Origin of the sequence: Actinoplanes subtropicus, assembly GCF_000721705.1 — a bacterium.
GTDB classification, from domain to species: Bacteria; Actinomycetota; Actinomycetes; order Mycobacteriales; family Micromonosporaceae; genus Actinoplanes; species Actinoplanes subtropicus.
Window position 1 is genome coordinate 113896 of sequence record NZ_JOJL01000028.1, and the last position, 56376, is coordinate 170271.

55 protein-coding genes, 1 tRNA gene and 1 pseudogene (1 of these 57 only partly in view) are annotated in these 56376 nt (G+C 70.7%); 29 read left to right on the top strand and 28 right to left on the bottom strand.

Features of this window, described 5'->3' with window-relative positions:
• On the bottom strand, positions 1–541 hold the 5' portion of the coding sequence (locus IH26_RS0135675; protein WP_030440683.1) for an NCS2 family permease. 905 nt of this gene lie to the left of the window's left edge; 541 of the gene's 1446 nt are visible here — the first part of the coding sequence; its start codon is at positions 539–541; its stop codon lies beyond the left edge, outside the window.
• 211 nt (positions 542–752) lie between these two features.
• Between IH26_RS0135675 and IH26_RS0135680 the strand changes: the two genes are divergently transcribed.
• Positions 753–956 carry a DUF2530 domain-containing protein gene (locus IH26_RS0135680; RefSeq protein WP_211268818.1) on the top strand — a complete coding sequence of 68 codons (204 nt, stop codon included), beginning with the start codon at positions 753–755 and terminating at the stop codon, positions 954–956.
• A gap of 14 nt (positions 957–970) precedes the next feature.
• Here IH26_RS0135680 and IH26_RS0135685 read toward each other — a convergent pair whose 3' ends face one another.
• A complete protein-coding gene (locus IH26_RS0135685) occupies positions 971–1843 on the bottom strand; it encodes a DUF3027 domain-containing protein (RefSeq protein WP_051809143.1) in 873 nt (290 codons plus the stop codon).
• A 143-nt stretch (positions 1844–1986) separates the two neighbouring features.
• On the opposite strand from IH26_RS0135685, the gene IH26_RS54400 reads away from it, so the two are divergent.
• Genes IH26_RS54400 through IH26_RS0135700 form a run of 3 tightly spaced genes read left to right on the top strand, consistent with a single transcriptional unit; the run spans position 1987 to position 5407 of the window.
• On the top strand, positions 1987–3900 hold the full coding sequence (locus IH26_RS54400; RefSeq protein ID WP_034216682.1) for an MFS transporter: 1914 nt from the start codon (positions 1987–1989) through the stop codon (positions 3898–3900).
• The gene (locus tag IH26_RS0135695) at positions 3900–4526 is read left to right on the top strand and encodes a futalosine hydrolase (protein WP_030440687.1); all 627 of its coding nucleotides are present in this window, start codon (positions 3900–3902) and stop codon (positions 4524–4526) included. The genes IH26_RS54400 and IH26_RS0135695 overlap by 1 nt, the downstream gene beginning before the upstream one ends.
• A gap of 14 nt (positions 4527–4540) precedes the next feature.
• Positions 4541–5407, top strand: coding sequence for a 1,4-dihydroxy-6-naphtoate synthase (locus tag IH26_RS0135700; RefSeq protein WP_425394424.1), 867 nt, complete (start codon positions 4541–4543; stop codon positions 5405–5407).
• On the opposite strand, the gene IH26_RS0135705 is transcribed toward IH26_RS0135700, so the two are convergent.
• Complete coding sequence (locus tag IH26_RS0135705; protein WP_030440689.1) at positions 5404–5790, bottom strand: cold-shock protein; 387 nt, start codon at positions 5788–5790, stop codon at positions 5404–5406. The genes IH26_RS0135700 and IH26_RS0135705 overlap by 4 nt on opposite strands.
• Before the next feature lie 111 nt (positions 5791–5901).
• Positions 5902–6090: a hypothetical protein gene (locus IH26_RS0135710; protein WP_030440690.1), complete on the bottom strand. Its 189-nt coding sequence runs from the start codon at positions 6088–6090 to the stop codon at positions 5902–5904.
• Between the two features lie 95 nt (positions 6091–6185).
• On the opposite strand from IH26_RS0135710, the gene IH26_RS0135720 reads away from it, so the two are divergent.
• Together IH26_RS0135720 and IH26_RS0135725 are read left to right on the top strand one after the other, a co-directional pair.
• The gene (locus IH26_RS0135720) at positions 6186–8603 is read left to right on the top strand and encodes a helicase-associated domain-containing protein (protein ID WP_030440756.1); all 2418 of its coding nucleotides are present in this window, start codon (positions 6186–6188) and stop codon (positions 8601–8603) included.
• A 46-nt stretch (positions 8604–8649) separates the two neighbouring features.
• Positions 8650–10311, top strand: a complete 1662-nt coding sequence (locus IH26_RS0135725; protein ID WP_030440691.1) for a DNA repair helicase XPB — start codon at positions 8650–8652, stop codon at positions 10309–10311.
• A gap of 1 nt (position 10312) precedes the next feature.
• Here the strand turns inward: IH26_RS0135725 and IH26_RS56430 are convergent, their stop codons facing one another.
• The 4 genes from IH26_RS56430 to ligD (IH26_RS0135745) are packed head-to-tail and all read right to left on the bottom strand — an operon-like array spanning position 10313 to position 13005.
• Positions 10313–10780 carry an HAAS signaling domain-containing protein gene (locus tag IH26_RS56430; protein WP_030440692.1) on the bottom strand — a complete coding sequence of 156 codons (468 nt, stop codon included), beginning with the start codon at positions 10778–10780 and terminating at the stop codon, positions 10313–10315.
• Positions 10777–11121, bottom strand: coding sequence for a PadR family transcriptional regulator (locus tag IH26_RS0135735; protein WP_030440693.1), 345 nt, complete (start codon positions 11119–11121; stop codon positions 10777–10779). Before IH26_RS0135735 ends, IH26_RS56430 begins: the two co-directional genes overlap by 4 nt.
• A 32-nt stretch (positions 11122–11153) precedes the next feature.
• The gene (gene ligD / locus IH26_RS0135740; protein WP_030440694.1) at positions 11154–12065 is read right to left on the bottom strand and encodes a non-homologous end-joining DNA ligase; all 912 of its coding nucleotides are present in this window, start codon (positions 12063–12065) and stop codon (positions 11154–11156) included.
• Positions 12055–13005 carry a non-homologous end-joining DNA ligase gene (ligD, locus tag IH26_RS0135745; RefSeq protein WP_030440695.1) on the bottom strand — a complete coding sequence of 317 codons (951 nt, stop codon included), beginning with the start codon at positions 13003–13005 and terminating at the stop codon, positions 12055–12057. The genes ligD (IH26_RS0135740) and ligD (IH26_RS0135745) overlap by 11 nt, the downstream gene beginning before the upstream one ends.
• A gap of 63 nt (positions 13006–13068) precedes the next feature.
• On the opposite strand from ligD (IH26_RS0135745), the gene ku reads away from it, so the two are divergent.
• The 5 genes from ku to IH26_RS0135770 all read left to right on the top strand — a co-directional run bounded on the left by ku (position 13069) and on the right by IH26_RS0135770 (position 17903).
• Positions 13069–13938: a non-homologous end joining protein Ku gene (ku, locus tag IH26_RS0135750; RefSeq protein WP_030440696.1), complete on the top strand. Its 870-nt coding sequence runs from the start codon at positions 13069–13071 to the stop codon at positions 13936–13938.
• Positions 13939–13951: 13 nt separating this feature from the next.
• Entirely contained in the window at positions 13952–14440 is a 489-nt protein-coding gene (locus tag IH26_RS0135755; RefSeq protein ID WP_030440697.1) for an NUDIX domain-containing protein, read from the top strand.
• A 40-nt stretch (positions 14441–14480) separates the two neighbouring features.
• A complete protein-coding gene (locus IH26_RS0135760) occupies positions 14481–15773 on the top strand; it encodes an MFS transporter (protein WP_030440698.1) in 1293 nt (430 codons plus the stop codon).
• Positions 15774–16024: 251 nt separating this feature from the next.
• Entirely contained in the window at positions 16025–17560 is a 1536-nt protein-coding gene (locus tag IH26_RS0135765; RefSeq protein ID WP_030440699.1) for a M4 family metallopeptidase, read from the top strand.
• A 55-nt stretch (positions 17561–17615) separates the two neighbouring features.
• Positions 17616–17903 carry an ATP-binding protein gene (locus tag IH26_RS0135770; RefSeq protein ID WP_030440700.1) on the top strand — a complete coding sequence of 96 codons (288 nt, stop codon included), beginning with the start codon at positions 17616–17618 and terminating at the stop codon, positions 17901–17903.
• On the opposite strand, the gene IH26_RS0135775 is transcribed toward IH26_RS0135770, so the two are convergent.
• Positions 17900–19117 carry an NB-ARC domain-containing protein gene (locus IH26_RS0135775; protein ID WP_051809145.1) on the bottom strand — a complete coding sequence of 406 codons (1218 nt, stop codon included), beginning with the start codon at positions 19115–19117 and terminating at the stop codon, positions 17900–17902. The two genes, IH26_RS0135770 and IH26_RS0135775, sit on opposite strands and share 4 nt — an antisense overlap.
• Positions 19118–19626: 509 nt before the next feature.
• Between IH26_RS0135775 and IH26_RS0135780 the strand changes: the two genes are divergently transcribed.
• From IH26_RS0135780 to IH26_RS0135810, 6 genes are all read left to right on the top strand, one after another.
• A complete protein-coding gene (locus IH26_RS0135780) occupies positions 19627–20580 on the top strand; it encodes a D-isomer specific 2-hydroxyacid dehydrogenase family protein (protein ID WP_245665814.1) in 954 nt (317 codons plus the stop codon).
• Positions 20573–21613 carry a D-alanine--(R)-lactate ligase gene (gene vanA, locus IH26_RS0135785; RefSeq protein WP_030440703.1) on the top strand — a complete coding sequence of 347 codons (1041 nt, stop codon included), beginning with the start codon at positions 20573–20575 and terminating at the stop codon, positions 21611–21613. The genes IH26_RS0135780 and vanA overlap by 8 nt, the downstream gene beginning before the upstream one ends.
• Positions 21610–22218 (top strand): D-Ala-D-Ala dipeptidase VanX, encoded by a 609-nt coding sequence (vanX, locus tag IH26_RS0135790; protein ID WP_030440704.1) that lies wholly within the window; start codon positions 21610–21612, stop codon positions 22216–22218. Before vanA ends, vanX begins: the two co-directional genes overlap by 4 nt.
• Before the next feature lie 31 nt (positions 22219–22249).
• Positions 22250–23431, top strand: a complete 1182-nt coding sequence (locus IH26_RS0135795; protein ID WP_211268816.1) for a sensor histidine kinase — start codon at positions 22250–22252, stop codon at positions 23429–23431.
• Positions 23428–24090 (top strand): response regulator, encoded by a 663-nt coding sequence (locus IH26_RS0135800; protein ID WP_030440706.1) that lies wholly within the window; start codon positions 23428–23430, stop codon positions 24088–24090. The genes IH26_RS0135795 and IH26_RS0135800 overlap by 4 nt, the downstream gene beginning before the upstream one ends.
• 143 nt (positions 24091–24233) lie before the next feature.
• Positions 24234–24749: a hypothetical protein gene (locus IH26_RS0135810; RefSeq protein ID WP_157437557.1), complete on the top strand. Its 516-nt coding sequence runs from the start codon at positions 24234–24236 to the stop codon at positions 24747–24749.
• A 112-nt stretch (positions 24750–24861) separates the two neighbouring features.
• Here the strand turns inward: IH26_RS0135810 and IH26_RS0135815 are convergent.
• Positions 24862–24935, bottom strand: a tRNA-Thr gene (locus IH26_RS0135815).
• Positions 24936–25010: 75 nt separating this feature from the next.
• Here IH26_RS0135815 and IH26_RS0135820 point away from each other — a divergent pair.
• Entirely contained in the window at positions 25011–26735 is a 1725-nt protein-coding gene (locus tag IH26_RS0135820; protein ID WP_030440709.1) for a metallophosphoesterase, read from the top strand.
• A 4-nt stretch (positions 26736–26739) separates the two neighbouring features.
• Here the strand turns inward: IH26_RS0135820 and IH26_RS0135825 are convergent, their stop codons facing one another.
• Complete coding sequence (locus IH26_RS0135825; protein WP_030440710.1) at positions 26740–27576, bottom strand: PSP1 domain-containing protein; 837 nt, start codon at positions 27574–27576, stop codon at positions 26740–26742.
• A gap of 158 nt (positions 27577–27734) precedes the next feature.
• Between IH26_RS0135825 and IH26_RS0135830 the strand changes: the two genes are divergently transcribed.
• Positions 27735–29297 (top strand): hypothetical protein, encoded by a 1563-nt coding sequence (locus tag IH26_RS0135830; protein WP_030440711.1) that lies wholly within the window; start codon positions 27735–27737, stop codon positions 29295–29297.
• Between the two features lie 219 nt (positions 29298–29516).
• Here the strand turns inward: IH26_RS0135830 and IH26_RS0135835 are convergent, their stop codons facing one another.
• The 3 genes from IH26_RS0135835 to IH26_RS0135845 are packed head-to-tail and all read right to left on the bottom strand — an operon-like array spanning position 29517 to position 30722.
• Positions 29517–30110, bottom strand: coding sequence for a hypothetical protein (locus IH26_RS0135835; RefSeq protein WP_051809149.1), 594 nt, complete (start codon positions 30108–30110; stop codon positions 29517–29519).
• Positions 30107–30403 carry a hypothetical protein gene (locus IH26_RS0135840; RefSeq protein WP_030440713.1) on the bottom strand — a complete coding sequence of 99 codons (297 nt, stop codon included), beginning with the start codon at positions 30401–30403 and terminating at the stop codon, positions 30107–30109. Before IH26_RS0135840 ends, IH26_RS0135835 begins: the two co-directional genes overlap by 4 nt.
• A gap of 1 nt (position 30404) precedes the next feature.
• A complete protein-coding gene (locus IH26_RS0135845; protein WP_030440714.1) occupies positions 30405–30722 on the bottom strand; it encodes a YbaB/EbfC family nucleoid-associated protein in 318 nt (105 codons plus the stop codon).
• 142 nt (positions 30723–30864) lie between these two features.
• Between IH26_RS0135845 and IH26_RS0135850 the strand changes: the two genes are divergently transcribed.
• The 5 genes from IH26_RS0135850 to IH26_RS58700 all read left to right on the top strand — a co-directional run bounded on the left by IH26_RS0135850 (position 30865) and on the right by IH26_RS58700 (position 35728).
• On the top strand, positions 30865–32058 hold the full coding sequence (locus IH26_RS0135850; RefSeq protein ID WP_030440715.1) for a DNA polymerase III subunit delta': 1194 nt from the start codon (positions 30865–30867) through the stop codon (positions 32056–32058).
• Between the two features lie 85 nt (positions 32059–32143).
• A complete protein-coding gene (locus IH26_RS0135855) occupies positions 32144–32971 on the top strand; it encodes an NBR1-Ig-like domain-containing protein (RefSeq protein WP_030440716.1) in 828 nt (275 codons plus the stop codon).
• A 149-nt stretch (positions 32972–33120) separates the two neighbouring features.
• The gene (locus IH26_RS0135860; RefSeq protein ID WP_030440717.1) at positions 33121–33975 is read left to right on the top strand and encodes a peptidoglycan-binding domain-containing protein; all 855 of its coding nucleotides are present in this window, start codon (positions 33121–33123) and stop codon (positions 33973–33975) included.
• A gap of 38 nt (positions 33976–34013) precedes the next feature.
• Positions 34014–34799 carry a peptidase inhibitor family I36 protein gene (locus IH26_RS58695; protein ID WP_084599361.1) on the top strand — a complete coding sequence of 262 codons (786 nt, stop codon included), beginning with the start codon at positions 34014–34016 and terminating at the stop codon, positions 34797–34799.
• Between the two features lie 8 nt (positions 34800–34807).
• Positions 34808–35728 (top strand): SpoIID/LytB domain-containing protein, encoded by a 921-nt coding sequence (locus tag IH26_RS58700; RefSeq protein WP_084599363.1) that lies wholly within the window; start codon positions 34808–34810, stop codon positions 35726–35728.
• A 1-nt stretch (position 35729) separates the two neighbouring features.
• Here IH26_RS58700 and IH26_RS0135875 read toward each other — a convergent pair whose 3' ends face one another.
• A complete protein-coding gene (locus IH26_RS0135875; protein WP_030440720.1) occupies positions 35730–36341 on the bottom strand; it encodes a TetR/AcrR family transcriptional regulator in 612 nt (203 codons plus the stop codon).
• Here IH26_RS0135875 and IH26_RS0135880 point away from each other — a divergent pair.
• Positions 36340–37560 (top strand): FAD-dependent monooxygenase, encoded by a 1221-nt coding sequence (locus IH26_RS0135880; RefSeq protein ID WP_051809151.1) that lies wholly within the window; start codon positions 36340–36342, stop codon positions 37558–37560. The two genes, IH26_RS0135875 and IH26_RS0135880, sit on opposite strands and share 2 nt — an antisense overlap.
• Here IH26_RS0135880 and IH26_RS0135885 read toward each other — a convergent pair.
• The 7 genes from IH26_RS0135885 to IH26_RS0135915 all read right to left on the bottom strand — a co-directional run bounded on the left by IH26_RS0135885 (position 37541) and on the right by IH26_RS0135915 (position 42215).
• Complete coding sequence (locus IH26_RS0135885) at positions 37541–38071, bottom strand: DUF6226 family protein (RefSeq protein ID WP_030440722.1); 531 nt, start codon at positions 38069–38071, stop codon at positions 37541–37543. The two genes, IH26_RS0135880 and IH26_RS0135885, sit on opposite strands and share 20 nt — an antisense overlap.
• 70 nt (positions 38072–38141) lie before the next feature.
• Complete coding sequence (locus tag IH26_RS0135890; RefSeq protein ID WP_030440723.1) at positions 38142–38342, bottom strand: DUF397 domain-containing protein; 201 nt, start codon at positions 38340–38342, stop codon at positions 38142–38144.
• Positions 38343–38520: 178 nt separating this feature from the next.
• Positions 38521–39396, bottom strand: a complete 876-nt coding sequence (locus IH26_RS0135895) for a helix-turn-helix domain-containing protein (protein WP_245665808.1) — start codon at positions 39394–39396, stop codon at positions 38521–38523.
• Positions 39397–39668: 272 nt separating this feature from the next.
• Entirely contained in the window at positions 39669–39860 is a 192-nt protein-coding gene (locus tag IH26_RS0135900; protein WP_030440725.1) for a DUF397 domain-containing protein, read from the bottom strand.
• A gap of 86 nt (positions 39861–39946) precedes the next feature.
• A complete protein-coding gene (locus tag IH26_RS0135905) occupies positions 39947–40882 on the bottom strand; it encodes a helix-turn-helix domain-containing protein (RefSeq protein WP_245665810.1) in 936 nt (311 codons plus the stop codon).
• Positions 40883–41057: 175 nt separating this feature from the next.
• Complete coding sequence (locus IH26_RS0135910; RefSeq protein WP_051809153.1) at positions 41058–41507, bottom strand: DUF6232 family protein; 450 nt, start codon at positions 41505–41507, stop codon at positions 41058–41060.
• A 264-nt stretch (positions 41508–41771) separates the two neighbouring features.
• Positions 41772–42215: a DUF6232 family protein gene (locus IH26_RS0135915; RefSeq protein ID WP_030440728.1), complete on the bottom strand. Its 444-nt coding sequence runs from the start codon at positions 42213–42215 to the stop codon at positions 41772–41774.
• A 390-nt stretch (positions 42216–42605) separates the two neighbouring features.
• Here IH26_RS0135915 and IH26_RS0135920 point away from each other — a divergent pair, with 390 nt between their 5' ends.
• Both IH26_RS0135920 and IH26_RS0135925 read left to right on the top strand, forming a co-directional pair.
• Entirely contained in the window at positions 42606–43064 is a 459-nt protein-coding gene (locus IH26_RS0135920; protein ID WP_034216687.1) for a DUF2231 domain-containing protein, read from the top strand.
• Between the two features lie 98 nt (positions 43065–43162).
• Complete coding sequence (locus IH26_RS0135925) at positions 43163–43696, top strand: type 1 glutamine amidotransferase domain-containing protein (RefSeq protein ID WP_030440730.1); 534 nt, start codon at positions 43163–43165, stop codon at positions 43694–43696.
• Between the two features lie 12 nt (positions 43697–43708).
• Here IH26_RS0135925 and tmk read toward each other — a convergent pair whose 3' ends face one another.
• On the bottom strand, positions 43709–45859 hold the full coding sequence (gene tmk / locus IH26_RS0135930; RefSeq protein WP_245665812.1) for a dTMP kinase: 2151 nt from the start codon (positions 45857–45859) through the stop codon (positions 43709–43711).
• Between the two features lie 166 nt (positions 45860–46025).
• On the opposite strand from tmk, the gene IH26_RS0135935 reads away from it, so the two are divergent.
• A complete protein-coding gene (locus IH26_RS0135935; RefSeq protein WP_030440732.1) occupies positions 46026–47246 on the top strand; it encodes an amino acid deaminase/aldolase in 1221 nt (406 codons plus the stop codon).
• A 4-nt stretch (positions 47247–47250) separates the two neighbouring features.
• Here IH26_RS0135935 and IH26_RS0135940 read toward each other — a convergent pair whose 3' ends face one another.
• Positions 47251–47880 (bottom strand): TetR/AcrR family transcriptional regulator, encoded by a 630-nt coding sequence (locus IH26_RS0135940; protein WP_030440733.1) that lies wholly within the window; start codon positions 47878–47880, stop codon positions 47251–47253.
• A 137-nt stretch (positions 47881–48017) separates the two neighbouring features.
• On the opposite strand from IH26_RS0135940, the gene IH26_RS0135945 reads away from it, so the two are divergent.
• On the top strand, positions 48018–49319 hold the full coding sequence (locus IH26_RS0135945; protein ID WP_030440734.1) for a D-arabinono-1,4-lactone oxidase: 1302 nt from the start codon (positions 48018–48020) through the stop codon (positions 49317–49319).
• On the opposite strand, the gene topA is transcribed toward IH26_RS0135945, so the two are convergent.
• From topA to IH26_RS0135965, 4 genes and pseudogenes are all read right to left on the bottom strand, one after another.
• Positions 49320–52091, bottom strand: a complete 2772-nt coding sequence (topA, locus tag IH26_RS0135950) for a type I DNA topoisomerase (RefSeq protein WP_030440735.1) — start codon at positions 52089–52091, stop codon at positions 49320–49322.
• Positions 52092–53018: 927 nt separating this feature from the next.
• Positions 53019–53312 (bottom strand): annotated as a pseudogene (locus IH26_RS63385) (hypothetical protein); the annotation flags it as partial.
• Position 53313: 1 nt separating this feature from the next.
• Positions 53314–53844 carry a hypothetical protein gene (locus IH26_RS0135960; protein ID WP_030440737.1) on the bottom strand — a complete coding sequence of 177 codons (531 nt, stop codon included), beginning with the start codon at positions 53842–53844 and terminating at the stop codon, positions 53314–53316.
• Positions 53845–53924: 80 nt separating this feature from the next.
• Positions 53925–56282: a sodium-translocating pyrophosphatase gene (locus tag IH26_RS0135965; RefSeq protein ID WP_030440738.1), complete on the bottom strand. Its 2358-nt coding sequence runs from the start codon at positions 56280–56282 to the stop codon at positions 53925–53927.
• Positions 56283–56376: the final 94 nt, after the last annotated feature.

Below are 56376 nucleotides of genomic sequence, written 5' to 3' on the forward strand. Positions count from 1 at the left end.
CGGTGGTGCCCGCGGCGTCCGGCACGCGGTGCACGAACCCGGCGTCGACCAGCCCAATGATCATCAGGAAGAGACCGATGCCGACCCCGATCGCGGTCTTGAGCTGGGTCGGCACCGCCCGGAAGACCAACGTGCGCAGCCCGGTCAGCACCAGGATGCCCATCAGGATGCCCTCGATCACCACGAGGCCCATCGCGTCGGCCCACGTCATGTCGGGCGCGATCTCGTACGCGACCAGCGCGTTCAGGCCGAGCCCGGCGGCCAGCGCGAGCGGGAACCGGGCCAGCACGCCCATCAGAATGGTCAGCACCCCGGCCACCAGGGCGGTGCCGGCGGCGAGCGCGGCAATCGGCAGCTTCTTGTTGTCGCCGTCCACCGCCGAGCCGAGAATCAGCGGGTTCAGCACGACGATGTAGGCCATCGTGAAGAAGGTGGCGAAACCGCCGCGGACCTCGCGCGCGAGGTGCGATCCGCGCGCAGATATCTCGAAATATCGGTCGAAAGCGCTGCGTACGCCCGCATTGGTGGCGGTCGTCGGCATGCCGGCCCTCCGGAAGATCGAAGAAACTGTATTGCGCGCATGCTTTCAGATGCGATGAGCTGCGCAAAGCCTGCTGTGCCGCCGGCCGGCGCCTGGTCCTCCGGACGGCGCGGAGAACCCGAGGCCCTTCGGGCCTACCGACGATCGTCAGGGACGTAGGCTGTCGGGTGTGACTCAGCCGAAGCCCCGGGTCGAACCGCTCGACCCGCCGATGGTCCCGTTCGCGATCGCCGGCCTGGCCGCGTTCGCGGTCGCCGGCGCGATCGTCTGGCTGGCGAACGGGCCGGAAAGTTGGCTGCAGACCTGCGTCGCCGGCTTCCTGGTCGGCATACCGGGCCTGATCACGATGATCGTGCACGACCGGAACCGCCGCCGGCGGCGGTCGATCACCCACGCGGCCTTCAGAGAAAACTAGTCCGGCACCGAGGACTAGCTGTGGCCGTAGTCCTCGGCCGGCTCCTCGTCCTCGACCGAGCCGTGGCCGCGGCTCACCGCGACCGACTCGACCTCACTGTCGTCATACACCGTCGGCAGCTCGTCGACCGGCTGCTCGGCGGCGCCCAGCAGGGCCTCGGAATGCGCACCGCAGCCGTGGTCGGCGCTGACCGCCTTGCCGTCGTCGGGGGCGTACAGGTTTCCGCAGACGCCGAACATCGCGCGCAGCGAGCCGGCCAGCGGGAGGTAGAAGCCGCACGTGCCGCAGCGGGCGTTGCGCGGGGCGGCCGTGGAGATCGCCGCCTCGGGGCCGGAGTCGCCGTCATACCAGCGCTGGGCGGTGTCGATGCGGCCCTCGCGGGACATCACCCGGGACCGGCCGAGGCCGAGCTCCCAGCTGACCTCCTCCACGGCGGAGTCGTCGCTCAGCACGTACCCCTGGGTCAGGCGGTCGTCGTCGGGCGCGGTCGGCATGAGATCGCCCACGCCGAGGTCGCCGGGCTGGAGCCGCTCATTCCACGGGACCCAGCTCGGGGCGAGCAGCGCGTCGGGGCCGGGCAGCAGCACCGTCTCGCAGACCGTGACGTGCCGGCTGCGCGGGACCCGGGTCACCGTGACCGCCCACCGCCAGCCCCGATAGCCCGCGAGGTGACTCTCGAAGAAGTGGGTCACGACCCGGTCGCCCTCGGCCACCGCCTCGAGGTGCTCCCCGATGTCGGCCGGGTCAACCTCGGTGATCGCACCACGAGCCACCCCGACGGCATCGGCACAAACCTGGTCGAGGCGGGGGGCGCGCGCGGTGGTCCTGGTCGTCACGTATCCATTGTCCCCTACCGGGACAGGTGAGCCGCAGCGACTCCCCCGAATTGGACGGCTCCAGGGCCTGTGCCGAAGTGGGAGCCGGAGCGAGGCGAGGCCCAGGCGTCGTCTGGGCCACGCCGCAGCCCGGCTCCCACTTCGGCACAGGCCCTACGAGACGATAGTCGCGGGCATCAGTCAGGATGGTTTCCATGCCGCTGCTTCCCACAATTGGACGCACCGTCGGCACCGGGATCAAGGCCGCCCGCCTGATGGTGCGCGGCTCGGTGCGCGGCGGAGTCTGGGCGACCCGGCGGGTCGGCAGCGCGCGGGCCCGGGGCGCCGCCAACGAGATCGGCATGATCCGCCTCTTCGACCTGCACGCGATCTCCTGCGCCGGCGACACGCTCATCGCCATCGGCCTGGCCGGCACGATCTTCTTCAACGTCCCGCTCGGCGAGGCGCGCAGCAAGGTCGCGCTCTACCTGCTCATCACGATGGTCCCGTTCGCGCTGCTGGCGCCGGTCGTCGGCCCGCTGCTCGACCACTTCCGGCACGGCCGGCGCTACGCGCTCGCGGTCACCATGCTGGGCCGGGCCTTCCTGGCCTACGTGATCTCCGATCACCTCTTCGGCTGGGGACTTTATCCGGCGGCCTTCGGGGTGCTGGCGCTTTCCCGGGCGTACGGAGTGGCCCGCTCCGCCGCCGTGCCGCGCCTGCTGCCGGAGGGGGTCGGCCTCTCCCAGGTCGGCGCCCGGGCCAGCGTCTACGGCACCTTCGCCGGCGCCATCGTCGCCCCGCTCGGCCTGCTCGCCTTCAAGATCGGTCCGCAGTGGCCGCTGCGGGTGGCGACGATCATCTTCGTGGTCGGCATGGTCATCTCGCTGCGCCTGCCGCCCCGCGCCGACTCCGACCCGCCCGAGGCGGTGCCCCGGCCGTGGCGGACGGCAATGGGCCTGGGCCGCGACGGCGACCGGCCGCTCTCCGGCAAGCTGGTGGTCGCCACCCTGATCGGGAGCGCCTGCCTCCGCCTGCTCTACGGCTTCCTGCTGCTGTTCCTGGCCTTCGTCACGGCCGCCCACCAGCTCGACACCACGCTGCTCGGCCGGGACGTCGGCCAGAAGGGCGCAGTCGGCGTGATCGGCGGCGCGCTCGCGGTCGGCACGTTCCTCTCCACCGCCGTCGGCACCCGGCTGCGCATCCGCCGCCCGCTCGTCCTCCAGTCGACCGGACTGATCATCACGGCCGGCGTCGCGGTGCTCTCCGCGATCTTCTACAGCCTCACCATGCTGGCCCTGCTCGCCCTGGTCACCGCCATCTTCAGCGGCATCTCCAAGCTGGCCATCGACGCGAGCATCCAGGAGCGCGTGCCGGAACGCCTGCGGGCCAGCGCCTTCGCCCACTCCGAGACAGTCCTGATGGTCGCCTGGGTGGCCGGCGGCGCGCTCGGCATCATCCCGATCCCGGGCCGCCTGGGCGTCGCCGTGGCCGCCGCGCTGGCGGTGGCCATGGCCGGCCGCGCCACCTGGGTGGCCGCCCGCCTGCGTAGTGAGCATCTCAGCGGCCGGGCCGACCACCCGACCGAGGCCGACGCCGCCGAGCCGGCCGCCGCCCCGAAGCCCGCCGAGCCGACGGACCCCTGGCCCGACGCGCCGACCGTGCCGGTCCGAAACCGCCCCAACCCGCCCGTCTCCGGCGGCACCCGCACCGCGGCCCGCCCCGCCGACCGCACCACGGCCCGCCCCGCCGAAGCCCAGCCGCCCGACCGCCCGACCGCCCGGCCCGCCGAAGCCCGGCCGGCCGACCGCACCACGCCCCGGCCCACCGACCCCACGCGCGCCGCCTCCGCCGACCGCACCCGAATTGACCCTGCCCCCATTCCCGACATTTCTGGAATGGGGGATAAGAAGGCGCGCCGCTGGGGTTTCGGCAAGCGCAAGGAGGCGCCCCAACCGCCGCCCGCGCCGCGATCCGCCACTCCCCCGCCGCGGCCCGCAGCGGAGCCGGAGCCCGCGCAACCCGACGCCGCCCTGGCCCCACCCGGTTATCACGTCTACCGGCCCACCTCGGCCGATCGCCCGGACGGCGGCGGCGACGTGTTCGACTTCGACGGCGACGACCGCTGATGGCGTATCCCCTGCTGGTGGTCACCGCGGTGGCCGCCGAGGCGGAGGCAGTCCGCGCCGGGGCCGACCCCGATCAGGTGGTCGTCGAGCCGGTGGGTGTCGGTCCCGCGGCCGCCGCGGCCGGAACCGCGAGGCTGCTGGCCACCGGGCGCTATCGGGCGGTGATCAGCGCCGGGATCGCCGGGGGCTTCGTCGGCCGGGCGCCGGTGGGGGCAACCGTGCTCGGCGCCCGCAGCATCGCCGCCGACCTCGGCGCCGAGTCACCCGGCGGCTTCCTGCCGATCGAGGAGCTGGGCTTCGGGACCAGCCGGGTCACCGCCGACCCCGTGCTGCTCAAGGCCCTCGCCGCCGCCCTGCCCGACGCGATCACCGGCGACGTGCTGACCCTCGCCACGGTCACCGGCACGGCCGCCACCGCCGACGCCTTGGCCGCCCGCTTCCCGCGGGCGGTCGCCGAGGCGATGGAGGGCTTCGGGGTCGCCACCGCGGCCGCCGGGCTGCCCTTCGCCGAGCTGCGCGCGATCTCCAACCCGATCGGTCCGCGGGACCGGGCGGCCTGGCGGCTCAAGGACGCCTTCGCCGCGTTGTCCACAGCCTCCGCCGCCCTGTGGACAGCCTGTGGATAAGTTCACCGTGTGGGATGGTAGACAGCCGTCGTGACCCTCGGGCCCGCAGTGACAGGTCTACCTTGAACCCCGTGGCCCTTTCCCTCGCGGCGTCGCCGTGCCCCAACGACACCTTCGTCTTTCACGCCCTCGTGCACGGTCTCATCCCCGGCGCGCCGGAGGTCGACCTGACCTTCGCGGATGTCGACGTCACCAACGCGGCGGCCGAGCGCGGCGAGTTCGACCTGGTCAAGGTGAGCTACGCGGCGCTGCCCTGGCTGCTCGACGACTACGACCTGCTGCCCACCGGCGGCGCGCTCGGCCGCGGCTGCGGGCCGCTGGTGCTGGCACGCGACGCCGGGCAGGAGCTGACCGGCGCGACGGTGGCGGTCCCCGGTGACCGCACCACGGCGTACCTGCTGTTCCGCCTCTGGGCCGCCGACCAGCCGGCCAAGATCGAGGTCGTCCCGTTCCACGAGATCATGCCGGGCGTCGCCGCCGGCCGCTTCGATGTCGGCCTGGTGATCCACGAGGCGCGCTTCACCTACCAGCGGCACGGCCTGGTCTCGCTGGCCGACCTCGGCGAGTGGTGGGAGGCGGAGACCAAGCTGCCGATCCCACTCGGCGCGATCCTGGCCAAGAAGGGCTCGGTCGACCCGGCCGAGGCCACCGAGTGGATCCGCAATTCGGTGAGCATGGCCTGGGCGAACCCGGACGCCAGCCGCGACTTCATCCTCGCCAACGCGCAGGAGATGGAGCCCGAGGTGATCCAGCAGCACATCGATCTCTATGTGAACGAATTCACCCTGGATCTGGGCCGAGACGGACTCGCCGCCGCCGACGCCCTGTTGCAGCGTGCGGCGGCGGCGGGTCTGACGCCTCAGGTAAAGCCCTTTATCTAGATTTCGAACTCGCGCGCGACGGCGTGGACGACCTGGGCAATCGTCTGCGCCGTCTTCTTGTCCGGGTAACGACCCCGGGACAGGCCCGGCTGCACCTGCTGCTCGAGCACCTTGATCATGTCCTCGATCATGCTGTGCAGCTGGTCGGCCGGACGCCGGCGCAGCTCCGCGAGGGACGGCGGCGCATCGATCAGCTTGACGCCCATGGCCTGAGACCCCTTGCGACTGTCCACGACGCCGAACTCGATCCGCTGACCGGATTTCAGTTCGGCGACGCCGGCCGGCAAGGCGCCCTTGGGCAGGAACACGTCGCCGCCCTCATCGCTGGTGACGAACCCGAATCCCTTCGTCGCGTCGTACCACTTCACTCGACCCGTGGGCACCGCAAGACCTCAACTTCACTCAATGGAAACAACCGCTCACCGCAAGGCTACTGAAGCCGCGGGCAAGTACCCAACTGGAATCTCGTGAAGGGGCGGCGGAACCCGAGGGCCCTAGAACTTGTCGGCCGAGATGTAGGTGAGGCGCTCGACGGGCAGCGGGAAAACCTGGTCGTCACCGAACGGCGACGGCGCGCCGACCCGGTCGGACAAGAGCTCCGACACGGCGTGCGGGCCGTGATCCGGACCCGGCTTCGCCACCTGAACCGCGGCGCTTCCCGGCTTCTTGTTCTCTGCGGCCACGAATGTCCCCTTCAGTGTCACTACCCGTACGGCTGAGTGGTCCGGAGATCCCCGGACACCTCAATATCGTCCCACGGCGGCTAATTTTGAGAACGATGGCCACCACATTCGCCGATCAGCTGCGCGCGCTCACGGACGAGGCGCTGGGCGCGCTCGTCCAACTGCGCCCCGACCTCGTCGTGCCCCTGCCCGCCGACATCTCCGCGCTGGCCGTGCGGGCCCAGTCCCGCGGCTCGGTCGCGCGCTGCCTGGACGGGCTGGACGAGTTCACCCTGCGCATTCTCGACGCGGCCCGGCTCAGCCGCTCCGCGGAGACGGCGCTGACCTCGGTGGATGCCATTCTGAAGCTGGCCGGCGGGGTGGCCGCCGACGACGTACGGGTCGCGATCGACCGGCTCCGGGTGCGCTTCCTGCTGCACGGCACCGAGGAGGCGCTGCAGGTGGCCGGCGCGGTCGACGAGGTGACCTCGCCGTACCCGGCGGGGCTGGGCCGCCCGGCCGACTATCTCGACCCGCAGACCGCCGTCCTGGTCGCCGACCGGGCCCGGCTGCGCCGCACGGTGCTGTCCGCGCCGCCGGCCGCCCGGGCCGTGCTCGACCGGCTCGCCGCCGGGCCGCCGATCGGGGCGCTGGGCCGGGACACCATGGCCGAGCCGGTGCGCTGGCTGGTCGAGCAGCACGTGCTGGTGCCGGTCGGCGAGGCCGGCCGGGCGCCCCGGCCGGATGGCGAGCTGGTCGAGCTGCCCCGCGAGGTGGGCATGCTGCTGCGGCGGGAGACCGGGCCGCTGGGCCCGCTGCGGCCGTTCCCACCGCTGCCCGAGGGCGGCCGGCGTGACCCGAAATCGGTCGACTCGGCCGGCGCGGGCCAGGTGATGGAGGCGGTGCGCAGCGCCGAGGCACTGCTCGAGGCGCTCGCCGCCGAGCCGGCCCCGGTGCTGCGGGCCGGCGGCCTGGGCGTCCGCGACCTGCGCCGGCTGGCCCGGGCGGCCGGCCTCGACGAGGCGCCCGCCGCCCTGCTGCTGGAGGTCATCTACGCGGCCGGGCTGTTCGGCGAGGCGGACGCGCACGGCTCCTCCCGGTCGGTGACGGTGAGCCGGGCCGGCGCCCCGGCCGACGAGATCTTCCTGCCCACCGGCGCGTACGACCTGTGGCGGGCGCTCAGCATCGCCCAGCGCTGGCACACGCTGGCCCGCGCCTGGCTGTCGATGACCCGCCAGCCGGGCCTGGTCGGCAGCCGGGACGAACGCGACCGCCCGATCAACGCGCTCGCCCCCGAGGCGGAGCGGGCCGCCGCGCCGCAGGCCCGGCGGGAGGCGCTGCTCGTGCTCGCCGATCTGGCTCCGGGCGCCGCGCCGGGCGCCGACGAGGTGCTCGAGCTGCTGGCCTGGCAGACGCCGCGGCGCGCCCGGGGCCGGGAGGCGGCGCACCGGGACGCCCTGGCCGGCGCCGCCCACCTCGGCGTCACCGCGATCGGCGCGCTCACCTCGTACGCAAGGCTGGTTTTGGAGGATCCGGACGAGAGCGACGAGGCCGACCCGCTCGGGGTACGCGCCTCGGCGACCCAGCAGAGCGGCGACTCCGTCCGCACCCTGGACGCGCTGCTGCCGGCCCCGGTCGATCACGTCCTGGTGCAGGCCGACCTGTCGGTGGTGGTGCCCGGGCCGCCCGAGCCCGAGCTCGCCGCCGAGCTGGACGTGGTGGCCGAGCCCGAGTCGGCCGGCGGGGCGAGCGTGTTCCGGGTGACCGCGGCCAGCGTTCGCCGGGCGCTGGATGTCGGGTATACCGCGGCCGACCTGCACGCGCTGTTCAAGCGGCGCTCGCGCACGCCGGTGCCGCAGACGCTCGCCTACATGATCGACGACGCGGCCCGGCGGCACGGCGGCCTGCGTACCGGCTCGGCCGGCTCCTACCTGCGCAGCGATGACGAGACGCTGATCGCCGAGGTGCTGGCCGACAAGCGGCTGGCCCCGCTGGCGCTGCGCCAGATCGCGCCGACCGTGCTGGTCAGCCCGGCGCAGACGGCCCGGCTGCTGGCCCAGCTGCGCGATGCCGGTTTCGCCCCGGTGGCCGAGGATGCGGGCGGCGCGGCCGTGCTGTCCCGCCCCAAGGTTCGGCGTGCTCCGACCCGTACCTCCCTGGCGGCGCGACTGCACGACCAGGCCGGGCCCCCGGTCCTGGCCGGACCACGGCTGGCCGGGGTGGTCGAGCAGATCCGCCGGGGCGACATCGCCACCCGCGCCGCACGGCGCGCCCCGGTCACCGTGCGGGCCGCGAACGGGCCGGGCGCCTCCGTTCAGCGGCATGGCGAGGCAATGGCGGTGCTGCAGCAGGCGGTACGCGAGAAGGCCCGGGTCTGGGTCGGCTACGTCGACTCGCACGGCGCGACGCTCTCCCGGCTGGTCCGGGCGGTCTCGCTGAGCGCCGGCTACCTGCGCGCCGAGGACGAACGCACCGAGACGTTGCACACCTTCGCCCTGCACCGGATCACCGCGGCGGTGCCTGAGGACGAGTGAGTGGCACACTGGAGGGTCGGCTTTTGCTGGGCGAGGGAGACTTCGGGTGAGCGACGGACCACTGATCGTGCAGTCGGACAAGACTCTCCTGCTTGAGGTCGACCATCCGGATGCGCAGGCGTGCCGGATGGCGATCGCGCCCTTCGCCGAGCTGGAGCGCTCGCCCGAGCACGTGCACACCTACCGGCTGACCCCGCTCGGCCTGTGGAACGCGCGGGCGGCCGGCCACGACGCGGAAAGCGTGGTCGACTCGCTGATCCGCTTCTCCCGCTACCCGGTGCCGAACGCGCTGCTGGTCGACGTGGCCGAGACGATGGACCGCTACGGCCGGCTGCAGCTGGTCAACGACCCGGTGCACGGGCTGGTCCTGCGCGGCCTCGACAAGATCGTGCTGATCGAGGTGGCGAAGTCGAAGAAGCTGGCCGGCATGCTCGGCGCCCGGCTCGACGACGAGACCATCGTGGTGCACCCCTCCGAGCGCGGGCGGCTCAAGCAGGCCCTGCTCAAGCTCGGCTGGCCGGCCGAAGACCTCGCAGGCTACGTGGACGGCGAGGCGCACGACATCTCCCTGGCTGAGGACGGCTGGCATCTCCGCTCCTACCAGCAGGAGGCGGTCGACGGCTTCTGGGCCGGCGGCTCCGGCGTGGTGGTGCTTCCCTGCGGCGCGGGCAAGACGCTGGTCGGCGCGGCCGCGATGGCCACCGCCAAGGCCACCACGCTGATCCTGGTCACCAACACCGTGGCCGGCCGGCAGTGGAAACGTGAGCTGATCGCGCGCACCTCGCTGACCGAGGAGGAGATCGGCGAGTACTCCGGCGAGCGCAAGGAGATCCGCCCGGTCACCATCGCGACCTATCAGGTGCTGACCGCCCGCCGCGGCGGCGCGTTCGCCCACCTCGACCTGTTCAACGCCCGCGACTGGGGCCTGGTCATCTACGACGAGGTGCACCTGCTGCCCGCGCCGATCTTCCGGTTCACCGCCGATCTGCAGGCCCGCCGCCGGCTCGGGCTGACCGCCACGCTGGTGCGCGAGGACGGCCGCGAGGGCGACGTCTTCTCGCTGATCGGGCCGAAACGCTACGACGCGCCGTGGAAGGACATCGAGGCCCAGGGCTGGATAGCGCCGGCCGAGTGCGTCGAGGTCCGGGTCACGCTGACCGAGGCCGAGCGGATGGCGTACGCGGTGACCGACGCCGAGGAGCGCTACCGGGTCGCCGCCACCGCGCGCACCAAGCTGCCGGTGGTCCGCGCCCTGCTCGACCGGCACCCCGGCGAGCAGGTGCTGGTCATCGGCGGCTACATCGACCAGCTGCACGAGTTGAGCGAGTTCCTGGACGCGCCCATCGTGCAGGGCGCGACCACGAACAAGGAGCGCGAGCGGCTGTTCGACGCCTTCCGCGACGGCTCGGTGAAGACGCTGGTGATCTCCAAGGTGGGCAACTTCTCGATCGACCTGCCCGAGGCGGCGGTGGCGATCCAGGTGTCCGGCACCTTCGGCTCCCGGCAGGAGGAGGCGCAGCGCCTCGGCCGGGTGCTGCGGCCCAAGGCGGACGGCCGGCAGGCGCACTTCTACACGGTCGTGTCGCGGGACACGATCGACACCGAGTATGCCGCGCATCGGCAGCGCTTCCTGGCCGAGCAGGGGTACGCGTACACCATCGTGGACGCGGACGACGTGCTCGGCCCGCCGCTCCCGCAGATCGACTGACCTAGTTGGTGGGGTCGGCGAAGCTCGGCGTCGGGGCCGCCGGCGCGACCGTCGCCTCCGGCGCCACCTGCTGCGGCGCCGACTGTCTGCTGCTGGCGAGGAAGAAGCCCGCGCAGAGCACCAGCATGACCAGAAACGCGACCACTCCGGCGCCGATCACCGGCAGCACCCAGGGCGCCCGGTCACGCGACCGGGCCACGGTGGGCGGCGGCAGCGGCGGCGCGGCGATCGGCGGCAGCGGGCCGGCCTCCGCATAGGCCGCCCGGGCCACCACCTCGGGGCTGCCGAGCCGCTCGAGCACCTCGATCAGCTCGGCCTCGCCCCGCAGGTGGCGCTCGACCCGCTCGGTCTCGATGTGCGCGGCCAGGTCGGCGAGGAGCTCGCGCCGCTGCAGCACGGGCAGCCCGGCCAGGCGCAGGTCAACCTCGCGCAGGTACTCGGCGACGACGTCGGTGTACTGGGTCTTCATGCGGCCTCACCGGTTCCCACGAGACGGTCGACGGTCTGTCGAAACGAAACCCATTCGGTGCGGAAGTGCTCGAGCGCGGCCCGACCGGCGGCGGTCAGCCCGTAATACCGCCGGGGCGGCCCGGACGGGGACTCGGCCCACTTGCTGTCCAGCCAGCCGACCCGGCGCAGCCGGGAGAGCAGCGGGTAGATGGTGCCCTCGCTCGCGGCCAGCCCGGGCTCGTCGCCGAACCGGCGGACGATCTCGGTGCCATACCGATCCTCGTGCTCGACCATGGCGAGCACACAGAACTCGAGCGTCCCGCGGCGCAGGCTGGTCGCCAACTGGCCGACGTCTGACATGCCTCACAGGGTACCTTGCGCCGCAAGGTACTTCAATCGGCGGGCAGCTCGGGGCCGGTGGTCAGCAGGCCGGCCAGCAGATCGCCGTGCTGCGAGACCCGCTCGAGCACCTCGCCCGCCCGATAGTGGTGCGGCTCGGCCGAGCCGGTCGCGACCGCCTCCACCTCGTCCCAGGTCAGCGGCGTCGAGGCGGTCGGGAACTCCTGGGCCCGCAGCGAGTACGGCGTCACCGTCGTCTTGGCCGCCGCGTTCTGGCTCCAGTCGATGAAGACCTTGCCGGGCCGCACCGCCTTGGTCATCCTCGCGGTGATCGAGCCGGGCACCATCGCCGCCAACTCCTCGGCGACCTTCTTCGCGTACCGGGAAACGGTTTCGGAATCCTGCCGGCCGGAGACCGGGCAGCACAGCTGCATGCCCTTCTTCCCGGAGGTCTTCGGGTACGCCGCGACCCCGTCGTCGGCCAGCCGGTCGCGCATCAGCACCGCCACCGCGCTGCACTCGCGCAGCCCGGCCGGCGCCCCCGGGTCCAGGTCGACCACCAACAGGTCCGGATCGGCGCCGACCCGCCACTGCGGCGTGTGCAACTCCAGCGCCGCCAGGTTGGCCAGCCAGACCAGCGTCGGGAGGTCGTCGACCACCACGAAGTCGATGGTCTCCCGGCTCTTCGTCGACCCCGGCACCGGCAGCGTCTCCAGGCGGACCCAGTCCGGCGTACCCCCGGGCTTGTTCTTCTCGAAGAAATGGGCGCCCTCGACGCCGTTGGGATAGCGGATCCGGGTCACCGCCCGGCCGGCCAGATGCGGGAGGATCACCGGCCCGATCCGGGTGTAGTAGTCGATGACCTCGCCCTTGGTGAAGCCCGCGGCCGGATACATCAGCTTGTCGAGGTTGGAGAGCTCCAGGTCGCGCCCGCCGATCGAGACGTGGAACCGGTCACGAGGCATCCGCGTCCTCCTCCGCGCACTCCTCCGGCGTCTTGTCGTCACGCAACCGCAGGAAGCGCGGGAAGCGCAAGCGGCCGTCCGGCGTCCGGTTGCCGTAGCGGACCTCGACCACCAGCGACGGGTCCACCCAGTGGGCGCCCTTCGCATCCTCGCGCGGAACCACGCCGGGCGCGAACGGGGAATCCCGCCGGGCCAGCGGCTCCAGCCGGGACAGCAACTCCTTCTCGGCCACCGCGCCGATGCCGCCACCGACCCGCCCGCGGAACACCAGGCCGTCCTCGCCCGGCACGCCCACAAGCAGGCCGCCCAGCTTGCGCGCGCCCGAGCGCCACCCGCCGATCACGTAGTCGCCGGTGCGGTCGAACTTCACCTTCACCCAGTCCGGCGAGCGGGTGCCGGGCAGGTAGACCGAGTCGGTGCGCTTGGCGACCACGCCCTCGAGGCTGTTCTCCCGGGCGGCGGCCTCGGTGGCCGGCCCGTCGCCGAACGACGGCGGCACCATCCAGCGCGGCCCGGCGAGCTCCAGCTCCTCGAGCTTCTCCCGGCGGGCCAGATAGGGCAGGCCGGTGTAGTCCATCCCGTCGAAATACAGCAGATCAAAGATCATGTACGTGACCGGCAGGCTCGCCGCCAGCCGGGCCGCCCGCCCGCGCTCCCGGACGTGCATCCGCTCGGCCAGCGCGGTGAACGACGGCCGCCCCTGCGCGTCGAGCACCACCATCTCGCCGTCCAGCAGCGTGCCCTCCGGCAGGTGCAGGTCGGCGATCTCCGGGTACGCGGTGGTCACCACCGCTCCGGAGCGCGCGAACAGCTCCGGCGGGCCGCCGGCGAACAGGGCCAGGACGCGTACGCCGTCCCACTTGAACTCGTAGCTCCAGTCCGGCCCGACCGGCAGCGCGCCCGCGGTGGCGAGCATCGGCGACAGCGGCACACCAGGCACCTGATCACCTTAGGCAGGGCCGAAGGCCTTACGCAGGAGTCTCACTAATGCAATCCTGAAGCCATGCGTGCGATCTGGAAAGGCGCGGTCTCGTTCGGCCTCGTGTCGATCGCCGTGAAGCTCTACTCCGCCACCGAGGAGAAGGACATCCGGTTCCACCAGGTGCATCGCACCGACGGCGGCCGGATCAAGTATCAGCGGACCTGCTCGATCGACGGCGAGGTGGTCAGCTACGACGACATCGCCAAGGGCTACGACATCGGCGGCGGGGAGATGGTGATCCTCACCGACGAGGACTTCGCCGACCTGCCGCTGACCACGTCCCGGGCGATCGACGTGCTGGAGTTCGTGCCGGCCGACGAGATCGACCCGATCCTGTTCGCCAAGGCGTACTACCTGGAGCCGGAGGGGCAGGCGGCCAAGCCGTACGTGCTGCTCAGAGACGCCCTGCAGGACGCCGACCGGGTGGCGATCGTCAAGATCGCGCTGCGCCAGCGGGAGCAGCTGGCCACCCTGCGGGTGCACGAGGGCGTGCTGGTGCTCAACACGATGCTCTGGCCGGACGAGGTGCGTACGCCCGACTTCGGCTTCCTCGACGAGGACATCGAGACCCGCCCGGCCGAGCTGGCGATGGCCTCGTCGCTGATCGACTCGATGGCGGGAAGCTTCAAGGCGGACGAGTTCACCGACAACTACCGCGCCGCCCTGCAGGAGGTCATCGACGCCAAGGTCGAGGGCCGCGAGATCGTCCAGCCGGAGGAGGCCGAGGAGGCGCCGGCTGCCGCGATCGACCTGATGGCCGCGCTGAAGGCCTCGGTGGAGCGGGCCAAGAAGGCGCGCGGCGAGGAGCCGGCCAAGCCCGCTCCCAAGAAGAAGGCCGCCCCGGCCAAGAAGGCCGCCCCAGCCAAGAAGGCGGCCAAGAAATCCGCCTGACTAGAGTGGCCCCGTGGCACTGACGTGGGCTGAGTCTTATCTGGGCAAGGTACGGGCGAGCATCGGCGACTCCGACACGATCTTCTTCGTCGGCGCGCGCGGCGTGGTGCTCGACGACCAGAACCGCTTGCTGCTCATCCAGCGTTCCGACAACCGTCGCTGGGCGATCCCCGCCGGAGCGATGGAGCTGGGCGAGAGCATGGAGGAGTGCGCGATTCGCGAGGTGTGGGAGGAGACGGGCCTTCGGGCGACGTCGCTGACCCCGTTCGCGTTTTACAGCGCGTACACGTTCACCAACGACTACGGGCACACCTACCAGCAGGTCCTGATGAGCTTCCGCATCCACACCTGGGAGGGCGAGCTACTGCGGCAGACCGACGAGTCGGTCGACGCCGGCTTCTTCCCGCTGGACGCACTGCCCGGCCCGCACTCCTTCGTGATCGACGAGACCCTTCACGATCTTGCATCCTTCGAGGCCACGGGCCGTCTCGTGCTGAAATGAGGTCGCGGCCCGCCCGGCCCGGCCCGTAGCATCGCCGCACGTGAGCAAGCGCCTGGGGCTCGATCTGAGCCCGCTACGCACCTCCCGCGACTACCGCCTCGTCTTCGTCGGCGGCTCGGTGTCGGCTTTCGGGTCGTTCATCACCTATGTCACCATCCCGTACCAGGTCGCGAAGCTCACCAACGACCCGCTGATGGTCGGCCTGCTGGGCGTCTGCGAGCTGGTCCCGCTCCTGGTCATGGCGTTCGTCGGCGGCGCCCTGGCCGACTACCTGGACCGTCGCCTGCTGGTCCGCGGCGGCGAGTTCGCCCTGGCCGCGCTCACCGGCGTGCTGCTGTTCAACGCCCTGGCCAGCCGCCCCCACCTGTGGCTGCTCTACCTGATCGCCGCCCTGGCCGCCTGCGTGGACGGCCTGCAGCGCCCGGCCCTCGAGGCGATGGTCCCCCGCCTGGTCGAGCCCGAACAGCTACCCGCCGTGATGCCCCTGCAGTCCCTCTCCTTCCAGATCGCCCAGCTGGGCGGCCCCGCCCTGGCCGGCCTCCTGATCTCCGCCGTCGACCTCAGCCTGGTCTACGCCTTCGACCTGGTCACCTTCGCCGTCTCGCTGACCTGCCTCACGCTGGTCCGCGCCGTACCACCCCCGCCGGACGCCGACCGCCCGTCCCTACGCTCGGTGGCGGCCGGCCTTCGCTACGCCACCTCCCGTCCCGAGCTGCTGGGCACGTACCTGGTCGACATCAACGCCATGTTCTTCGGCATGCCGACGGCCCTCTACCCGTTCCTGGCCACCCAACTGGGCGGCCCGAAGATCCTCGGCCTGCTCTATGCCGCCCCCTCGGTCGGCTCGCTGATCGCCACCCTCACCTCCGGCTGGACGACCCGCGTCCACCGCCACGGCCTGCTGGTCCTGCTCGCCGCCGCGCTCTGGGGCCTGGGCATCCTCGGCGTGGGCCTCTCCGGCACCCTGTGGCTGACCCTGTTCTGCCTGGCCTTCGCGGGCGCCGCCGACATGATCTCGGGCATCTTCCGCTCGGTCATGTGGAACCAGACCATCCCCGACCACCTGCGCGGCCGCCTGGCCGGCATCGAGATGCTCAGCTACACCACCGGCCCCCTGCTGGGCCAGCTCCGCTCGGGTTTGATGGCCCGCACCCGCCTCGGCGTCACCGGCTCGATCTGGGTGGGCGGCGCGCTGTGCATGGCGGGTTGCGCCGCCCTGGCCGCGGCCCTACCTCAGCTGGTCCGCTACCACGGCAAGGACGGCCTGGCCAGCAAAAAAGCCGCCGACGAGGCGTGGCTTGCCGCAAGTGCCGCCCGCCCAGCAGGCGATTGACGCGGCCGTACGAGGCCCAGCCCGGCCCCGGCCTTCCCGGCCCGGCACCTGCCCACTCAAGCCCATCACGCCGCCGCCGGGCTGACCCGTCGTGGCGCTTCGGGCTCGCGGGCTTCGCCCGCCTCGCTAGGGTTTTCCCTCTTTTGCAGATAGTGGATCGTGAATATGGTCGCTCCTGACCGGCCGGCCTTGATCGACTGTGCCGGATGTCGAACCCGCCCTCTACCCCGGGTGGGAAAGGAGCTTCATCCATGAACCGAACACCGCTCGTCCTGGCCACGGGCACCGTTGCCGTGGTCACCGCGTCGCTGCTCAGCGGGCCGGCGTTCGCCGGGCCGGCCGCTCCGGTGGCGCGGCCGGACGGGGTCGCGACCGCCGATGCCCTCGTCGCCAGCGTGCCGGCCGCCCTGCACGCGACCAGCGCCGAGACCTTCGAGCGGCGGCAGGTGATCAAGTCGGGCGGCACCACCTACGTGAGCTACGCCCGCTCCTACCGCGGCCTGCCGGTGAGCGGCGGCGACCTGGTCGTGGCCACCGACGCGGCCGGCCGTACCGTCTACACCTCGGTGGCGCAGGACCGCGCGATCGGCGACGTCGCCCTCGTCCCCAAGATCTCGGCGGACGCCGCGCTCGCCGTCTCCCGTACGCGGCTCAAGTCGGTCACCCGGGTCGAGGGCACCAATCTCGTCATCCGCGCGGCCGAGGGCGCGGCGGCCCGGCTGGCCTGGGAGTCCACCCTGGACGGCACCGACGCCGAGGGCCCCAGCCGGCTCACCGTCGACGTGGACGCGCTCACCGGGCGGGTGTTGCACACCACCCAGCACGTCACCGACGCGACCGGCAGCGGCACCGGCTGGATCTACGGTTCGGTCTCCCTCAACACGACCAAGTCCGGCTCGAACTACCTGCTGCAGGACTCGTCGCATACGACGCTCAAGTGCCAGGACGCGGCCAACAACAAGACGTTCAGCGGCTCCGACAACGTGTGGGGCAACGGCACCGGCACCAACAAGGAGACCGGCTGCGTCGACGCGCTCTTCGTGGCGCAGAAGCAGTTCGCGATGCTCTCGGCGTGGCTGGGCCGCAACGGCCAGAACGGCAACGGCGGCGCCTGGCCGATCCGCGTCGGCCTCGACGACGAGAACGCGTACTACGACGGCACCCAGGTGCAGATCGGCCACAACACCGCCGGTGACTGGATCTCGTCGGCCGACGTCGTCGGTCACGAGCTGGGCCACGGCGTCGATGACACCACGCCGGGCAGCTTCTCCGGCAACGGTACGCAGGAGTTCGTCGCCGACACGTTCGGCGCCGCGACCGAGTGGTACATCAACAGCCCGAACGACACCCCGGACTTCACCGTCGGCGAGAAGGTCGACCTGGTCGGCAGCGGCCCGATCCGCTACATGTACAACCCGTCGCTCGCCGGTGACGACAACTGCTACTCCAGCAGCATCCCCGCCGAGGAGGTGCACGCCGCGGCCGGGCCGGGCAACCACTGGTTCTACCTGCTCGCCCGGGGCACGAGCGGCGGCGGTGGCGGCCAGCCGGCCAGCCCGACCTGCAACAGCTCGACGATCACCGGCCTGGGCATCCAGAAGGCCATCACCATCATGTACAACGCGATGCTCCTGAAGACCTCCTCCTCGTCGTACCTCAAGTACCGGGTGTGGACGCTGCAGGCGGCGAAGAACTTGTACCCGGGCAGCTGCACCGAGTTCAACACCGTCAAGGCGGCGTGGAACGCGGTGAAGGTCCCCGCCCAGAGCGGGGAGCCGACCTGCTGATCCTGCTTTCCGGACAACGGAGGCCGGCGCATCGCGCCGGCCTCCGTGCGCCCCGATGATCACCGACACGCTGGCCGACCGGGTGCGCCGGGTGCGCGCCGCTACGTTCGTCGGCCTCCGCCGGGAGATCGAGTTGTGCCGCGGCTCGCTGCACCGCCCCGACCCACTGACCGGCTTCGCCGTGCTCCACGTCTGGGGTCCCGGCGGCATCGGCAAGTCGGCGCTGCTGCGGCGCCTCGTCGCCGAGGCGGAGCTGGCCGGCGGCACCGGCACCAACCCAGCCGCCCGGGACGGCTTTCGCCTCATCAAGCGCCACGACCGGAAGCTGGCGGCCCGCTTCTAGACCGGGCCCAGCTGCCGGGCATACAACGCGAGCAGGTCGTGACTGCGGTAGTGGCCAGGGGCCGCCTCGGCGATCAGGTGCGCGGCCAGCAGCTCGTCGAGCTCCGGCACCGGGTCGTCGCGGTCGCGGCCGAGCAGCACGGCGGCCGCCGCTCGCTCGGTCCCGGCGCCGGGAACCTGGCCGAGCAGCCGGAACAGCCGCTGTGTCTCGGCTTGCAGGGCTCGATAGGACGCGTCGAAGCCGGCCGAGATCGCGGTCTCCGGATCGCCGATCACCTGCAGGCGGCCGAGCAGATCCGCTCCGCGCAGCTCCCGTACGGCGCCGGCGATGGTCTGGCGCGGCCGCGCGGCGAGGTTCGCGGCCTCGATCCGCAACGCGAGCGGCAGGTACGCGCACCGGGCGGCCAGCTCGGCGGCGGCCTCGGGCTCGGCCTCGACCCGCGCCCGGCCGAGATGGCGGGCGAGCAGGTCCACCGACTCGGCGGCGTCGAGCGTCTCGAGGGTGATCCGGGCGGCGCCCTCCCGGACCACGAGACCGGTCAGCGCGTCCCGACTGGTGATCAGCGCGTGACAGCCGGCGCCGCCGGGCAGCAGCGGGCGGGCGTGCGCGCTGTCGACGACATTGTCCAGGACCACCAGCACCCGCCGGTCGGCCAGCCGCGAGCGATAGAGACCGACCCGCAGCGGCAACTCGGCCGGGATGTGCTCCGCCGGCACGCCCAGCGACCGCAGCAGCAGCTCCAGCGCCTCGGCCGAGGCGATCGGCGGGTCGGCGGAGTAGCCGCGCAGGTCGAGATGGAGCTGACCGTCGGGGTACCGGTCGGCGATGCGGTGCGCCCAGTGGACGGCCAGCGCCGTCTTGCCGACGCCGGCGGTGCCCGTGACGGCCGTCGCGGGTGCCTGCGTACGCGTGGCCCGCAACGCGTCGAAGCTCTGCCGCCGGCCGGTGAACCCCGCGACGTCCGGTGGCAGTTGCCTGGGTACCTGGATGTTCCCGACGCCGTCGTGGAGGGCGGGCCGCTCCGAGACCGCCCGCCAGGCCTGTTCCCACGCGGCGACCTCGGGCGCCTCGCCCCCGCAGGCCCGGACCACGGCCCGGACGACGTCCAGTGACGGCAGGCGACGACGCTGCGTGCTGAAGGCATCGGAGAGCGTGCTGCTGGCCACCCCGGTACGCCGGCGCAACTCCTCCAGCGAGGGATTGCCGGCCCACACCTTTACGCTCTGTAATGACTTGATAAGGCTGGCGACATCGGCCGCGCCGTTCGGTATCGGGAAGTCCCTGTCCACCTGCTTACCACTTTCCGCCACTCGGCCCATTCCGGTCGAAGCGGACCGGGGCGACCGGCCGGATTCAGCCGGATTCAGCCGGACAACTAGCCTCGCTACACTACGCAGGGTTGCATATTCCGTCGGACAACGCCGTTGCCCGACCCGCTGCCTTCGAGATCTAGCCCGGGGGACTCGCGTGTTAACCATGACCCTGGATGTCGTGGCCCGGAAAGTCGTCAAGGCGCCGTGGCTGAGCAGCCGGTTGGGCTTCTTTGCAGGCAGTGCCTATCGTAGTGCGGGTCCGACCGACCGTCGTGCTCTCCCCGGGTGGTAACCGTCCGGAATCCCGTATGCCTTGCATCTCCCAGAAGGATGGTGACGCAGTGACCTACAGCGAGCCAGCGCAGACAGCTTCGCGCCTCGGTTCACCGGCGGCCACGGCAACCACCGGGATGACCATCTACGGCTGCGGCCAGGACGAGGCCGCCCTGTTCCTCCAGATGGCGCCTCGCCTGGGGGTGCTGCCGACCATCGTCGAGGCCGCGATCTGCGAGGCGAATGTCGATCTCGCGCGCGGCAACCGGTGCGTCAGCGTCGATCACCGGAATCCGGTCACCAACTCCATCATTCGCGGGCTGAGCGAGATCGGTGTCCGGTACATCTCCACCCGGAGCGTCGGTTTCAACCACATCGACGTGGAGTACGCGGGGAGCGTCGGCATCACGGTCGGGAATGTCGCCTATTCGCCGGACAGCGTGGCCGACTTCGCCCTGATGCAGATGCTGATGGTGCTGCGCCGGATGAAATCCATCATCCGCCGCACCGACATCCACGATTACCGGCTCGACGTCGTCCGCGGGCGGGAATTGCGCGACCAGACCGTCGGGGTGATCGGTACCGGGCGCATCGGCGCGGCGGTACTGCACCGGCTGCGGGGTTTCGGCTGCCGGATCCTGGCGCACGACAGCTACCCCCGGCACGGCGTCGACTATGTCCCGCTCGACGAACTGCTGCGGCAGAGCGACATCGTCACGCTGCACACCCCGCTCACCCCGGAAACCCACCACCTGCTGAATCGGCAGCGCATCGCGCAGATGAAGCACGGCGCCATCGTCATCAACACCGGACGTGGCCCGCTCATCGAGACCGACGCCCTCGTCACGGCGCTGGAAGAGGGCCGCATCGGCGGCGCGGCGCTGGATGTCGTCGAGGGCGAGGAAGAAATCTTCTACGCCGACCACAGCGACAAGAGCGTCAAGAGCGGAAAGCTGCTGCGGCTGCAGGAGATGGCGAACGTCATCATCAGCCCGCACACCGCCTATTACACGGATCACGCCCTGAGCGACACCGTGGAAAACTCCCTGACCAACTGCCTCACGTTCGAAAGCGGGTACCGGCATGGATAAGTTGAAGGTCGGCGTCATCTTCGGCGGGATCTCCGAGGAGCATCCCATCTCCATCAAGTCGGCACGGGAGATAGCGAAGAACATCGACCTCGACAAGTACCAGCCGGTCTACATCGGGATCACGCGGGACGGCGCGTGGAAGGTCTGCGACGGCCCGGCGGAGGACTGGGAGAGCGGCGACTGCCGTCCGGTCGTGCTGTCGCCGAATCGCAGCGAGCCCGGCCTGCTCGTCCTGGACGAGGGCAAGTACGAGACGATCAGCCTGGACGTCATTCTGCCCGTGCTGCACGGCAAGGGCGGCGAGGACGGCGGGATGCAGGGCCTGCTGGAGTTCTCCGGCATCCCGTACGTCGGCTGCGACCTGCAGAGCTCCGCCCTGTGCATGGACAAGTCGCTCGCCTACGTCGTCGTCCAGAACGCGGGAATCGACACCCCGAAGTTCTGGATCATCACGGCCGGCGACGAGGTCGACGCCGATCAGTTCACCTATCCCGTCTTCGTGAAACCGGCCCGTTCGGGTTCGTCCTTCGGGGTCAGCAAGGTGTCGAGCGCGGAGGAGTTGCTCCCGGCGATCGCGGACGCGGCCCAGTACGACTCGAAGGTGCTGATCGAGGAGGGCGTCGTCGCGAGCGAGATCGGCTGCGCCGTCCTGGGCAACGACGAAGAGCTGATCACCGGCGAGTTGGACCGCGTCGCCCTGTCGCACGGATTCTTCCGGATCCACCAGGAGAGCACGCCGGAGACCGGCTCCGAGAACTCGAGCTTCATCGTGCCGGCCGACATCCCGGCCGAGATGGCCGCGCTCGTCCAGGAGAAGGCGAAGGCGGTGTACCGCGCCCTGGGCTGCCGCGGACTGGCCCGGGTCGACATGTTCCTCAAGGCGGACGGCTCGGTGCTGCTCAATGAGGTCAACACCTTCCCCGGCATGACCTCGTACAGCCGCTACCCGCGGATGATGGCCGCCGCCGGCCGGTCGCTCACCGAGGTGATCGACCGCCTGATCTCCCTCGCGCTGACGGAGAAAAGCCAGTGAAGGACGACTTCGTCGTCGTGAGCGACGTCGTTCCCGGAATCCGATCCGACGCCAAGTACGCGACCTCGGACAACTTCACCGGTGGGCCCGTCGACGGGTACCTGGCGAACAAGGTCGTCGGCACCACGGCCCTGTGCGAAGCCCTGGAAAGGGCGCACGGCAAGGCTCGGTCCCGCGGTTTCGGTCTGCTCCTCTGGGACGCGTACCGCCCGCAACGCGCGGTGGACGCCTTCATCCGCTGGGCGGAGCAGCCCGAGGACGGCCGGACCAAGCAGCGGCACTACCCGAACATCGACCGGGCCGACATGTTCAAGAACGGGTACGTCGCCACCCGGTCGGGCCACAGCCGCGGCAGCACCGTCGACCTGACGCTCTACGACCTGGCCACCGGTGAGCTCGCGCCGATGGGCGGCGACCACGACCTGATGGATCCCCTCTCCCACCACGGGGCGCAGGGGATCACGGAGCTCGAAACGAGCAACCGTGAATTCCTGCGCTCCGTCATGGAGTCGTGCGGTTTCTCGGCCTACGCGCTCGAGTGGTGGCACTACACGCTGAAGGACGAACCGTACCCGGACACGTACTTCGATTTCCCCATCGCCTAGCGGGACATATCGACGGCATTAAAATCCTGTGGTGCTCGTTTCGTCCTGGTCGATCCGCCGGCCGACGGGACTCGATCCGCGCGTAGTGGACGCCCTGCTGGCGGCCGCACTCGCCGGAGCCGGCTGCATCGTCGGCCGTCAGTACCACCCCGCGGGCTGGCGGCCGTTCGACGGCTGGGCGTACCTCCTCAGCATCCTGGTCAGTGGCCCGCTGGCGGTCCGGCGGCGCTGGCCGACGGCCGTGCTGGCGGTGACCTGCGTGGCGTACGTCGGGTACCTGGCCCTCGGATACCAGCCGTCGCTGAACTTCTGGGGACCGATCGTCGCGCTGTACACGGTCGCGTCCATTCGGCCGGCCCGTACGGCGATCGTGAGTGCCGTGGCGACCGCGGCCGTGATCTTCTACAGCGGTCTGGCCGCGCGCGTGCTGTCCCTCGAGGTGTGCATCGCGCAGGCAGTGCTGGCGCCCGGGATCGCGATGATGTTCGGGGCGAACACCCGCCTGCTGGCCGCGCGCAACGACCAACTGGCGAGCCTGACCGCCCGGCTGCGAGAGGGACAGCGGGAGCTGGCGCGGCGGGCGGTGGTCGAGGAACGCGTCCGCATCGCCCGGGAACTGCACGACGTGGTCGCCCACCACATGTCCGTGGTGTCGGTGCAGGCCGGCCTGGCACGCTACGTCCTCGCCTCGGATCCGGCCGTGGCGGGCACGGCACTCGACACGATCGCCACCGCCAGCCACGAGGGGCTGGAGGAGATGCGCCGCCTGCTCCTCGTGCTCCGGGTCGAGCCGGATGCCGGCCACCACCCGGCACCGGGGTTGGCGCGGATCGAAGACCTGGTCGAGCGGGTGCGCGCCGCTGGCGTACCGGTCGACCTGGTCGTGCACGGGCACCGGCGAGCGCTCTTGCCCGGCGCCGACTCGTGCGCGTATCGGGTGGTCCAGGAGGCACTGACCAATGTGCTCAAGCACGCGCGCCCGACCCGGGTCACGGTGACCCTGCGATACGAGGAGAATGACCTTTCCGTCCACATCGGAGACGACGGCGGCGGGCCACCGCCGGCCGCCCGGGCAGACGAAACGGCAGGGCACGGCTTGATCGGCATGCGGGAACGCGCACAGCTCTACGGCGGGACGGTGACCGCCGGCCCCCGCGCATCCGGCGGCTTCGACGTCGTGCTCACCCTGCCGACGCCGGAATCCGGCGCATGATCAAGGTCCTCGTCGTGGACGATCAGGTGCTCATCCGCGGCGGTCTGGCGGCGCTGTTGCGGGCCGCGCCCGGAATAGACGTGGTCGGCGAGGCGGCCGACGGCGCCGAGGCGGTGACCCTCTCGGCCCGGCACCGGCCGGATGTGGTGCTCATGGATATCCAGATGCCCGGAGTCGGCGGCATCGCGGCCACCGCCCAGATCCTCGCCGATGCCGCCGACCCGGCTCCCCGGATATTGATGCTCACCACGTTCGACCTGGACGAATACGTCTACGAGGCGCTGCGCGCCGGTGCGAGCGGCTTCCTGCTGAAGGACACCCCGCCGGAGCGCCTGCTCGCGGCGGTGACGGCCGTCGCCTCGGGTGACATGCTCTTCGCCCCCACCGTCGTCCGCCGGCTCGTCGAGGCGTACGCGGAACGGCAGGCGCCCGCCGTCGACCCCTCCCCCGGCCTGGACAGCCTCACCGCCCGCGAGACCGAGGTGCTTCGCCTGGTGGCCACCGGGCTCACCAACACCGAGATCGCGCAGGACCTCGTCATCGGCGAGGCCACGGTGAAGACCCACCTGAACCGTACGATGGCCAAACTAGCGCTGACCAGCCGAGCGCAGGCGGTCGTCTACGCCTACGAAACCGGCCTGGTCACTCCCCGTCGCTAGCCGTTCGGGTTATCCGTGTAGGAAACGACCCCGCCGGTCAGACCGTTACCTGCTCGTTATCCGACGCCCCGAACATCCGCGTGGTCTCGCGCATCGTATCGATCGACAGCACGACAGAGCTTTGTTTGAAGGAGATCGAGACCATGCGCGTCCTAACGTTTACCGGTGCCGTCGCGGCCGTAGCCCTGGCCGCCGCCTGCTCGCCGTCCGTCGACCACGTCAGCGGCCTCGCCCAGCCGGTGACCGGCGCCTCGGGCAGCTCCCCGGCCACGGCAGCGTCCACCGCGGCGGCGAGCACGTCCCCGTCCAGCCCGCCGGCCGCTGGCCCCACGTCGACCGGGAAGCCGGAGCACACGGCCGACCCGTGCCCCGCAAGCGCCGCGACCCTCTTCCACGCGCTCCGCACGAGCGAAATCTACGGCCGGGCGGGCAACCCCGACGGCCTGGCCAAGCCGAGTTGCTACCAGGGGTTCGCCTACGCGCGCTCCACCTTCCGAAAAGCGCCACAGGGCGAGATCGCCTGGATCCTCTTCGGCTACGACACCAAGGGCGGGGGCGGCTGGCGGGCGCTCAACCTCGGCACCGGTGACGTCTGCGCCGGCTACGTCTCGCAGACCGTCCGCGATCATCTCAACCAGGGCACCGGCGGCGGCTGCTGACCGTCACCGCGGCAGGCCGGTCGAGGATCGTGGAAGTCGCGGCCTCGGCCCGCCGGCCTGTCAAAACCGAAGAGGCCCTGCCAGCATCATGGCTGGTCAGGGCCTCTTTCTGAGCCGCCTGACGGAATCGAACCGTCGACCTACGCATTACGAGTGCGTCGCTCTGACCGACTGAGCTAAGGCGGCAACGAGAACCAAGTGTACGGTATCCGCCCGGCCGCCCTGTCCCCGGTACCGCCGAACCCGACTACTGTGCCAGGCGTGACCGACGATCACCGCCGACCCGCCGAGGCCGAGCCCGTTGTTCCGCCCCGGCCCCGCAGCATGGATCCGCAGGAGATCGGGTTCACCCCACAGCCCATGGTCGGCTGGCTGGCGCCGCTGTTGCTGCTCAGCACCGGTCTACGCGCGCTGCTGGCGATCCTCTTCGGGGCGTATCTGGACAAGCGCGAGCTGCAGAACTCGCTGGACGGCGAGTGGTTCGACCACTCGGCGACCGCGGACGGCGAGATGTGGCTGGATTACGTCGCCGACCTGGGCGACGGCTTCCACTCGACCTACTCGGTGGCCTGGCTGCTCGCCCAGCAGCGCCTGACCCTCGACGGCGACGAGTTGCCCCGCGGCCGGCTGCTTCTGATGGGCGGCGACCAGATCTACCCGCTGGCCAGCAGCGACGGGTACGAGAACCGGATGAAGGGGCCCTACCGCGCGGCCCTGCCCGAGCCGCCGCCCGGCCAGCCGCGGCCGACGCTGTTCGCGCTGCCGGGCAACCACGACTGGTACGACGGCCTCACCGCGTTCCTGCGCCTGTTCGCCCGCCGGAAGGACGGTCACATCGGCGGCTGGCGCACCCAGCAGCGGCGCTCGTACTTCGCGATCAAGCTGCCCGGCAACTGGTGGGTTTTCGCGATGGACGAGCAGTTCGGCGCGTACATCGACGACCCGCAGTTGCTGTACTTCGAGAAGGCGGCGAAGAACGTCGGCCCGGAGGACCGGATCATCCTGATGACCCCGTCCCCCAAATGGGTGAAGGCGAACACCGAAGACCCGGCAGCGTACGACGCGACCGACTACTTCCTCCGGACCATCCTGGCGCCGACCGGGGCGAACGTACGCGTCCTGGTCTCCGGCGACCTGCACCACTACGCGCGCTACGCCGGCCCGGACCGGCAGCTGATCACCTGTGGCGGCGGCGGGGCGTACCTGCTGGCCACCCACCAACTGCCCGAGCGGCTCACCGTCCCGCCCGAGGAGACGCTGACCCGGAACAAGTCCCGCAGCCGGACGTACGACCTGGCCACCCGCTTCCCGTCGGCGGCCGAGTCGCGGCGGCTGAGCCGGGGCGTGTTCCGCCGCGTCCCGGCCCGCAATCCGGGCTTCGCCACCATGCTCGGCCTCATCCAGACGCTCACCATGCTGGCCATGGCCGGCGCGGCCAGCCAGGGCGGCAACATCCAGCGGCTGTTCACCATCCCGCTCTCGCTGATGATCGTCATCGTTCTCGGCGGTACGGTGCTGTTCGCCCGGCCGCCGGGCGCCGCGTTCCACAACCATGCCCGGCACTGGCTGTTCGGGTTGGGGCACGGCTTCGCCCAGATCGGCCTGGCGATCCTCGGCACCTGGGTCTGGCTGAAGGTCCCGGCGCACGACTGGCCGTGGCCTTGGCCGCTGGTGGCGGCCGCGGTCGTCTACGGGCCCGTCATCGGGTTCCTGTCCACCCAGTTGTGCGCGCTCTACCTGCTGATCGCCGGGCAGTTCCAGGTCAACGTCAACGAGCTGTTCGCCAGCCAGAGCATCGAGGACCACAAGAGCTTCCTGCGACTGCACATCGCCGCCGACGGCTCGCTGACCATCCACCCGATCGGCGTCGACAAGATCTGCCGCAAGTGGGTGGCCGACCCGGACGGCGACCCGCACAGCCCCTGGCTGCGGCCGGACGAGGCGCTGGCCGCCCACCGCATCGAGCCGCCGATCCGGGTGTCGTAGCGCTTCAGCCGTAGCGTTCCTCGTGGCTCTGCCGTGGGCCGCAGACCGACGCCCGGCTGCACGAGCAGCGCGACCCGTCGGCGTCCATCCGGACGACGACCTCATCGCGGGGGACGCTGTGCGCGACCACCCGGCCGTCGCCCTCCGGGGTGGTCACCCGCGTGCCGATGGCCGGGGCCGCCGCCTGGAACTTCTGGTACAGCGGATGTTCGTACTTGAGGCAGCACATGAGGCGGCCGCAGGCGCCCGAGATGCGTAGCGGGTTGAGCGGCAGGTCCTGGTCTTTGGCCATCCGGATGGTGACCGGCTCGAAGTCGGTGAGGAACGTGGCGCAGCACAGGTCACGCCCGCACGAGCCGATGCCGCCCTGCACCCGGGCCGAGTCACGGGCCGAGAGCTGGCGCAGCTCGACGCGGCAGTGCAGGGTCGCCCCGAGGTCGCGGACGAGGGAGCGGAAATCGACCCGGTGCGGCGCGGTGAAGTAGATCGTCGTCCGGGGGCCGCCAGAGCCGCCCTGGTCCAGCACGTGATCGACGGCGACCACCTTCATCGGCAGGTCGTGCGCCTTGATCAGCTTTTTCGCGGCGACCTTGGCCTCGGCCTTGCGCTTGCGCAGCACCTCGTCGCGGCGCAGGTCGTCCTCCTCGGCCACCCCGGCGACCCGGGGGAAACCGGAGGTGTCCTCATCCACCCACTGCGCCGCCCAGACGCACTCTGCCACCTCGGGCCCGTCGTCGGTCGGCACGAGCACCCGGTCGCCGACCTGGGGCGAGAACTCGCCCGGATCGAGGTAGTAGAGGCGGCCGTACCGGTTGAAGCTGACCGCGCACAGCATGCCCATGGCCAACACACTACGACGGCGATCCAGCCGTACCAAATGCCGGTTTTGGACTACCCGCCGGGGTTGTCGTATAGACGCGACGCAACCGCCCAGATCGACCGTCGTTGGCCAGACCCGTAGAGGACATCCCATCGCGGAACACTTCGGGAGGGAACCGCATGAAGCCCGCCAGATCGCTCGTCGTCGGTGTCGTAGCACTCGGGTTCGCCGGGCCGGTCGTCGCGCCGCCGCCGGCCTACGCCGCGCCCGCGCCCTGCGAACGAGCCGAGGCGTACGCGGCCCAGGCCGGCGCCGAACTGCTCCGGATCGACCGGCTCGAGGTGCGCGGCGGCGGCGGGGAACACCCGGTGACCAAAGATGAGACGCCGGGCGACAGGGGCGCCGGCAATCTCGATCCAGCCGCCGACGGCAACGACAGCGACACCCTCAGCGAGGGCATCGGCATGCTCGGCCAGGCGATCGTCGGCTCGGTCCTGAGGGACGACAACGGAGGCGAGGGCGTACGGGACGACAACGGAAGCCAGGACGTACTGGACGACGACAACGGAGGCCAGGGCGGCGGCAGCGTTGTCCAAGGCGACCTGAAGACCGTACGGCTGACCGGCGTCGGGCTCGGGGAGGCCCGCACCGCCATGGTCGCCACCGCGCAGGTCAAGTCGGCCGCGGTCGCCCGCATCCTGGATGCCCAAGCCGACGGCGAGTCCGGCTGGACCGAGCCGCTGCTCCAGCAGGCCCCGCCGACCCACGCCCAGGCGGCGACCCGCGCCACCGACGCCGGCCGGGCCGGGCCGCTGAAGCTCGGCGCGGGCACCCTGAGCGGTCACGCACAGTGGGACCCCGCGATGGCCTGCGGCGAGGCCGAGGGCGAGACCACCAACGCGCAATCCGCGATCCGCAGCGTGAATCTCCTGGGCGGCGCGGGGGCGGCGCTGATCCGCGTACCGCAAAAGGCAGCCGGAGTGAGCACGACGGCGCTGGAGGGAACCGGCGCGAGTGCCCGCACGGTGGCCTCGGCCACCGTGACGGGCGGCGGCTTCGACCTGGCTGGTGGACGCGTGCACGTACGCATGCTGACGACGCCCTCGCTGACCGCGACCATGTCGAGCGGCGGCGGCGAGGTTCGGTACCGGCCCGCACAGATCGAGGTCTCCGGCGACGGCATCGCCACCAAGCGCCTGGACACGGCCGGCCAGTCGGTCGACGTCACGCTCGACGACGACGCACGCGAGGCGGGCGTGCTCGACGCGGCCGGCCTCGGCGACCTGCGCCCGGCGAGCCGGCCGCTGCCGCTGCCGCAAGTCCCCGGCCTGCCCACGGTGAGCGCGCCGAGCCCGGTCGCCGAATCGGCACCGGCCGGCGACCGGATGCGGCTGCACCTCACGCTCGGCGGGGTCCGGCAGGCCGAGAAGGGGCGCGCCATCGCGGCCCGGGCCGCCGCCATCGACGTGTCGCTCACCCAGGGCGAGCTGACCGAGGGACGCGGCAAGGACGGGTACGGCGGCCGGTCGTCCGCGGTCGCGCTGGACTTCGCCGTCGGCCTGATGGAGGCAGCGGCCGTGGCGCCCGAGCGGATGACGCCCGTCGACACCTCCGGGACCGGCGGCGGCCTCCCGATCACCGGGCCCGGGGTGGCCGGGCTGGCGCTGGCCGGCGTCGCCATGCTGCTGACCGGGGTGGGCACGGTGCTGCTCGGCGTGCGTCGCCGGCGATCCGCCCGGTAAGCGGGGACATCACCATCAGCCAGATGGACATCTATCTATCCCCTGAAGGTTGTCGCCCGGTCGACGGTCGTGCCGTCCTGCTCCGCCGAGCGTCCCGAACCCGGCCGGAGCCGACGACAAAACTCGATGGATGGCGTTGAGTATTCGTTACCTGCGGGGGGTGCAGGAGGACGCGGCGTCGCAGTCGGACCAGTTCCGACGGCGGCGCCGCGCCCGCGTCTACATCGGAATCGCGGCGGCCAGCTCGGCCGAGCCCTGCAGCAGGTCATCGGCCTCGGCGTAGCTGTCGGCGATCGTCCGGAGCACCCGGGCGGCCACCGCGGCGGCGGCCAGCGGATCATCCTCCGCCTTCAGCGCGATCGCCTCCTCCGAGGCGAGCGCACCGGCCAGCGCGAGCGCCAGCTCGGCCCGGGCGCGGCCCATCCAGTCGATCAGCGCCTCGGCGAGGTCGGCCGACGCCTCGAGGCGCTCGTCGAGGCTCTCCCCGTCGCCGCTCAGCCGATCGGCCACCCGCGCGCGGAGCTCCCCGTAGGCCTCCGCCGCCTCGCCGGCCCACCCGCCGGGCGGCGGCAGCTCCTGCGCCACCTCGGCGCAGGCCCGGGCGTCGGCGCGCAGCAGAACCACCGCGTCGTCGAACTCCGCCGGCCGCAGCGACGCCACCGCACGGGTGGCATCGCCCGGCAGCAGCCGTACGCGTCGGAGCTGCCGCCACACCTCGTGGCCGGCCGGCGCACCCTGCTGGCCCAGCGCCGCGTCGACCTGCGCGAGCAGCGGCGCCGCCACCCCGAGCACCTCGTCGAGACGATCCCTCACCGCTCGCGCTCCAGCCGGCGCCGAACCGTCTCATCGGTCGCCGCATAGTCGCGCGCCACCGCGCGGACCGCGCCCGCCGCCTCGGCCAGCCGACCGGCGAGATCGGCCGCCTCGCGCCCACGCGCCTCGAGCACGGCGGCCCAGCGGGCATGCAGCGCCCGCCCGAGCCGCCCGGGCACGCCGGCGTCGTCGGCACCGAACGCCGACGCCGCGACGGTCAGCGCCGGCAACCGCCGATCGACCGTGGCCAGCGTGTCGGCCGCCCGATCGAGCCGGTCGGCGAGGTGTTCCATCTCAGTCCTCTTTCAGCTTTCCGAAGATCTCACCGTGCAGCTTGGCCCGCGCCCAGCGGGCCGCCTCGGCCGCGCTGGTCACGACGGCCTTGATCTCGCGCGCGAACTCGGCCGCGCTGCGCTGGTGCAACGAGCCGGAGATGCGCACGTCGGTGATCTCACCGGCCGCCGTCACCACCACCTCGATGGTGTCGTCCGGCGAGTGCACCGACACGGAATGCGACGCGACCACCATGTCGAACTCGGCACGCAACTGATCAAGTCGGCGGTAGCGATCGATGGCCTCATCGATCCAACCCTCGTCGATCTCGCGCGCCATCCCCCAGTCTCCTCACCGCGCGTAAGCGCCCCGTCGCGATCCGGGACCAGACCGTACCCGACGGCGTGACCCTTCCGCTACAGCGAGTTGTCCTCTGTGGATAAGTGCCAAGTTGTCGGACCCGGGCAATACCATCGGTGCCGTGACTGACGTCTTCGCTGACCTGGTGGGCCAGGCCGAGCCGGTCGAGACGCTGCGCCGGGCCGCCGCGGCCGCCGCCCGGGTCGTGGCCGGTGAGCAGGTCGCCGCCGGCGCGATGACGCACGCTTGGATCTTCACGGGCCCGCCCGGCTCCGGCCGCTCGGTGGCCGCCCGCGCCTTCGCGGCCGCCCTGGAGTGCGAGCGCGACGGTGTCGGTTGCGGCGAGTGCCACGGCTGCCACACCGCGCTGGGCGGCACCCATGCCGACGTGCGGTTCGTCGTCCCCGAGGGCCTGTCCATCGGCGTCAACGAGATGCGGGCGCTGGTGCTGCGGGCGGCCAGTGCCCCGTCCGGCGGCCGCTGGCAGGTGGTCGTGATCGAGGATGCCGACCGGCTCACCGAGCAGGCCGGCAATGCCCTGCTCAAGGCGATCGAGGAGCCACCACCCCGTACGGTGTTCCTGCTCTGCGCCCCGTCCACCCACCCGGACGACATCTCGGTGACGATCCGCTCGCGCTGCCGCGTGATCACTCTGCGCCAGCCACCGGCCGACGCCGTGGCCGAGGTCCTGGCGCGGCGGGACGGCGTCGCCCCCGAGGTGGCCGCGTGGGCCGCCGCCGCCGCGCAGGGGCACGTCGGCCGGGCGAAACGGCTGGCCAAGGACACGGAGGCCCGCAGCCGGCGGGAGGCGGTGCTGGCCGTGCCGCGCCGGCTCACCGGCGTGGGGGCCTGCTTCGACGCCGCCGCCGCGCTGATCAAGTCGGCCGAGGCCGAGGCCGCCGAGGCGGTCGCCGAGGCCGACGCCGGCGAGCGGGCCGCCCTCGAGCGGGCCCTGGGCGCCGGCGGCACCGGCCGGGGCGCCGCCGGCGCGATGCGCGGGGCCGCCGGCCAGCTGAAAGACCTGGAGAAGAGGCAGCGCTCGCGGGCGACCCGGTCGAAACGGGATGCGCTGGACAGAGCGCTGGTCGACCTGGCCGGCTTCTACCGCGACGTCCTGATCACCAGCCTGCGCGCGCCGGTCCCGATCGTGCACACCGACGTGGCCCCGCAGTCCGAGGCGGCGGCCGGCAAGTGGAGCGCGGAAAGCACGCTGCGCCGGCTCGAGGCGGTGCTGGCCTGCCGGGACGCGATCGATCAGAACGTGAAGCCGGACATCGCCGTCGAGGCGATGATGCTGACCCTATGGCGCGGCTGACATCGCATTGATGGCCGACGAAGCCGTCCGGTAGCCTCCTACGCGCCTTGACAATGTGGACAACGGTGCCTGACATGGGGGATTGATGGACGTGCAGCCTGCTGCCATCGAGTCGGAACGGCAGGTCACGGCGGCCGAGCGATTCGCCGAACAGTTGCGGGGCCTGCGGGCCGCGGTGGGCGATCCGTCGTTCCGGAAGATGGCCGGCCGTTCGGGCCGGATCTCGCACACGACGCTGCACGAAGCGGCCGCCGGCACCAGGTTTCCGTCCTGGGAGACGACCCGCGAGTTCGTCCGGGCATGCGAAGCGGACGAGGCCGAGTGGCGACTCCGGTGGGAGGACGCCCAGCGTACGGACGTCCTGGACAAAGTGGACCTGGCGCCAGCAGCCGCCGAGGCACCGGATGCGCCGAGACGGCACTGGTGGCGGTGGATCGCCGCCGCAGCGGCGGTGGTGGTGACGGCGGTCATCGCGGTCGTGGGTTTCACCACACGTGGCCATGCCCCGGAAAGGTCCGCCGCCGAAGCGCCATCGGCCGAGCCGTCGGGCCCGTTGACGGCCGGCGACGCGAGCCAGTTCGTCGGCGACGTCACCATCCCGGACGGTACGCGGGTGAAGGTGAACGCCCGCTTCGACAAGGTGTGGGCGATCAAGAACATCGGTTCCGTCGCCTGGCAGCACCGTTTCCTGGCCCCGGTGCAGCCCGCCACGGACAACAACGGCTGCCGGGTGCCGAGCCGGACGGCGATCGGTGACACGGCGCCCGGCGAGCAGGTGATGATCAGCGTTCCGGTCACCGCGCCGAGCCGGCCCGGGCGGTGCTGGGTCGGCTTCAAGATGGTCGACGAGCAGGGGCGCGTGTACTTTCCGAGCAAGCGCCCGGTCTATTTCCTTGTCAATGTCATCGCCTGAGCCTCGCCGGGCGATCTGACAACACCGCATCGACCGAGGTCAGCGGCGTCTTACAGTTCTGACAAGTCAACCGGGGTACCGAACAGCAGGTCCCTTCTCGCAAGGTGATGTCCGTTCCGAAATGGACTCACCAACGAGGAGGATCGACCATGCGCCGTCCCTGGCTAGCCGCCGGAATCGCCGCGCTCTTCGTGGTCGTCGGCGCACCGGCCCATGCCTGGGCCACGACGCCCGGCGCCGCGGCACCACAAGCGGCCGCGCGGCCTGTCGTGGACATGGAGGCCACCGTCCTGGCCGCCCAGATCGACCCCCGGCGGCCCGACCACACCCTGACCCCGGGCGCGAAGAGCTCCGTCCTGGCCGTCGAGCAGGCTCTCGAGGCCCGTCATCTCCTGGACGCGCAGTGGGTGGACGGCTACTTCGGCACCGAGACCATCTCGGCGTACGCCGCCTACCAGCGCTCGCTCGGCTACACCGGCCTGGACGCCACCGGACTGCCCGGCACGACGTCGCTGACCAAGCTCGGGCTGAACCGCTACACGGTCACCAACACGATCGGCCCCGGCGCGCACGTCCAGCGTGACGGGTACACCGTGGACGCTCGTACGCAGGCGATGCTCACCGCCGCCGAGCACCTGCTCGGCTACCAGCTCACGCTCGCACAGGGTTCCTACAACCCCGGGGGCGACCCGACCTCCGCCGGTACGCACGACGGCGGCGGCGTGGTCGACATCAACGTCGACGGCATGACCGCGGCCAAGCGCACCGCCGCGGCCCGTGCCCTGCGCCAGGTCGGCTTCGCCGCCTGGGTCCGGGATCCGAGCCAGGGCGCCTGGCCGTGGCACATCCACGCCGCGGCGATCAACGACACCGACCTGTCCAGCCCGGCCCAGCACCAGATCGGCGACTACTACCTCGGCATGAACGGCCTGGCCAACCAGGGCCCGGACGACGGCCCGAAGGTCCCGATCAACACCTGGGAGCAGTACCAGCGCGCGCACTGACCACCGATCACCCCTCACCAAGAGAACGAAGAGGACACATGTTGCATCTCCGCAAGGGCCTGGCCGTGGCCGGCATCGCCCTGGCCATGACCACCTCGATCCTGAGCGCCTCCTCGCCGGCGTCCGCCGCCGGCCGCGACGGGACCTGCGACAGCGGCGAGTTCTGCTACTACTACAACAGCAACGAGGCCGGCTCGGTCTCCGACTTCACCGAGTCCGTCGACGACTACGGCACCACCCAGCCGACCTGCTACGACTTCAAGGGCGCCGGTGCCGGCAAGGGCCTCTGCGTCAAGAACAACGCCGCGTCGGTGTGGAACCGGACGAGCAAGACCGTCACCGTCTACTTCAACAGCGACTTCGGCGGGGCGACCCAGTCCTTCGCCGCCGGCGCCAAGGGCAACCTCAACGCCACCCTGAAGAACAACAACGCCTCCCACAAGATCGGCAGCACCGACGGCGGCTCCTTCCCGGCCGACCCGCGAGCGTCCTCGGCCATCGCGTGGGCCAAGGCTCGGCTCGGCCACACGGACTGGAACGGCCAGTGCGAGGCATTTGTCGAGGGGGCGTTCGGCACCCAGTACAAGTTCGGTTCGGCCACCAAGCACTACGAGTGGCAGAAGGCCAACGGGCGCATCCACACCGGCTCGGTGCCGCCCGCCGGAGCGGCGGTGTTCTTCACGTCCACCACGGCGGACGGCCACGTCATGCTCTCCATCGGCGGCAACAGCGCGATCAGCACCGGACCTTCGGTCTACCAGACCAGCACGTTCCGGCAGCGGTCGGACTACCTGGGCTGGGCGTACGTCCCGAGCAGCTGGTGAGCGGCGCGATGCGGACACGGATCGGCATTCTGGTCGCGGCCGTCTCGGCGCTCCTGGGCGTCGTCGTGGCGCCGGGTGCGGCGTCGGCCGCCGGCCGCGACGGGACCTGTGACAGCGGCGAGTTCTGCTACTACTACAACAGCAACGAGGCGGGCTCGGTCTCCGATTTCACCGACTCCGAGGACGACTACGGCGCGACCCAGCCGACCTGCTACGAGTTCAAGGGCGCCGGCGCCGGCAAGGGCCTCTGCGTCAAGAACAACGCCGCGTCGGTGTGGAACCGCACCGGCAAGACCGTGCGGGTCTACTTCAACAGCAACTTCGCCGGGGCGAGCCAGGACTTCGCGGCCGGCGCCAAGGGCAACCTCGACGCGACGCTGAAGAACAACAACGCCTCGCACGAGTTCTTGACCGGAGGGCCGACCGGCTGCAGCACCGACGGCACCAACAGCAAGCTGCCGAGCACGATCCTGGTCTACCGGGTCGGTCTCGGGCGCGTCGACCGGGTGGACTTCAAGACGTACGTCAAGAATGTCCTGCCGAACGAATGGGTGTCCGGCTGGCCGGCCGCCTCGCTGGAGTCCGGGGCCGTGGCGGTCAAGAGCTACGCCTGGTACTGGGCGCTGCACTCGACCCGCAAGACGGCGGGCGGCCAGTGCTACGACGTCAAGGACAACACCGACGACCAGGTTTACAAGCCGTCATCGGCGCAGTCGTCCACGTCGTCCGCCGTGGACAACACCTGGTCGACCCGGATGACCCGCAGCGGGAACATCCTGCAGGCGCACTACTGCTCGACCACGACCGCCTGCGGTGCCTGGGTGGACGGGAACTGGATGTCGCAGTACGGCTCGCGTGATCTCGCGAACGCCGGCGACAGCTATCAGACGATCCTCCGGCACTACTTCCGCGACGTGACCCTGTCCTGAGTCACGCGCCGAGCGCGCCGCCCACCGCAGCCCCCGCGGTGGGCGGCGCCTCGTCGCCGGTCAGCAGCCGGGAGACGATCTCCCGCGTGTCGGCACGGTCGAAGGTGGCGGTGGAGAGGGTGAGGTGCATGACCATCCCCTCGATCATCGCGTCCACCCCGCGGGCCGTCACCGGATCGACGAAGCGCTCCAGCACCGCACGGGACCGGCGCATCCAGGCCTCGGTCACGGTCCGGAGCGCGGGATCGCGCAGGGCGGCCAGATACAGCTCGTACGCCACCGCCCACTCCCGAGGGTCCACGCCGGCGTCGCCGTGGATCAGGTCGGTCACGGCGTCGATAAAACCTTCCCGATCCCGTACGCCGTGGAAATGCGCCTCGTACAGCGGCGACATCCGTTCGGCATGCCGGTGGAAGGCCTGCGCCAGCAGATCGTCCAGACCTTCGAAGTGGTACGTGAGAGAGCCGAGCGGCACATCCGCCTCGGCCGCGATCCGGCGCATCGTGGTGCCGGCCACGCCGTGCCGGGCGACGACGTCGATCGCCGCGTCGACGATCCGGCTCTTGCGCTCGGGGTCGTAGCGCCGCGGTGACCGCGCCGCGGGAAGGGTCATGCGTACGATCGTACGCAACCCGGTCTGGTTAGACTCTCCGCTCGTGATCTGGGATGTCGCAGTGGTCGGGGCCGGCCCCGCCGGGCTGGCCGCCGCGCAGGCCGCGGCCGCCGCGGGTGCCCGCACGATCGTGCTGGAGCGTGCCACCCACCCGCGCTACAAGACCTGCGGCGGCGGCCTGATCGGCACGTCCCTGCAGATCGCCGAGGCGCGCCTGGCCGCGGTCCCGGGCCGGGACACGATCGACGCGGTCACCTTCACCCGCGGTGGTCGCCGCACCTTCACCCGGCGGGCCCGTGGCGGCCCGCTGCTCACCATGGTCCGCCGCGACGACTTCGACCACGCCTGGTACGAGGCGGCGCTCAAGGCCGGCGCCACGGTCCGCCAGGAGTGCCTGGTCCGTGCGATCGCCCAGGACGACGACGCCGCGACCATCACGCTCTCCGACGGCGCGGAGGTCGTCGCCAAGGCGGTGATCGGCGCCGACGGCTCGGCCGGGATCAGCTCGCGTCACGTCGGCGTCGCCTTCGACCAGCAGGACCTCGGCCTCGAGGTGGAGCTGGCCGCCACCGAGGCCGACCGGCACGCCTGGCGGGGCCGGGTGCTGCTCGACTGGGGCCCGGTCCCCGGCTCGTACGGCTGGGTCTTCCCGAAGATGAACGACTGCAAACTGCACCCGCCGGGCTGCCGGTCAGAGGGATGTCTTTCCAAGGACGATCAGCTCACCGTCGGTGTGATCATGACGAAGGGGCAGGGCGCCGAGACCAAGCGATACCTGCGCGACTTCGTGGCCCAGCTCGGCCTGACCGACCGCACGGTGGTGCGCGACTCGGGCCACCTCACTCGCTGCCGCCGCCCCGACTCGCCGCTGCGCCGCGGCCGGGTGATCGTGGCCGGCGACGCGGGCGGCCTGCTGGAGCCGTGGACCCGCGAGGGGATCAGCTACGCGCTGCGCTCCGGCTCGTGGGCCGGCGCCGCCGCCGCGGCCGGCGATCTGGCCGCCTACGAGCGGCAGGTGGCGAGCGAGCTGGCGCCCGAGATGGCCGCCGGCCGGCGCCTGCTCGCCGTCTTCAGCAGGCGCCCCATGCTGATCCACGCGGCGATGGCGACCCCGATCGGCTGGCACGCGTTCGAGATGTTCTGCCGCGGCCAGCTCGCCATGGCCAACGTGATCAACCGGCGCGGCATCCACGCCGCCGTCAAGCTCCTAGGGGCCTGAACGGCCAAGGGGCCCACTGGACCGGGGCGGCGAACCCGCACCGCCGGGCGTCGCGCGCGTCGCGGCCGGTCAGCGGCCCCTCGCGCCGCGCGCTGAGCCCGACGCCGATCAGCCGGGTCTCGAACCACGAGCCGCCGACCCCGCGCCGCACCCGCTCCCACAGCCCGCCCTCGATCAGCGCCGAGACCTGACCGCGCAGGACCCCGATCAGCTCGGCCGGGTCTTCCCCGCACTCGTCGCACCCGCAGGCCGGCAACGCCTCGGCCCACCATCGGCCGAGGCGCACCATGAGCCCCGGAAAGTCGGTGAACGCGATGGCGAGTGGACCGGCCGCCGGCGTACGCGGAATCAACCGCACCATCCGCACGAGGGCCTCGTCGGCCCCGAGCAGCTCCTTGCTCTCCCGCCGTTCCACCATGTAGCGCTCGTGCAGGTCATCCAGCATCGACTCGGCCGCGTCGTGCAAGACCGCGAAGCGCCCGGTATCGGTGGCGTGCGGGATAGCCCTCACCTGTGCCAGTATGCCCCGCCCGGCCCGAGGCGGCTCCCGGTACGCGAGAGCCTGGCGAATGATGAACGGCTCAGAACCGGAACTCACCGGCCGCGACACCCGCGACGAAGGCCGCCCATTCCTCAGCGGTGAAGCTCAGAACCTCGTTGTCCGGACGCTTCGAGTCACGAACCAGAATGCGGCCGTCGTCGGCCCGGGCCACTTCCACGCACGCATTCGTCCCGCAATACGATGATCGCTGCCATTGCACGGCATCCACCGGCTTGATCATTTCCGCACCTCCCGCCGATTTCCCGTCATCCACGGTAGGCGAGCAACGAAAGACCAGGCAGGAATTGACATGAGTGAAGGCAGCTCAGCGTCCCAATCATCGCTGAACGGGCGTTATGTCACTCACCATAGGCAGGGTTCGGCGCGATATGTCGCATTTTTCGTGCTTCGGTCGCGGCTTATGGCTTGTTCGCGTTGCGGATCGCCGCCTCCAACTCCTTGATGCGGCCGCTGAGGTACTCGACGGTCTCCTCCACCGTGGCCGCGATTTCCCAGATTTTGTCGAAACGTTCGCGGTGCCGTTGCACCGAGCTGTCCTCCACGACCTCGTCGACCAGCCCGGTCTCCCGATACAGCACCTCGCTCTGCTCGCCACCCTGCCCCGCGAGGGTCAGCAGGTCGAAGGTGGCGTTGTTGGTGACCGTGTAGTTGCTGTCGAACGGCAACATCCGCAATTGGAGCTTGCCGTCCCGGGCCAGCCTGTGCAGGTCGCTCAACTGCTCATGAAAGACCTGGGGACCGCCGATCGGCCGGAGGAGGACGGATTGGTCGAGCAGCGCGTACACGCTGAGCCCGTCACCCAGCCGGGACAGCACCACCTGCCGACGTCGCTGCCGCGCCTCGGCGCGCAGGTCGCGGGTCGTCCGCGGGATGTCCGAGTCGTCGAAGTTCGCCAGGTTGGTCGACGCGTACGCCGGCACCTGCAGCGGACCGGGAATGTAATACACCGAGTAATAGCGAATCTCGGTCGCCTCGGCCTCGTATTCGACCAGACGCCGCATGGCATCGGTGAGGTGTTCCCGAACTCCCGCCCCCTGGTGCCACTGACTCCGCGACCTCTTCCGGGCCACCTTGGTCAGCTCGACCAGTTCGTTGATTTTGGCGCGATCTTTGACCTGGAGGAAGGCCAGAAGTGGGCGAAGATCATTCGGCGCGATGCTGACCTCGCCGCTCTCGATGCGGATGACCTTGCTGAGGCTCCACTCCATCTCCTCGGCGACGTCGGCCTGGGTGAACCCGGCCGCATCGCGTGCGTCTCGTAGCGCCAGACGCACGGTTCGACGAGCGATGGTCGATGAAACTTCCTCAGGCACGGTGTCTCGCCAGCCTCCTATGTCGATCATTTCGATGTCGCTGACAGCCATCGCGCGGTCTGCCAGGTCGCATCATGCCAGCCTCTGCGAAATATGAGTACACCACCACCGCCGGTCTTTCGGCCACCCGCGATCCGCACATTCGCAGAACACGGAAGATCCTCAGGCCACGGACAAGCAGAAAGGCCCGCGCTCGCGCGTAACGGGAGCACGGGCCGACAAGCAGGACGTGCTTAGTTGAACTCTCCGGCCTGGACACCCTTCACGAACGCGACCCATTCGTCTTCGGTGAAGGCGAGAGGCGCGGCCAGCGGATCCTTGGAGTCACGAACCAGAATGGCGTCCGCGGTCTTCGCGACCTCGACGCAAGCTGCATTGCCGCAGTAGCTGCTCTTCTGCCACTGTGGCGTGTTGTCGATCTTCACTTTGGAGAGCCTGACCTTCCGAGTCGGCGATACTATCGAGTGGTAGAACCAATTTCTCTGAAATAGGTTACGGGATGGCTTTCTGGTCATCCCAATTCGCGAATCCGCCTCTCGATAAAGGCGATCGTGTCATCTTCCTTGGCGGCTGCGTTCCAGAGCTTTTGATAGCGATCATAATGGCGCGCGACGGGCCCGGGAGGCGGCGGGCCGGTCGCGTTCACCTTTCCGATCGCGACGTCCTCGAGAATTTCGTCGGTGACCCCGGTCTCGCGATACATGACCGCGCTGGACAGGTCGCCGTCCGCCCCGAGGAAGACAACGTTGAAACCGGCGTTGTAGGACATCGCCACGTCGGCGTCGAACCGGATGACGCGGACCCGGAGCAGTCCCAGCCAAATCAACCGCAACAGTTCCTCGAACTGCGCGATCAAGACCCGTGGACCGCCCACCGGCCGACGCAGGACCGACTCGTCGAGCAACGCCGTGATCCGCAATGAGCCGGCCCGGGCGACCGCCACGTCGTGCCGCTGCCGGCGGGCCGCCAGACGATATTTGATCTGGCCGGGCTCCAGTTCTTCACTCCACGTTTCCATGAGCGCGGTTGAATACTCCGGAACCTGCAGCAATCCTGGAACGTGGAAAACCGAATAATGATGGATGACGGCGGCCTCGGCCTCGAACTCGATCAGCTTGCGCAGCGGATCGGTCAGGAATTCGTGATATTCCGGCGTCTGATACCAGGCCCGGCGTTGGCGGGCTCGGGCGACCTTGGCCGCCTCGACCAGCTCGGCCACGCGAAGCCGGTCATCGACCCGGAAAAACCCCAGCAGGGGCCGGAGATCATTCGGCGCGACGCTGACGTCGCCGTTCTCGATCCGGATGACCTTGCTGAGGCTCCACTCCATCTCCTCGGCGACCTCGAGCTGGGTGTACCCGGCCGCCTCACGAGCCTCGCGCAGCGCTATCCGCACGCGACGTCGCGCAACAGTGGGCGAGTCACCCTCAGCCATGAGGTCCTTCATCGTCGAGACGGTAGGTAGCGGGCCGACGTAAGTTGCAACCTAGCTGGCTGCCAGACGGCACCCAGCGAGGTCGCGCGTCAGCTTACTAACCGTGGTACCAGATGGGAAATCCCCATACCGGAGTTCAAGAAAAGTTGATACTGACTTGGCGTGATCGATGTGCGACGGGTCGCCGTTATCCCTGGTGAACGAGGTGCCGGCCGGCGGCCGCGCGGCGGGAATGGCGGAACGACCGTCGCTCGATCGTGCGCCGCAGCGCCCGGGTCACCTGATTGAACACGCGCGGGTCGAACGAGGAGTAGACGGTGACCTCTTCGGCGCGATAGCGCGCCCGGATCTCCCACGCGTGCCCGGCGCGCTTCCGCAGGGCGATCAGGACGACCACGACCAGCGCCGCCACGACCGGCAACGCCGCCGCTACGCCGAACTTCAGGCCGGCGGCGACCGCCAGCACGAAGAGGCCGAGCCAGAGGGCGAACTCCGCCCCGGACGGTCCGGCCGCCACTGTGCGCTCCAGACGGACGTCCTCCAGGTCGTCGATCGCGAAAATCCGCATGGACGAGGTCTGCCAGACGAAGTGGGTGTCGGTGATGACGGCGTCGGGTCCGCGATAGTAGGTGCGCATTTCCGTCTTCCCCTCTGTTCCCGATGGACACGGCGAGGAAGGAAAGGTCGCGGGCGCGACGGAAGAGAGAATTCCCACCCCGCTGGGATCGGGCGGGTCGAATGTGGGGAGCGAAACGGCACCTGGTTGCCGCCAGGTGCCGTTCTTGACTCTCCCCTCGAAACTCCGCCCTCCGGACTGTCGTACCACGAGTACAGCATGGCCATCAGGCTCTCCGCTACAGCTCAACCTGCTATCTGGCAGACTGCGCACAAGCCGGTGGGGTCAGGCCGCCGCGGCCTCGCCCGCGTACGGTCGTTGATCGTTCTCGATGGCTCGGCGCAGGGCCCGGCTGACCTGGTGAAACACGCGGGCGTCGGTCGAGGCGTACAGGCGGACCGGGCAGTCGCGATAGGTCGCCCGCAGCTCCCAGCGGCGCGGCCGGTGCTGCTGAACCACCGCACAGACCATGCCGGCCCCCGCGGCGGAGACGGCGATGGCGACTCCGACGAGCACGCCACCGGCCGCCGAGACGGCCGCCGCCGCGACCAGGGCGGCCACGGCGGCAGGCGGAGCGACGATGGAGAGGCGTACCCCATCCGGTCGACCAGGTGCGATACAGACGTCGCGGAGGTCGTGGATCGCGAACCGGCCGGGCGGCGAACCGCGCCGCACGACGAAAAGCTCGCTGGTCACGACGACGTCAGGCCCTCGGTAGTAGATGCGCATGATGAACTCCCTCCCCGTGACTCCTTGCGAGCCGGGGAAATGCGAGCCACCATTGGCGTTGAGAGAATTCCCCGCCTCGCTCGTCGTTGAACTTTGCTTCTCGACGGAGCTCCAGAGGTGACAACGGCACCCGGTTGCCGCCGGGTGCCGTTGCGGTGTCTCTCCTCCGACTCCGCCCTTGCTGCTCTATCTGTAGTAGAGCACGCCACCCGGCTATCCGCCACTATTCAACCTGCCAGGTTGCAGATTGCGTACACGCCGATCAAGGTAGGGTTGATGCGCGTCACTCCTGCCCATCTGCGGCGTTTCATTGACGTATGCACCGGGTAGGCCCCACACGGATGCCACGACGAACCTACGATTTACGCAGGTAGGAAGGGCGATGACCGCATGGAGAGCCGCCTGAGCATCGCGGGTCAAGCGGTGCAACCCATCCTGGTGATGTTCCCGCTGGGACTGTTCACGATGGCCGTCATCTTCGACGTCGGCCGGCTCCTCGGTGGCCCGGGGATGCTGGGCGCGCTGGCGTACTGGAACATCGTGGCCGGCCTGGCGAGCGGTTTCCTCGCCATGCTGGCCGGCGCGATCGACCTCGCCTTCGTCCGCCGTCCGCTCGCCAAGCGCGTCGGCGTGCTGCGCGTCCTGGTCAACATGGGGGTGCTCGTCCTCTTCGCCGTGATCCTCATGGTCCGGGTCGGCGCGCAGAACCGCGCCGCCGGCGTCGGCCTGCTGCTGCTCGAACTGCTCGCACTGGCCATCTCGGGTTTCGGCCTGTGGTTCGGCGGCGAGCTGTCCCGCGGCCGTACCCCCGCGTTCGCCAAGGCCGCGGCGGGAAATCGAGGATATTGAGCCCGCCTCGCCCGCGCCGTCCTTTTGCGTTTGCCTGGTCGCTGTCCGGGAACGCGACAAGGAACGGCGTAACGCGTGACCCGAGGAGGGACGACACGATGAGCACATCGATCCAAGGCAAGCGGGTGGCTTTCCTGGCGACGGACGGCGTGGAAGAGGTCGAGTACACCGAGCCGCGCAAGGCCGTGGAGGGTGCCGGTGCGCGGGTCGAGCTCCTTTCCATCAAGACCGGCGAGATTCAGGCCGTCAACCACATGGACAAGGGCGGCACCTATCCCGTCGAGAAGCAGGTCGGCGCGGCCGACCCGGCGGACTACGACGCGTTGGTGCTGCCCGGCGGCGTCGCCAACCCGGACTTCCTGCGCACCGATCCGGACGCCGTGCGCTTCGTCCGCGACTTCGTCGCGACGGGCAAGCCGGTCGCGGCGATCTGCCACGGCCCGTGGACCCTGGTCGAGGCCGGGGTGGTCGACGGCCGCACGCTGACCAGCTGGCCGAGCCTGCGCACCGACCTCACCAACGCCGGGGCCACCTGGGTCGACGAGCAGGTCCACGTCGACGGCCGGCTGATCACCAGCCGCAAGCCGGATGACCTGAGCGCCTTCTGCGACGCCCTGCTCCAGCAGCTCTGACCCGCTCGCGCCTCATTTGCGGTGCGGCGGGGTCTCGTCCTCGATGCCGAAGAGCTCGGCGATCTCCTCGAGCGGGGATTCGTCGTCCGGCTCCCCGCGGGCCGGCTCGGGGGCGGGCGGCACGGCGGTCGAGGGCGGCGGGTGGGCCGCGGACAGCAGGCCGGTCATCCGCTCGGCGACCGCCGTGCTGATCTCGTCGGCCGGGCGGGCCGCGTCCAGCACCAGGTAGCGCTTCGGGTCGGCGGCGGCCAGGTCGAGGAAGGCGTACCGGACCCGCTCGTGGAACTGGCGGGACTCGCTCTCCAGCCGGTCCTGCCCCTGGCCGCGGGCGTCGACCCGGCCCAGGCCCACGGTGGGGTCGACGTCGAGCAGCACGACCAGGTCGGGCTTGAGGCCGCCGGTCGCCCAGGAGGACAGCCAGGAGATCTCGGCGACCGGCAGGGTGCGGCCGGCGCCCTGGTAGGCCAGCGACGAGTCGACGTAGCGGTCGCTGATCACCACGGCGCCGCGGGCGAGGGCGGGCCGGACGACGGTCGCCACGTGGTGGGCGCGGTCCGCGGCGTACAGCAAAGCCTCGGCTCTTGGCGCGGGCGCCTCGGCCTTGTCGAGCACCAGCCGACGGATGCGCGCGCCGACGTCCGTGGCGCCCGGCTCGCGGGTGACCACCACGTCCCGCCCGTCGCCACGCAGCGCCGCGGCCAGCCGCTCGACCTGGGTGGACTTGCCGGCGCCCTCGCCGCCCTCGAAGACCACGAAGACGCCGTGCCGGACGAACTCCTCGGCCGACGCGAGCGGACGGCCGCGCACCGAGCCCCAGAGGTCGGCGAGCACCGGCACGCCACGCTTGTCGTCCATCTGCCGGAACGCGCTGATCCCGACCCAGATGCCGATCGCGCCGGCGACCAGCAGCAGCACCCGGGTGCTGGAGATGTCGAAGTGGAAGGCGCCCAGGCTGATCCGGCGGGAGCTGCCCAGGCCGACCAGGAAGCCGGCGAGCGTGATGGCCAGCAGCAGCACCATCCGGACGCCGATCTGCACCACCGCGAAGACCCGGCCGCGGACGGCGTCGTCGACCTCGCCGTACAGCAAGGTCGTGCCGGCCAGGAACGCCATGCCGGCGCCGGCGCCGACCAGCAGCGCGCCGACCAGGGCCATGGACAGGTGGAACGCGACGCCGAGGAACATCACCGAGCCGCTGGCCAGCACGATGCTCATGCCGAACCAGCGGCGCCGGGAGAGATCCCGGATGATCATCGGGCCGAGGCCGATGCCGAGCGCGAGGCCCATGAAGATGACGCCGAACAGCAAGTAGAAGGCGGCCTCGCCGGCGCCCAGCGAGGTGGCGAACATCTTCGCCGCGCCGATCACCACGCCGCCGGCCGCGAACGCGCCGAAGATGCCGAGCACCAGGCCGCGTACGAGCGGGGTGTTGCCGATGTACTTCCAGCCGTCCACGAACTGCCGGAACATGCTCTGCTGGGCCTCGCGCTGACGTTCCGCGCTCTTGCCGCCGATCTCCGTGATCCCGAAGAAGACGGTGAGCGCGGTGGCCAGCCGGGAGAACGCATTCAGGTAGAGCGCCAGCTGCACGGGCTGGGCCCAGTGCGGCAGGGTGGCGCCGGAATGCTGGATGCCGGCGGTGAGCGCGGAGAGCACGAGGGCGGCCAGGATCGGCGTGATGCCGTACGTGGTGACCAGGGTGAGCTGGTTGCTGATCTCGATCCGCGACTTCGGGATCAGGTTGGGGACCGCGGCCTCCTTGGCCGGGATCCAGATCAGCGTGATCGTCTCGCCGACGAACGTGGCGATCGCGGCCCAGGCGACGACCTCGGTCGGCGAGGCGCCCAGCAGGGGCACGACCGGGATCGAGCCGTAGAAGACGAACCGGATCAGGTCGGTGATGACCATCGTGTAGCGGCGATCGAACCGGTCGGCGAAGACACCGGCGATCGGGCCCAGGAGCAGAGCCGGGAGCAGGCGTACGGCGATCGTGCCGCCGAACGCCGCGCCCTGCCCGGCGCTGCTGTGGAACTGCGACGCCGCGAAGATCCCGGTGGCGAGCAGGCCGATCCAGTCGCCGAACGAGGCGAGGCTGAGCACCAGCCACAGCCGCCGGAACGGCCGGATACGCAGGACGGAACGCAGGGCTGCGAACCCCGACAAGTCGACCGGTCCGGTTTCTCGCGTTTCGGTGTCGATGGCCGTACCTCCCGTGATTCCCCGCCGCGTGCACTCTAACCGGCGCCTCCGACAAGCCTGGTTTCGCACGTTCGGGTAAGCAAAAAGTGAAGCTCTTTCGCATTGCTGGTCCGGGCGTTACCGTGCTGGCGTGATTGCCGACCGCAACTCCCTGCAGAGGCGCCTCGACGCGGCGACCGCCCGGCTCGAGACGCCGATCGCGGCGGTCGACCTGACTGCCTTCGACGACAACGCGGCCCAGATCGCGGCCCGGGCGGGCGGCAAGCCGGTACGGGTCGCCAGCAAGTCGGTACGCTGCCGCACCCTGATCGAGCGGGTGCTGGCCAAGCCCGGCTGGCACGGCGTGATGGCGTACACCCTGCGCGAGGCGGTCTGGCTGGTCCGCCAGGGGGTGACCGACGACGTCCTGGTCGCGTACCCGACCGTGGACCGCACGGCGATCGCCGAGCTGACCGCCGACCCGGCGCTGGCCTCGGCGATCACCATCATGGTCGACCACCCGACCCACCTGGACGTCGTCGACCGGGTCACCCCGCCGGGCGGCCGCCCCGACGTGCGGATCTGCATCGAGCTCGACTCGTCCTGGAAGCCCGGGCCGCTGCACGTGGGCGTACGCCGCTCCCCCGTGCACTCGGCCGCCCAGGCCGCCGCGCTCGCCCGCCGGCTGGTCGCCCGCCCCGGCTTCAAGCTGGTCGGGATGATGTCGTACGAGGCGCAGATCGCCGGCGTCGGCGACGCGCCGCCCCGCCAGCCCCTGCGCGGCCAGGCCATCCGGCTCATGCAGTCCCGGTCGTACGCCGAGCTCGTCCGGCGCCGCGGCGAGGCGGTCGCCGCCGTCCGGGCCGTGCTGGTCGCCGAGACCGCGAAGGACCTCGAGTTCGTGAACGGCGGCGGCACCGGCAGCGTGGCCGCCACCAGCGCCGACCCGGTGGTCACCGAGGTCACCGCCGGTTCGGGCCTGTACGGTCCGGCCCTGTTCGACGCGTACCGGAACTGGCGGCCCACCCCGGCCGCCTTCTTCGCGCTCTCGGTCGTGCGGCGCCCCGCGCCGGACATCGCCACCGTGCTCGGCGGCGGCTGGATCGCCTCCGGCCCGGCCGACCGCACCCGCCTGCCGCAGCCCTACCTACCGGAGGGACTGCGGTTCAAGCCCGACGAGGGCGCCGGCGAGGTGCAGACGCCGCTGCTCGGTGACGCGGCCGCCACGCTCCGCCCGGGCGACCGGGTATGGTTCCGTCACGCGAAGGCCGGCGAACTGTGTGAGCACGTCAACGAGCTGCAGCTGATCGACGGTGAGACAGCGGCGCCGGCCCCGACGTACCGCGGAGAGGGCCATGCGTTCTTGGGGTGACCGCTCAATCCGTCACGTGACGGTGAAGGTACTCCCGGATCAGCGCTTTTGCCTCAGTGAGCACCGCCTCGTCGCCGTTGGTGTCGCGCCGGAACGCCAGCTTGATCAGGGCGTCCGCCGCCTCCACCGAGATCTGCAGGGCGAAGCGCAGCCGGGCCCGGTCGATCAGCTGGAACTGCTCGATCAGCAGCTCGGCCAGCCGGTCGGCGATCACCGCGTTGTTGTCCCGCTCGATGTCGAGCAGGTGCACGTCGACCACGTCGCCGAAGTGCAGCGTGCGGAAGCCGGCGACGCTGCGGTGCATCTGGATGTAGACGTCGATGGCCGCGTCGACCCCGTCCCACCAGTGGGCGAAGGTCTCGCTGCCGAAGCGGGCGGACAGGCCCTGCAGGTACGCATCCATGTTGCGCATGGCCAGCGCCTGCACGATCGCTCGCTTGTCGGGGAAGAACTGGTAGACCGAGCCGATGGCGACCTCGGCTCGTTCGGCGAGCAGCGTCGTGGTCAGGCCCTCGTAGCCCACCTCATCGACGAGCTCCGCGCAGGCGTCGAGCATGCGCTGGACCCGGGCAACGCTTCTGCCCTGCACCGGGACGCGCCGCAGCGGCCCGGTGGTGACGGTTGGTGTCGACACGCGTCGCCACTCCCTCTCAGCAGTGATAATCGGAACGTTACTCGGATCAACGAGCGAGACGCATCGACGGGACGCGGAGGACACTCCACACGTCCAGTTTTGTGCGACTGTCCGCTCGTATGGAGGACAAAGCCATAATGACGACGCCCGTGAGCGCCCGCCGGTGGACCAACTGGGGCGGCAACCAGCAGGCCAACGCGACCGAGATACTGACCCCTGGCACTGTCGACGAGGTTGCGGCCCAGGTCAAGGAAGCGTCCGGTTCCGGACGCCGCATCAAGGCGGTGGGCAGCGGCCACTCGTTCACCGCGATCGCGGTGGCGAACGACCAGCGGCTGTTCCTGCACCGGCTGGCCGGCCTCGTGTCGATCGACGGGCCGCTGGTGACCGTGCAGGCCGGCATGCCGCTGCACGCGCTGAACGCCCTGCTCGCCGAGCGTGGGCTGGCCATGCCGACCCTCGGCGACATCGACCAGCAGACGGTGGCCGGGGCGATCTCCACCGGTACGCACGGCACCGGTGTGGGGCACTCCACGCTCGCGTCGTGCGTCGAGGCGGTCAAGGTGGTGACGGGATCGGGCGAGGTGCTGGAGGTCGGCAAGGACGATCCGATCTTCCCGGCCGTACGGCTCGGGCTGGGCGCGCTGGGCGTCCTGGTCGAGGTGACGCTGCGCTGCGTGGAGGCGTTCACCCTGCTGGCGGACGAGCGGCCGATGCCACTGGCGGAGGTGCTGGCCGGGCTGGACGAGTGGATCCCGGCGAACGACCACCTCGAGTTCTTCTGGTACCCGTACACCGACCGGGCCCAGCTGAAGATCAACAACCGGGTGCCGGCGCACGACCGGCCGCTGTCGAAGTTCCGCGGCTGGATGGACGACGAGTTCCTCTCCAACACGGTCTTCGGGGCGGTCATGCGGGTCGGCCGGGCGGCGCCCGGCACGGTACCGACGATCAGCGCCGTCTCGGCCCGGGCGCTGACCGCGCGGACCTACACCGAGCGGTCCGACCGGGTCTTCTGCACGCCGCGGCGGGTGCGGTTCACCGAGATGGAGTACGAGATCCCGCGCGGGGCGCTGCCCGAGGTCATCGCGGCGCTGCCACGGATCATCGACGGGCTGCCGTTCAAGGTGCAGTTCCCGGTCGAGGTGCGGTTCACCGGGCCGGACGACATCTGGCTGTCGCACGGGTACGGGCGGGAGTCCGCGTACGTGGCCGTGCACCAGTTCACCGGCGTCGAGTACGAGCCGTACTTCCGGGCGGTGGAGGCGCTCTGCCGGCCGCTCGGCGGCCGCCCGCACTGGGGCAAGCTGCACTACCGCTCGGCCGCGGACCTGCGCCCGGCCTACCCGAAGTTCGACGACTTCGTGGCCGTACGCGACCGCCTCGACCCGGCCCGGGTCTTCACCAACGACTACCTGGACCGGGTGCTCGGCGCCTGATCACTCCGCGGAGGCCGCCGCCTTCTTGGGGGCGGCCTTCTTGGCGGCCGTCTTCTTGGCGGGCGTGGCCTTCTTCGCGGCTGCCTTCTTGGCGGGCGCCTTCTCGTCGGCGGCCTTCTTGGCCGGCGCCTTCTTGGCGGCCTTCTGCGGCGCCGGGCCCTTCGCCCGCTTCTCGGCCAGCATCTCGGAGGCCTGCTCGACGGTGAGCTCCTCCGGCGTCTGGCCCCGGCGCAGCGACGCGTTGTACTCGCCGTCGGTCACGTACGGCCCGAACCGGCCCTCCTTGATCACCATCGGCTTCTCGGTGATCGGGTCGGGGCCCATCTCGCGCAGCGGCGGCTTGGCCTCCCGGCGCTGCCGGGTCTTCGGCTGGGCCAGCAGGGCGAGCGCCTCGTCCAGCGTGACGGTGAAGAGCCGGTCCTCGTTCTCCAGCGAGCGGAAGTCGTCGCCGCGCTTCACGTACGGCCCGTACCGGCCGTTGGCGGCGAGAACCTCGGCGCCGTTGTCGTCCTTGCCCAGGGCGCGCGGCAGGCTCAGCAGCCGCAGCGCCTGGTCGAGGGTCAGCGTCTCCGGCGACTGGCTGCGGAACAGCGAGGACTTGCGCTCGCCGGCCTGCACGTACGGGCCGAAGCGCCCGGATTTCAGCTGCACCGACTCGCCGGTGGCCGGGTCGTCGCCGAGCGAGCGCTCGCCGCCCCCGCCCAGGAACAGCTCGTTGACCTTCTCCGGGGTCAGCTCGTCGGGCGCCACGCCCTCGGGGATCGACACCCGGTCGTCCGGCGACTCCTCGGTCGCGCCGGGCAGCTGACGCTGCAGGTACGGCCCGTACCGGCCGACCCGGACCACCACGTTGCGGCCGGCCTCGTCGCTGAACAGCGGGATCGAGTTGACCGAGCGCGCGTCGATGGCGCTCAGGTTTTCGGTCACCATCTTCTTCAGCCCGCCGGCCGCGGCGATCGTGTCTTCCGCCCCGGCCGTCTGGCTGCCGAAGTAGAAGGAGGTCAGGAAGTCCAGCGCGGCGTGGTCGCCGCCGGCGATGTCGTCGAGCTGGGTCTCCATGGCCGCGGTGAAGTTGTAGTCGACCAGCCGGGGGTAGTGCCCCTCGAGCAGGCCGATCACCGCGAACGCCAGGAACGACGGGATCAGGGCCTGGCCGCGCTTCTCGACGTAGCCCCGGTCCTGGATCGTCCGCATGATCGACTCGTACGTCGACGGGCGGCCGATGCCCAGCTCCTCCAGCGCCTTGACCAGCGACGCCTCGGTGTAGCGGGCCGGCGGGGTGGTGTGGTGCCCGGCCGCGGCCAGCTCCTCGGCGGTCAGCGGCTGGTCCTTCACCAGCGTCGGCAGGCGGCGCTCGGCGTCCTCGGCCTCGGCGTTCTCGTCGTCGGATGACTCGACGTAGGCGCGCAGGAAGCCCGGGTCGGTGATCGTCTTGCCGGAGGCGGCGAAGTCGACCTCCTCACCGGTGGTGGAGATCGCCCGGATCCGCACGCTCACCGAGTTGCCGACGGCGTCGGTCATCTGCGACGCGATCGTCCGGCGCCAGATCAGCTCGTACAGCTTGAACTCGTCGGCGGACAGCTCGTTGGCCACCTCGCCCGGGGTCCGGAAGTTGTCGCCGGCCGGGCGGATCGCCTCGTGCGCCTCCTGCGCGTTCTTCACCTTGCCGGTGTAGCGGCGCGGCTGCGGCGGCACGTTGTTGGCCCCGTAGAGCTCGCCGATCTGCCGGCGGGCCGCAGTGAGCGCGGTCTCGGAGAGGTTCACCGAGTCGGTACGCATATACGTGATGTAGCCGTTCTCGTACAGCCGCTGCGCGGTGCGCATCGTCTGCGAGGCGGAGAACCGCAGCTTGCGGGCCGCTTCCTGCTGCAGCGTCGAGGTGATGAACGGCGCGTACGGGCGGCGGCGGTACGGCTTCTCCTCGACCCGGGTGACCGTGAACGGCCGGTCCTCCAGGCGGGCGGCCAGGCCGCGGGCGCCGGACTCGTCCAGGTGCACCACGCCGGCGCCGGGCCGGACCTGGCCGGTGGTGGGCTCGAAGTCCTTGCCGGTGGCAATGCGGTCGCCGTCGAGAGCGATCAAGGTCGCCTGGAAGTTCCTAGGACCTTCGATCTTTCCCTGTACGGCGAGGGTGGCCAGGATGTCCCAGTACTCGGCGGTGCGGAAGGCCATCCGCTGCCGCTCCCGCTCGACCACGATGCGCGTCGCGACCGACTGGACCCGCCCGGCGGAGAGGCGGGGCATCACCTTCTTCCACAGGACCGGGCTGACCTCGTAGCCGTACAGGCGGTCGAGGATCCGGCGGGCCTCCTGCGCGTCGACCAGGTCGCGGTCGATGTCGCGCGGGTTGGCCACGGCGGCCTGGATGGCCGGCTTGGTGATCTCGTGGAAGACCATCCGCTTGACCGGGACCTTGGGCTTGATCGTCTCGACCAGGTGCCAGGCGATCGCCTCGCCCTCGCGGTCCTCATCGGTGGCGAGGAAGATCTCGTCCACCTCTTTCGCCAGCTTCTGCAGCTTGGCTATCTGCTGCTTGCGGTCCTGCGAGACGACGTAGAGCGCATGGAAGCCGTTGTCCACGTCGACGCCCAGCCGCGCCCACGACTCGCCCTTGTACTTGGCGGGCACGTCGGCGGCATTTCGCGGCAGGTCGCGGACATGGCCGAACGAGGCCTCGACAAAATAGTCGGGGCCCAGGTAACCGGCGATCGTCTTGGCCTTCGACGGGGACTCGACGATGACCAGACGGGTCGTCCTGGTGTTACTCGGCACGGCACTCCCAAACTTCGCACTCAGCGTTCCGCCATCTCCACCGGCGGCGCACAGACTTTCAACGTAACGCGCCGGAGGAACACGCATTCCCGGGGAACCCCGGAGTCGGATGGTAACGGTCCGGCCACCGCACGCGTCCGACGGCGACACCGTACACCGCGAAAGGTGAGTCGTGTCGCACACAATCCAGGAAGATCATGCGGTCGCTGTGAACGGCCACACGAGCTCGGGCGCCGCATCGGGGCGCTCACCGACCAGTTCGGCGAGGCGCCGAAGCCGGCGTTTCCCAGCTATTACATAGTGACGCCCGTCAGCGGAGAGCCGACCGGCGAGACCGACCCGGACCAGGGCAGCGTCGATCGCCGCCGGATCCTTGACGGGGTCCAAGCCCAAAGCGTACCCGCCCGGCACGGGTTCGCCCGCGGCCGCGACCCAGAGACGCAGCCGGGGGCCGGAGAGAAACAGCTGCGCGGCGGCCGCCGGCCAGGCGCGGGCCAGGCCGTTCAACCGACTGGAGTACGCCGTGAGCACCTCGAACCGCGGGCGCGGCTCGGGTTCGTCGGCTTTATCCGCTTCTGCGTCTTTGCGAAAAGCCTCCTTGGGGTCCTGCTCGCCCGGGGGTGTCGACCCGGCGAACGAATCCGATTTTTCCGACTCCTCCGCATCGGTCAGGCCCGAACGCCGGCCGGTTGTGAGAGAGAGCTCCCCAGATGCTGGCGGAGGCCGGCCGGCGCCCGAGTGTCGTGGATCTCCCTGGCCATCATCCACAAGATCGTCGGCGGCCGGATCATCCGCGGCGGAGGACTCGGGCCACGCATCCGGCTCGGGATAGACCTCGTCGAGCGGGTCGGCGGCGTCGACGCGTACGTCTGGCCCGGGAATTTGATCTTGCACTGGATCTTGCCTTTGATCTTGCTGGATCGGGCGCCAGTGCGCGGTCAGGCCGCGGGCGACCAGCTCGGCGACCAGGACGTGCACCCGCCAGGCGGCATCGACCTCGACCGACACGCGGGCGGTGCCGCCCATCCGGCCCAGCACGCCCGGACCGGCCAGGAGACCGGCGAGATCGGCGGGCGAGGGCTCGGTCGTCTCGGCGCCGAAGAACGGCAGCTGCCGACCCGGATCGGGATGAGACGGGCGCACCACGGGCCGACGCTTCGCAGCTTTGACCGGCGCGGGCAGCACCTCGCGCGGGATCAGCGGCCACCCGGTGTCGGTCATCTCACCGGCACTCGGGCACTTCGTCGAAGGCCTCTTTGAGCTCCGGCGAATTGAGCTTGGTGGTGTCGAGGCTGCTCGCCGCATACTCCGCATTCAGCTGGTTGACGACCTTTTCCACCTGGGCGTAGAACGTCTTGGCGGGGGCGATCGCCAGGCCCTCGATGCCGGTGGCGGCCCGGCCGTAGGCGTCGCGCAGGCCGGCCAGCGCGCCGGTGAAGCCGTCGGCGACCTGCTTGCCGCCGTGCACGTCGGGAACGCCCGCCTTGGCCACATCGGCCCGGGCCTTCTCGCTCGCGTCGTGCGCGCCGGAGAAGAGGCGGCTCAGGTTTTCCTTGGCCTGGCCGGGGGTCGTATTGACGGTGATCTGTTGCTGGGCGCGGCTGGTCAGCGAGGCGATCTCGGAACGCCACGGGTTCAGCGCCGTGCAGACCGAGGAGGCCCAGGCGCGCGCGTCGGGCGCGGTGGAGCAGGCCGCAACGCCCAGCACGAGCGCGAACAGGAGCACCACCGAGACGGGACGGGCCGGACGCATGGGAAGCAGCGTACGGCCCGGGTGTGACAACCTTCCATGGTGCTTGGGGGTGCCCGTCGATGGACACCCCCGCACCTTCGTCAGGCGCTGACCCGCTCGGTCGGCTTGTCGCCGGTCGAGGCCGGAGCGTCGTCGCCCATCGTGATCGGCTTGCGCTTGCTGATGAAGACGGCCACCACCACGATCGCCGCCGCCACCAGGGCGATGGTCACCCGCAGCGGGGTGTTGGCGTCCTTGCCGAAACTCCAGCTCACCACGGCCGGAGCGATCAGCAGCGAGACCAGGTTCATCACCTTGAGCAGCGGGTTGATCGCCGGGCCGGCGGTGTCCTTGAACGGGTCACCCACGGTGTCGCCGATGACCGTCGCGGCGTGCGCCTCGGAGCCCTTGCCACCGTACGAGCCGTCCTCGACCAGCTTCTTCGCGTTGTCCCAGGCGCCACCGGAGTTGGCCAGGAAGACCGCCATCAGCGTGCCGGTGCCGATCGCGCCGGCCAGGTAGCACGCGAGCGCGCCCGGGCCGAGGCCGAACCCGACCGCGATCGGGGCCATGATCGCCAGCAGGCCGGGGGTGAGCAGCTCGCGCTGCGCGTCCCGGGTGCAGATGTCGACGACCCGGCCGTACTCGGGCCGCTCGGTGCGGTCCATGATGCCCGGGTGCTCGCGGAACTGGCGGCGGACCTCCATCACGACCGCGCCGGCCGAGCGGGACACCGCGTTGATCGCCAGCCCGGAGAACAGGAACACGACGGCCGCGCCGATCAGCAGACCGACCAGGCTGCGCGGGTTCGCGATGTTCAGCAGGCCGTAAACCACGTCGTCGATGTTCGGCACCTTGGCGTCGGTCAGCGAGGAGCGCAGCGTGTTCGTGTACGAGCCGAACAGCGCCGTCGCCGCGAGCACGGCCGTCGCGATCGCGATGCCCTTGGTGATCGCCTTGGTGGTGTTGCCGACCGCGTCCAGCTCGGTGAGGATCCGGGCGCCCTTCTCGTCGATGTCGCCGGACATCTCGGCGATGCCCTGCGCGTTGTCCGAGATCGGGCCGAAGGTGTCCATGGCCACGATGACGCCGACCGTGGTGAGCAGGCCGGTGCCGGCCAGCGCCACGGCGAACAGCGACAGGGTCAGCGACGAGCCGCCGAGCAGGAACGCGCCGTACACGCCGGCGCCGATCAGCACCGCCGAGTAGACCGCCGACTCGAGGCCGACGCTGATGCCGGCCAGCACCACGGTGGCCGCGCCCGTCTGCGACGACTTGCCGATGTCCTGCACCGGGCGCCGGTTGGTCTCGGTGAAGTAGCCGGTCAGCGCCTGGATGGCGGCGGCCAGCACGATGCCGATCACGACCGCGCCGATCGCCACGAAGCGCGGGTTGCGGCCGCTGTTGACGATCTCCGCCGCGATCCCGGAGTCGTTGAAGCCGGCGAAGCTGGACGGCAGGTAGATGAAGCTGACCACGGCCACGACGATCGCCGAGACCACGGCCGAGATGTAGAACGCCCGGTTGATCGCGGTGAGACCGTTCTTGTCGGACGGACGCAACCGGGTGATGAAGACGCCCAGGATGGCGATCACGACACCGACCGTAGAGACGATCAGCGGGAAGATCAGGCCGTCCTGGCCGAACGCGGCCTGACCGAGGATCAGGGCGGCGACCAGGGTCACCGCGTACGACTCGAACAGGTCGGCCGCCATGCCGGCGCAGTCACCGACGTTGTCGCCCACGTTGTCGGCGATGGTCGCGGCGTTCCGCGGGTCGTCCTCGGGAATGCCCTGCTCCACCTTGCCGACCAGGTCGGCGCCGACATCCGCGGCCTTGGTGAAGATGCCGCCGCCGACCCGCATGAACATGGCGAGCAGCGCGGCGCCGAAGCCGAAGCCCTCGAGCACGGTCGGGGCGTCGCTCTTGAAGATCAGCACGACCAGCGCGCCACCGAAGAGGCCGAGGCCCACGGTGAGGAAGCCGACCACACCACCGGTGCGGAACGCGATGCCCATCGCGGTCTCGCGACCGCCCTCCTCACCGGCGGCCGCGGCCACCCGCAGGTTGGCGCGGGTCGCGAGCGCCATGCCCGCGCCGCCGATGAACGACGAGAAGACCGCGCCCACGACGAAGAAGAGCGACCGGCCGATCTTGACCCATACCTCGTTGTCGGTGTTGTGCACCGGCAGGAGGAAGAGGAGCACGACCGCGATGACCACGAAGATCGCCAGCGTCTTGAACTGGCGGAACAGGTACGCCGTCGCGCCCTCTTGGACCGCGCCGGAGATCTCCTGCATGTTCTTGGTGCCGCGCCCGGTCTTGAGCACCGACTGGACGAACATCGCCGCGAAGCCCAGCGCGATCAGCGCGAAGACCAGCGCGACGATGACGAATGTGACGTTCGAACCTTTCAGGGACACTCCGCCCGCGGCAGAAGTTATCAAAGTCCCGGACATCAATGTCCTCCTGTACACCAACGCGCCCGGAGCCGACGGACGAACCCGGCCAGGCGCATCCCCGTTGCCGGGGAGACGACAACTGGGCCCCGCG

Coding starts and splice junctions, on each gene's coding strand:
- IH26_RS0135680 (WP_211268818.1), top strand. CDS start 753: ATGGTCCCGTTCGCGATCGCCGGCCTGGCCGCGTTCGCGGTCGCCGGC.
- IH26_RS54400 (WP_034216682.1), top strand. CDS start 1,987: ATGCCGCTGCTTCCCACAATTGGACGCACCGTCGGCACCGGGATCAAG.
- IH26_RS0135695 (WP_030440687.1), top strand. CDS start 3,900: ATGGCGTATCCCCTGCTGGTGGTCACCGCGGTGGCCGCCGAGGCGGAG.
- IH26_RS0135700 (WP_425394424.1), top strand. CDS start 4,541: ATGGTAGACAGCCGTCGTGACCCTCGGGCCCGCAGTGACAGGTCTACC.
- IH26_RS0135720 (WP_030440756.1), top strand. CDS start 6,186: ATGGCCACCACATTCGCCGATCAGCTGCGCGCGCTCACGGACGAGGCG.
- IH26_RS56430 (WP_030440692.1), bottom strand. CDS start 10,780: ATGAAGACCCAGTACACCGACGTCGTCGCCGAGTACCTGCGCGAGGTT.
- IH26_RS0135735 (WP_030440693.1), bottom strand. CDS start 11,121: ATGTCAGACGTCGGCCAGTTGGCGACCAGCCTGCGCCGCGGGACGCTC.
- ligD (WP_030440694.1), bottom strand. CDS start 12,065: ATGCCTCGTGACCGGTTCCACGTCTCGATCGGCGGGCGCGACCTGGAG.
- ku (WP_030440696.1), top strand. CDS start 13,069: ATGCGTGCGATCTGGAAAGGCGCGGTCTCGTTCGGCCTCGTGTCGATC.
- IH26_RS0135765 (WP_030440699.1), top strand. CDS start 16,025: ATGAACCGAACACCGCTCGTCCTGGCCACGGGCACCGTTGCCGTGGTC.
- IH26_RS0135770 (WP_030440700.1), top strand. CDS start 17,616: ATGATCACCGACACGCTGGCCGACCGGGTGCGCCGGGTGCGCGCCGCT.
- IH26_RS0135780 (WP_245665814.1), top strand. CDS start 19,627: ATGACCATCTACGGCTGCGGCCAGGACGAGGCCGCCCTGTTCCTCCAG.
- vanA (WP_030440703.1), top strand. CDS start 20,573: ATGGATAAGTTGAAGGTCGGCGTCATCTTCGGCGGGATCTCCGAGGAG.
- IH26_RS0135800 (WP_030440706.1), top strand. CDS start 23,428: ATGATCAAGGTCCTCGTCGTGGACGATCAGGTGCTCATCCGCGGCGGT.
- IH26_RS0135810 (WP_157437557.1), top strand. CDS start 24,234: ATGCGCGTCCTAACGTTTACCGGTGCCGTCGCGGCCGTAGCCCTGGCC.
- IH26_RS0135825 (WP_030440710.1), bottom strand. CDS start 27,576: ATGGGCATGCTGTGCGCGGTCAGCTTCAACCGGTACGGCCGCCTCTAC.
- IH26_RS0135830 (WP_030440711.1), top strand. CDS start 27,735: ATGAAGCCCGCCAGATCGCTCGTCGTCGGTGTCGTAGCACTCGGGTTC.
- IH26_RS0135840 (WP_030440713.1), bottom strand. CDS start 30,403: ATGGAACACCTCGCCGACCGGCTCGATCGGGCGGCCGACACGCTGGCC.
- IH26_RS0135845 (WP_030440714.1), bottom strand. CDS start 30,722: ATGGCGCGCGAGATCGACGAGGGTTGGATCGATGAGGCCATCGATCGC.
- IH26_RS0135855 (WP_030440716.1), top strand. CDS start 32,144: ATGGACGTGCAGCCTGCTGCCATCGAGTCGGAACGGCAGGTCACGGCG.
- IH26_RS0135860 (WP_030440717.1), top strand. CDS start 33,121: ATGCGCCGTCCCTGGCTAGCCGCCGGAATCGCCGCGCTCTTCGTGGTC.
- IH26_RS58695 (WP_084599361.1), top strand. CDS start 34,014: ATGTTGCATCTCCGCAAGGGCCTGGCCGTGGCCGGCATCGCCCTGGCC.
- IH26_RS58700 (WP_084599363.1), top strand. CDS start 34,808: ATGCGGACACGGATCGGCATTCTGGTCGCGGCCGTCTCGGCGCTCCTG.
- IH26_RS0135880 (WP_051809151.1), top strand. CDS start 36,340: ATGCGTACGATCGTACGCAACCCGGTCTGGTTAGACTCTCCGCTCGTG.
- IH26_RS0135875 (WP_030440720.1), bottom strand. CDS start 36,341: ATGACCCTTCCCGCGGCGCGGTCACCGCGGCGCTACGACCCCGAGCGC.
- IH26_RS0135890 (WP_030440723.1), bottom strand. CDS start 38,342: ATGATCAAGCCGGTGGATGCCGTGCAATGGCAGCGATCATCGTATTGC.
- IH26_RS0135905 (WP_245665810.1), bottom strand. CDS start 40,882: ATGAAGGACCTCATGGCTGAGGGTGACTCGCCCACTGTTGCGCGACGT.
- IH26_RS0135910 (WP_051809153.1), bottom strand. CDS start 41,507: ATGCGCACCTACTATCGCGGACCCGACGCCGTCATCACCGACACCCAC.
- IH26_RS0135915 (WP_030440728.1), bottom strand. CDS start 42,215: ATGCGCATCTACTACCGAGGGCCTGACGTCGTCGTGACCAGCGAGCTT.
- IH26_RS0135920 (WP_034216687.1), top strand. CDS start 42,606: ATGGAGAGCCGCCTGAGCATCGCGGGTCAAGCGGTGCAACCCATCCTG.
- IH26_RS0135925 (WP_030440730.1), top strand. CDS start 43,163: ATGAGCACATCGATCCAAGGCAAGCGGGTGGCTTTCCTGGCGACGGAC.
- IH26_RS0135945 (WP_030440734.1), top strand. CDS start 48,018: ATGACGACGCCCGTGAGCGCCCGCCGGTGGACCAACTGGGGCGGCAAC.
- IH26_RS0135960 (WP_030440737.1), bottom strand. CDS start 53,844: ATGCGTCCGGCCCGTCCCGTCTCGGTGGTGCTCCTGTTCGCGCTCGTG.
- IH26_RS0135965 (WP_030440738.1), bottom strand. CDS start 56,282: ATGTCCGGGACTTTGATAACTTCTGCCGCGGGCGGAGTGTCCCTGAAA.